The 57,671-nt window shown below is 33.3% G+C and carries 42 protein-coding genes, 2 tRNA genes and 1 pseudogene (1 of these 45 running past the window's edge); 10 read left to right on the plus strand and 35 right to left on the minus strand.

What is annotated here, in order from left to right; all coding sequences use genetic code 11:
* From A5893_RS16675 to A5893_RS16755, 17 genes and pseudogenes are all read right to left on the minus strand, one after another.
* Nucleotides 1-432, minus strand: a pseudogene (locus tag A5893_RS16675) (tagaturonate reductase); the annotation flags it as partial.
* Nucleotides 433-436: 4 nt separating this feature from the next.
* Nucleotides 437-2,389 (minus strand): glycoside hydrolase family 88 protein, encoded by a 1,953-nt coding sequence (locus tag A5893_RS16680; protein ID WP_068823736.1) that lies wholly within the window; start codon nucleotides 2,387-2,389, stop codon nucleotides 437-439.
* Nucleotides 2,390-4,105: a glycoside hydrolase family 28 protein gene (locus A5893_RS16685; RefSeq protein ID WP_082911476.1), complete on the minus strand. Its 1,716-nt coding sequence runs from the start codon at nucleotides 4,103-4,105 to the stop codon at nucleotides 2,390-2,392.
* Between the two features lie 282 nt (nucleotides 4,106-4,387).
* Nucleotides 4,388-5,335, minus strand: coding sequence for an alpha/beta hydrolase (locus A5893_RS16690; RefSeq protein WP_068823737.1), 948 nt, complete (start codon nucleotides 5,333-5,335; stop codon nucleotides 4,388-4,390).
* Nucleotides 5,336-5,373: 38 nt separating this feature from the next.
* Nucleotides 5,374-6,318 (minus strand): pectinesterase family protein, encoded by a 945-nt coding sequence (locus A5893_RS16695; RefSeq protein ID WP_068823738.1) that lies wholly within the window; start codon nucleotides 6,316-6,318, stop codon nucleotides 5,374-5,376.
* Nucleotides 6,315-7,298, minus strand: coding sequence for a pectinesterase family protein (locus A5893_RS16700; protein WP_068823739.1), 984 nt, complete (start codon nucleotides 7,296-7,298; stop codon nucleotides 6,315-6,317). Before A5893_RS16700 ends, A5893_RS16695 begins: the two co-directional genes overlap by 4 nt.
* 9 nt (nucleotides 7,299-7,307) lie before the next feature.
* Complete coding sequence (locus A5893_RS16705; protein WP_082911477.1) at nucleotides 7,308-8,447, minus strand: right-handed parallel beta-helix repeat-containing protein; 1,140 nt, start codon at nucleotides 8,445-8,447, stop codon at nucleotides 7,308-7,310.
* A gap of 10 nt (nucleotides 8,448-8,457) precedes the next feature.
* Nucleotides 8,458-10,062, minus strand: coding sequence for a glycoside hydrolase family 43 protein (locus A5893_RS16710; RefSeq protein ID WP_068823741.1), 1,605 nt, complete (start codon nucleotides 10,060-10,062; stop codon nucleotides 8,458-8,460).
* 164 nt (nucleotides 10,063-10,226) lie between these two features.
* The gene (locus A5893_RS16715) at nucleotides 10,227-14,588 is read right to left on the minus strand and encodes a pectinesterase family protein (protein WP_068823742.1); all 4,362 of its coding nucleotides are present in this window, start codon (nucleotides 14,586-14,588) and stop codon (nucleotides 10,227-10,229) included.
* A gap of 61 nt (nucleotides 14,589-14,649) precedes the next feature.
* Nucleotides 14,650-17,388 carry a pectate lyase family protein gene (locus A5893_RS16720; RefSeq protein WP_068823743.1) on the minus strand — a complete coding sequence of 913 codons (2,739 nt, stop codon included), beginning with the start codon at nucleotides 17,386-17,388 and terminating at the stop codon, nucleotides 14,650-14,652.
* Between the two features lie 107 nt (nucleotides 17,389-17,495).
* A complete protein-coding gene (locus tag A5893_RS16725; protein WP_068823744.1) occupies nucleotides 17,496-19,406 on the minus strand; it encodes a T9SS type A sorting domain-containing protein in 1,911 nt (636 codons plus the stop codon).
* A gap of 378 nt (nucleotides 19,407-19,784) precedes the next feature.
* Nucleotides 19,785-20,528, minus strand: a complete 744-nt coding sequence (locus A5893_RS16730; RefSeq protein WP_068823745.1) for a rhamnogalacturonan acetylesterase — start codon at nucleotides 20,526-20,528, stop codon at nucleotides 19,785-19,787.
* A gap of 2 nt (nucleotides 20,529-20,530) precedes the next feature.
* The gene (locus tag A5893_RS16735; protein ID WP_068823746.1) at nucleotides 20,531-21,952 is read right to left on the minus strand and encodes a pectate lyase family protein; all 1,422 of its coding nucleotides are present in this window, start codon (nucleotides 21,950-21,952) and stop codon (nucleotides 20,531-20,533) included.
* Between the two features lie 9 nt (nucleotides 21,953-21,961).
* Nucleotides 21,962-23,473 carry a pectate lyase family protein gene (locus A5893_RS16740; RefSeq protein WP_068823747.1) on the minus strand — a complete coding sequence of 504 codons (1,512 nt, stop codon included), beginning with the start codon at nucleotides 23,471-23,473 and terminating at the stop codon, nucleotides 21,962-21,964.
* A 65-nt stretch (nucleotides 23,474-23,538) separates the two neighbouring features.
* Nucleotides 23,539-25,167 (minus strand): DUF4957 domain-containing protein, encoded by a 1,629-nt coding sequence (locus tag A5893_RS16745; protein WP_068823748.1) that lies wholly within the window; start codon nucleotides 25,165-25,167, stop codon nucleotides 23,539-23,541.
* Nucleotides 25,168-25,186: 19 nt separating this feature from the next.
* Entirely contained in the window at nucleotides 25,187-26,959 is a 1,773-nt protein-coding gene (locus tag A5893_RS16750; protein WP_068823749.1) for a RagB/SusD family nutrient uptake outer membrane protein, read from the minus strand.
* A 21-nt stretch (nucleotides 26,960-26,980) separates the two neighbouring features.
* A complete protein-coding gene (locus A5893_RS16755) occupies nucleotides 26,981-30,166 on the minus strand; it encodes a SusC/RagA family TonB-linked outer membrane protein (RefSeq protein ID WP_068823750.1) in 3,186 nt (1,061 codons plus the stop codon).
* A 318-nt stretch (nucleotides 30,167-30,484) separates the two neighbouring features.
* Between A5893_RS16755 and A5893_RS16760 the strand changes: the two genes are divergently transcribed.
* Nucleotides 30,485-31,492, plus strand: a complete 1,008-nt coding sequence (locus A5893_RS16760) for a LacI family DNA-binding transcriptional regulator (protein WP_068823751.1) — start codon at nucleotides 30,485-30,487, stop codon at nucleotides 31,490-31,492.
* A gap of 3 nt (nucleotides 31,493-31,495) precedes the next feature.
* On the opposite strand, the gene A5893_RS16765 is transcribed toward A5893_RS16760, so the two are convergent.
* From A5893_RS16765 to A5893_RS16780, 3 genes are all read right to left on the minus strand, one after another.
* Nucleotides 31,496-32,263, minus strand: a complete 768-nt coding sequence (locus A5893_RS16765) for a sensor histidine kinase (protein ID WP_068823752.1) — start codon at nucleotides 32,261-32,263, stop codon at nucleotides 31,496-31,498.
* Nucleotides 32,264-32,880: 617 nt separating this feature from the next.
* The gene (locus A5893_RS16775; protein ID WP_068823754.1) at nucleotides 32,881-33,339 is read right to left on the minus strand and encodes a hypothetical protein; all 459 of its coding nucleotides are present in this window, start codon (nucleotides 33,337-33,339) and stop codon (nucleotides 32,881-32,883) included.
* Nucleotides 33,340-33,472: 133 nt separating this feature from the next.
* Nucleotides 33,473-33,934: a MaoC family dehydratase gene (locus A5893_RS16780; protein WP_068823755.1), complete on the minus strand. Its 462-nt coding sequence runs from the start codon at nucleotides 33,932-33,934 to the stop codon at nucleotides 33,473-33,475.
* 187 nt (nucleotides 33,935-34,121) lie between these two features.
* On the opposite strand from A5893_RS16780, the gene A5893_RS16785 reads away from it, so the two are divergent.
* Genes A5893_RS16785 through A5893_RS16800 form a run of 4 tightly spaced genes read left to right on the plus strand, consistent with a single transcriptional unit; the run spans nucleotide 34,122 to nucleotide 38,732 of the window.
* Nucleotides 34,122-34,766 (plus strand): TetR/AcrR family transcriptional regulator, encoded by a 645-nt coding sequence (locus tag A5893_RS16785; RefSeq protein WP_068823756.1) that lies wholly within the window; start codon nucleotides 34,122-34,124, stop codon nucleotides 34,764-34,766.
* Nucleotides 34,750-36,111, plus strand: coding sequence for a TolC family protein (locus tag A5893_RS16790; RefSeq protein WP_082911478.1), 1,362 nt, complete (start codon nucleotides 34,750-34,752; stop codon nucleotides 36,109-36,111). The genes A5893_RS16785 and A5893_RS16790 overlap by 17 nt, the downstream gene beginning before the upstream one ends.
* Before the next feature lie 20 nt (nucleotides 36,112-36,131).
* A complete protein-coding gene (locus tag A5893_RS16795; protein WP_068823757.1) occupies nucleotides 36,132-37,178 on the plus strand; it encodes an HlyD family secretion protein in 1,047 nt (348 codons plus the stop codon).
* 6 nt (nucleotides 37,179-37,184) lie between these two features.
* Nucleotides 37,185-38,732, plus strand: a complete 1,548-nt coding sequence (locus A5893_RS16800) for a DHA2 family efflux MFS transporter permease subunit (RefSeq protein ID WP_068823758.1) — start codon at nucleotides 37,185-37,187, stop codon at nucleotides 38,730-38,732.
* A 220-nt stretch (nucleotides 38,733-38,952) separates the two neighbouring features.
* Here the strand turns inward: A5893_RS16800 and A5893_RS16805 are convergent, their stop codons facing one another.
* From A5893_RS16805 to A5893_RS16850, 9 genes are all read right to left on the minus strand, one after another.
* Nucleotides 38,953-39,534, minus strand: a complete 582-nt coding sequence (locus A5893_RS16805) for a carboxymuconolactone decarboxylase family protein (RefSeq protein ID WP_068823759.1) — start codon at nucleotides 39,532-39,534, stop codon at nucleotides 38,953-38,955.
* A gap of 83 nt (nucleotides 39,535-39,617) precedes the next feature.
* Nucleotides 39,618-40,175, minus strand: coding sequence for a peroxiredoxin (locus A5893_RS16810; protein WP_068823760.1), 558 nt, complete (start codon nucleotides 40,173-40,175; stop codon nucleotides 39,618-39,620).
* Between the two features lie 370 nt (nucleotides 40,176-40,545).
* Nucleotides 40,546-41,295, minus strand: a complete 750-nt coding sequence (locus tag A5893_RS16820) for a hypothetical protein (RefSeq protein WP_068823762.1) — start codon at nucleotides 41,293-41,295, stop codon at nucleotides 40,546-40,548.
* Between the two features lies 1 nt (nucleotide 41,296).
* Entirely contained in the window at nucleotides 41,297-42,124 is an 828-nt protein-coding gene (locus A5893_RS16825; protein ID WP_068823763.1) for a glucosaminidase domain-containing protein, read from the minus strand.
* Nucleotides 42,121-42,774 carry a glucosaminidase domain-containing protein gene (locus A5893_RS16830; RefSeq protein ID WP_232456884.1) on the minus strand — a complete coding sequence of 218 codons (654 nt, stop codon included), beginning with the start codon at nucleotides 42,772-42,774 and terminating at the stop codon, nucleotides 42,121-42,123. Before A5893_RS16830 ends, A5893_RS16825 begins: the two co-directional genes overlap by 4 nt.
* A gap of 44 nt (nucleotides 42,775-42,818) precedes the next feature.
* Nucleotides 42,819-43,454, minus strand: coding sequence for an O-methyltransferase (locus A5893_RS16835; RefSeq protein ID WP_068823765.1), 636 nt, complete (start codon nucleotides 43,452-43,454; stop codon nucleotides 42,819-42,821).
* A gap of 125 nt (nucleotides 43,455-43,579) precedes the next feature.
* A complete protein-coding gene (locus tag A5893_RS16840) occupies nucleotides 43,580-44,164 on the minus strand; it encodes a 50S ribosomal protein L25/general stress protein Ctc (RefSeq protein ID WP_068823766.1) in 585 nt (194 codons plus the stop codon).
* Between the two features lie 18 nt (nucleotides 44,165-44,182).
* The gene (locus A5893_RS16845) at nucleotides 44,183-45,124 is read right to left on the minus strand and encodes a ribose-phosphate pyrophosphokinase (protein WP_068823767.1); all 942 of its coding nucleotides are present in this window, start codon (nucleotides 45,122-45,124) and stop codon (nucleotides 44,183-44,185) included.
* A 72-nt stretch (nucleotides 45,125-45,196) separates the two neighbouring features.
* Nucleotides 45,197-45,267 (minus strand) — tRNA-Gln (locus tag A5893_RS16850).
* A 423-nt stretch (nucleotides 45,268-45,690) separates the two neighbouring features.
* On the opposite strand from A5893_RS16850, the gene A5893_RS16855 reads away from it, so the two are divergent.
* The 3 genes from A5893_RS16855 to A5893_RS16865 all read left to right on the plus strand — a co-directional run bounded on the left by A5893_RS16855 (nucleotide 45,691) and on the right by A5893_RS16865 (nucleotide 52,095).
* Complete coding sequence (locus A5893_RS16855; RefSeq protein WP_068823768.1) at nucleotides 45,691-48,720, plus strand: glycosyltransferase family 117 protein; 3,030 nt, start codon at nucleotides 45,691-45,693, stop codon at nucleotides 48,718-48,720.
* A gap of 275 nt (nucleotides 48,721-48,995) precedes the next feature.
* Complete coding sequence (locus tag A5893_RS16860; RefSeq protein ID WP_068823769.1) at nucleotides 48,996-51,287, plus strand: Tex family protein; 2,292 nt, start codon at nucleotides 48,996-48,998, stop codon at nucleotides 51,285-51,287.
* A gap of 256 nt (nucleotides 51,288-51,543) precedes the next feature.
* Entirely contained in the window at nucleotides 51,544-52,095 is a 552-nt protein-coding gene (locus tag A5893_RS16865) for an NUDIX hydrolase (protein WP_068823770.1), read from the plus strand.
* A gap of 1 nt (nucleotide 52,096) precedes the next feature.
* Here A5893_RS16865 and lpdA read toward each other — a convergent pair whose 3' ends face one another.
* From lpdA to A5893_RS16880, 3 genes are all read right to left on the minus strand, one after another.
* Complete coding sequence (gene lpdA, locus A5893_RS16870) at nucleotides 52,097-53,473, minus strand: dihydrolipoyl dehydrogenase (RefSeq protein ID WP_068823771.1); 1,377 nt, start codon at nucleotides 53,471-53,473, stop codon at nucleotides 52,097-52,099.
* 120 nt (nucleotides 53,474-53,593) lie between these two features.
* Nucleotides 53,594-53,830 (minus strand): hypothetical protein, encoded by a 237-nt coding sequence (locus A5893_RS16875; RefSeq protein ID WP_068823772.1) that lies wholly within the window; start codon nucleotides 53,828-53,830, stop codon nucleotides 53,594-53,596.
* A 65-nt stretch (nucleotides 53,831-53,895) separates the two neighbouring features.
* Nucleotides 53,896-54,372, minus strand: a complete 477-nt coding sequence (locus tag A5893_RS16880; RefSeq protein ID WP_068823773.1) for an Lrp/AsnC ligand binding domain-containing protein — start codon at nucleotides 54,370-54,372, stop codon at nucleotides 53,896-53,898.
* Between the two features lie 162 nt (nucleotides 54,373-54,534).
* On the opposite strand from A5893_RS16880, the gene A5893_RS17750 reads away from it, so the two are divergent.
* Nucleotides 54,535-54,646: transfer RNA gene (locus A5893_RS17750), tRNA-Asp, on the plus strand.
* 152 nt (nucleotides 54,647-54,798) lie between these two features.
* Entirely contained in the window at nucleotides 54,799-55,473 is a 675-nt protein-coding gene (locus A5893_RS16885) for an FISUMP domain-containing protein (protein ID WP_068823774.1), read from the plus strand.
* Between the two features lie 212 nt (nucleotides 55,474-55,685).
* Here A5893_RS16885 and A5893_RS16890 read toward each other — a convergent pair whose 3' ends face one another.
* The 3 genes in view from A5893_RS16890 to A5893_RS16900 are tightly spaced (at most 24 nt apart) and all read right to left on the minus strand, a layout consistent with a single transcriptional unit that may run on beyond the window.
* Nucleotides 55,686-56,108 (minus strand): hypothetical protein, encoded by a 423-nt coding sequence (locus A5893_RS16890; RefSeq protein ID WP_068823775.1) that lies wholly within the window; start codon nucleotides 56,106-56,108, stop codon nucleotides 55,686-55,688.
* A gap of 24 nt (nucleotides 56,109-56,132) precedes the next feature.
* The gene (locus tag A5893_RS16895; RefSeq protein WP_068823776.1) at nucleotides 56,133-56,579 is read right to left on the minus strand and encodes a low molecular weight protein-tyrosine-phosphatase; all 447 of its coding nucleotides are present in this window, start codon (nucleotides 56,577-56,579) and stop codon (nucleotides 56,133-56,135) included.
* A 13-nt stretch (nucleotides 56,580-56,592) separates the two neighbouring features.
* Nucleotides 56,593-57,671, minus strand: partial view of a DEAD/DEAH box helicase gene (locus tag A5893_RS16900; protein WP_068823777.1) — the 3' portion only. Its footprint extends 232 nt past the window's final position; 1,079 of the gene's 1,311 nt are visible here — the last part of the coding sequence; its start codon lies off the right edge, out of view — the gene reads right to left on this strand; the stop codon is at nucleotides 56,593-56,595.

A 57,671-nucleotide genomic window follows, 5' to 3' on the forward strand; every position in this document is an offset into this window, starting at 1 on the left:
TATATCTTCTTCAACCAATTGTATACCTACTTCTGTGGTATTGCTGATAATGATTTCTAAAGAATCTGAAGCAGCGAAATCTAAGATCTCGTTCCATTGTTTATTTGCTGTTAAAACCCTGCTTATCGCTGATGAAACTATATTTTGCTCAATGGTGTTGCCGTTTTCTATCCCTTTAATACAAATGGTGTACAGGTTATCCTGATGATCAAACTCATCGGTACTGCCATGATCAGTAGATTTTACCACCACGATTCGCCCATTAAATATGCCTTGTCTGTTTGCCTTATCGATAAAATAATCTGGTAAACCACGAAGTAAAACCCCCGTACCAAATTGTAATACTTTTTCGGGCAAATCAAACAGACTTCGTTGTGGCTTTATCAAGCTTTCAGATGAAACCAGGCTTAAGTTTTTCTTATTTAAAATCATGGTCTTATTTATTTGGTACTTGCTTTAAAAGCCAATACATTAATTCTTTAGCTGCTGTTAGATTCTGGAAAGTATTAGGTAATTTTCTCCCATCTGTGTATTCATTATATAACCAAGGATCGCCAACGGCAAAAACTGTCCCTTTCCCCAATTTGGCTGATGCCATAATAACATCGCCTTTATTTTGAACTACTGCTCTCGCCGGAGTTGTTAAATCAAGCGTACTAATTTCTTTCAAATAAGTTTGTGGACCTGATGGAAAAACGGCGTTTCCTTCGGAAATTTTTATCATTCCCATATCAAATTGAGAGCCTGTAACCGGATTTTTCAATTCGTATTTAAACTGCATTCCAAATTGCCTAGCTAAATCATTAAAATGTGGAAGTTCGCAATTGCTCGAGTCGTTAGCCATAAGTAATAAAACACCACCCTCTTTTACCCATTCAAAAATATTTTGAATATAAGGTGCCATCATATAATGAGGAAATTCTGTTTCCTTTTTACTGTCTGGATCAACAATAATATAAACCGATGAGTTGGCTAAGTTGGAAGCCGTTGGCCCCTCCTTTAAAGTCTCTGTTTTTGCACCCATATTACGGATGCTTTCTCCTAAAATCCCAAACCCATTATTATCCCATTCGTTCCATACATAATGAAAACTTTCTGGCTTACCGATAATATCTTTTCTGGTTTCGTTATTGAAATAGTTATCTAACAAAACAGTTTTATTTTTACCGATTTGTTGAATATTTCTCAACTCCATTTCATTACTTGCTAATAAAAAAGCACCCACACCTTTTGGGTCATCTTGTACTACTTTTTCACTCAAATAATATTCATAGCTTCCATCCCGATAAGGTTTGCCGCCTAAACCTGCAACGCTTACCGTTCCGTTTAAATGGAGCAAACCTTGCGCATCTCTTGCCAAAAACTCTTTTTGAATTCCTTTATATCCTTTTTCTGCAACGGCTTCATAATTATTTGACAAATAACCTAGTCTAACACCTTTTGCTAAAGCATAAACAAACATGTTAGCAGCAGATGCCTCTAAGTAATTTCCTTTTCCGTTTGGTTGGTCTAAAACTTCGTACCATAAACCAGATTTTTTATCTTGAACGTTAGCTGTAGCAGCTGCAAAGCGATTTAAAACGTCGATTAGTTCTTGTCTTTTAGGATGATCTGTCGGGAAATTTTCCAAAACATCTACTAAAGCCATTCCATACCAACCCATTGCTCTTCCCCAAAAGTTTGGCGAATTTCCGGTTGTTTTATCTGCCCAAGCTTGTTCTTTAGATTCATCCCAACCATGATAAAGTAAACCTGATTTAGGGTCTCTAGCATGCTTTTCCATGTAAATAAACTGGTTTGCTATATCATCAAAGGCTTCATTTTGATGGAAATTTTTGGCATATTCTGTATAAAAAGGTTCGCCCATGTACAAACCATCCAACCACATTTGGTAAGGGTACACTTTTTTATGCCAAAAGCCACCTTCTTTGGTTCGTGGTTGCCCTTCCAATTGTTTTCTTAAATAAGATGCTGCTTTATAATATTTATCTTTTCCAGTAACTTGGTATAAAAGCAATAGAGAACGACCATTTTTTATATTATCGATATTATAATCAGTTAATTTATAGCGATCAATAGTTCCATCGTTTTTAACAAAAAAGTCCATGCTTTTTTGAATGTAGGAGAAATACTTCCCCTCGCCTGTACGCTTCCAAATATTTGCGATTCCCTCTAAAACCACACCTTGGTCATAAGCCCATTTTACCGGTTTTCCTTCTTCCATTAAAAGAGAATCGGCCCAGATAGTCATCACAGTTTTAGCCATATCTTCAGAAAGAGAAAGCTTAGCAATTTGATTTATAATTCCCTTTTTAGACGCACATGATGAAACGATTATCATCATCGTGAAAACAGAAAAGAAAAAATATTTTTTAAATAATGGCTTCATTTATTTAATTGTTAATGCCTTTGAAGATGCTCCAGCAGAGTAAGTGATTTTATCTTTAGATGAGGAAATAGAAGAGTTTGAAAGCTGAACTCCTGATGTTTTATCTCCAGAAATATTCATCAATGGTTTTATATCAGTAAAAGATTTTAACCCATCAAAACTGATGTTTTTACTATTGTTGATACTAATTAATGGATTAGATTTAGCGATTAATAGGTTCAAATTTTTGATGGTGATATTGCTTGCTTCGGTCAATTCCACACCTTCATTAGCTTGTATGGTAAGGTTCTCCAAATAAATATTATCAATATTCATTTCTGGCAAACCTCTTATAAAGATAGCTTTAGACGCTCCATCACAAGAAATATTCCTAATATGAAAATCTTTAAATTGTGGAGTTTCTTCTGTTACCGGGATCAATTGAACTTTTGGTGCCTCTCTGATTTCTCCAGCTAATGGAACTGGATCCTTTGCGGCATAATACATATCAAAAAGTATGGCTTCGCCGGCTATATCTTTCATGTTGATATCTGATATATAAATTTTTTCTACTACACCTCCACGTCCCCTTGTGGTTTTAAAACGCAAGCCTATATCAGTACCAATAAATGAGTTATTATAAACAAATAGGTTTCTTGCTCCTCCAGACATTTCACTACCAATTACAAAACCACCGTGAGCGTGATAAACAACATTGTTGCGGGCTATTAAATTTTCGGTTGGCATTCCACGTTTTCTACCGTCGGCATCTCTTCCAGATTTGATGCAAATACCATCATCGCCAACATCAAACGTAGAGTTTTCAATCATTACGTTTTTACAAGATTCTACATCAACACCATCACCATTTTGAGCGTAAAAAGGGTTTTTTGCGTAAACTCCCCTAAGTGTTAAATCTTCACACATTAACGGGTGTAAACACCAAGCTGGCGAATTTTGGAAGGTAACATCTTCTAATAAAACTTTTTTACATCTGGTTAAAACCAATAAGTTGGGCCTAAAAAAATCTTTCATATCTGCATAATCGGCCAAACTTTTGCCAGCAACTAAAACACTTGAATTTTCTGTTTTATCACCTTTTAAATAACTTGCAGATGGATACCATGTCTTATTATCTTCGCCAACCAAACCACCAGATTTTAAAAGGTTTTTCCATTGAGATTCTGTTAGTTTATCTTTTTTAACAGATCGCCAAACATCTCCGTTTCCGTCAATTATTCCTTTTCCTGTGATAGCTATGTTTTCTAAATCTGAACCAGAGATTGGAGATTCATTTCTAACCGAAGGTTTACCTTCCCAATTTCCCTCAATTAATTTGTATTGGCTTTTATCTTTTGTGAATTGTAGTATAGCATCTCTTTTAATGTGCAAATTCACATTGCTTTTCATGTAAATAGGGCCAGTTAACCAAATCCCTCCTGGTACTGAAACTACACCACCACCATTATTACTACATTTTGAAATTGCATCATTAATGATTTTTGTGTTTAAGAAAATACCATCCCCTTTGGCACCAGATTTACTAATATCAAAAGTATCCTTCTTAAAAACAGGTGTTTTGATAATGGGCATTTTAACCTTAAAGTAGTTGATAAACTCTAAAGAATCTGTAATGCCTGATGAATTAGCTATTAATTTGGAACTAGTGTTTGCGCTGCATGATATTAAGATGGTTTGTGATAATAATCCTAAAAGGATGATTTTAAAATTTCTCATTCGTTTATTTCTTAATATTAAATTATTCAACATTAGTAACCTTGCTAAAAAAAGATTTCTAAGTCGGATAAGTAAAAATGTAAATTTCTAAATGTAATCTTGGTTTATAAAAAACGGCATTTATTGGCTGTAGAAAACATTGTTTCTAAACAATTTTAAGGATTTTAAGCGTGGTATTTAGCCATTATGAGCTATTTATTTGTGCAATCGTTACCGGCAAGGATTGCATAAAAATATAAGATAAAAAAGATGTTCAAAAACTTAGGTTTCTCCTCCTTAATCCTATTTAAAGATTTTATTTAAGAAAGCCAATGCAAAATTATTAGTCTCATTAAACCATGGATGAAACAACCAAAAGGGGTGAGGAGTATTAGGAATTTCATGTACTTTTGAATAAATATTATACTCGTCAAGTTTTTTAATCATGTCATCTCTACCAGCATGAAACCTGGGATTTGAACTATTAATAAATAAAATTGGAGGCGAATAGTTGGTTACATTATTTAACGCCGAAGCATCATCCCAAACTGTTGGTCTTTCCACATAAGTGCCGCCCAACCATTCTGATGCTACCTGACCTTCTGAAGATTCTGGATGATGAAAAGACAAAACTCCATCAATATCAATAATTGCTTGCACATCATCAGAAATAAAAAGATTTTTACCACTTTGATATTTTTTTACTCCGCCAGTTGTGCCTACTAATGCAGCCAATTGTCCACCAGCCGAACGACCTAAAACTGCAATGTGATAAGGATCAATATTGTATTCTTTAGTGTGAGATCTGATCCATCTGATGGCTTCTTTAACATCTAAAACTGCTGCTGGATATTTTGCTTCGGGAGATAAACGATATTCTACTGAAACCGCCACATAACCTTTTTCAGCAAAAAAACGAGCTTGTGGATTACACATACTTTTATCTCCTGATTTCCATCCACCACCAAATAAAAGAATCACAACAGGATAACCTCCTTTTTTTTCTTTTTTAGGATAAGTAATATCCAGATTAAGTTTCCGATAACCCAAATCTTTAAAAGGGATATCTAGCTTTTCTAAACTGGTTTTTGATAAAGGTAATTTGGCGATTTGTATCTTTGGAAAGTTTTTTCTTTCTTTTATAAAAGCACTATAAGTTGTAAAACTTGTATCTCTCAAAAATTTTTCTTGCGCCAATAGTGATAAGCATAGAAAAAGAGTCGATAAAAATATACTTAAAAATTTCTTCATTAATATTAGTTTAATTGTCTTCCGTTAACCAAATAAACCTATTCAGGTTTCCAGCCCCGTAAAACATTTTCCAATGTGTATTCTTTGGCTTCCGCCAATGTTAATTGACGAGACCATGAAACTCTAGTTTTTGGGTTGGCGCCTGATCCATAATTTTCGTATTCAGAAAATCTGGATAAAGCATAGGTATCTAATTGGTTCCATACTGACCAACCTTCAGCTTTGAGTTGCTCGGGTAGATAACAATGTAAAAAAGCCACATTTGCATACGGTCTCCACGGCCTGCCTAATGAAACTTTATTTAAAGAGGTATCCGCTGTAATCACGCAATTATTAAAAACATAACCAAAAGGATGCTCTTTTGGCGTGGAGGCGGCAGTAATATGAGAGTTCTTTTTGCTATGGATGTGACAGTTTTGAAACCAAGCTGTAGCCGCACCGAAAATAAAATCTGTAGTGCCTTCTATATAACAATCCTCGTAGTATTGTCGGCTTTTCTCTGAATTTAAAAATAGGATATCCTGATTGCCAACTATCCTGCAATTCTTAAAAACAGCTTTATCTCCCCGAACTTCTAAAGCAACCGCTTGTCCGGCTGTAAAGCCTGCATCGTTTTGAAAAGTGATGTTACTAGCTTTAAAATCATTAGCTGCAATTAAAAAACTATAAGAAGAGCGTGTGTTAATAGGGTTTCCATTTTCATCTACCTTTCCGGGATGATCATCAAAGGTTAAAATCGTTTTAAACTGATCTTCACCAATTAAAATTACGTTGTTTTGGGTTGAATCTAAATGTAATTTTTCTTTGTAAATCCCATTTTTGACATAGATAATTATATTTTTTTTATTGTTTAACGGCACTTTATTTAAGGCTTCTTGAACAGTTTTAAAATCACCATTACCAGCTTTAGAAACCACAAATTTGGTTTGTGAAAAAACCGAAAAACTGATTCCGGCAAGGAATAGAACAATAAAATTTCTCATTGTTTTAAAGGATTCCAATCGCAAAAAATATTTTTTAAAGTGTATTTTTTGGCTTCCGCCGATTTAAGATGATGAGACCAAAAGGCTCTTTTTGAAGTATTTGAGCCTTCGCCTAAATTTTGATACTCAGCATAAAAAGTTATTTTTTCTTTATCAGGAAACATGTCATCGCCTTTCCATGGATCCCAACCTATGGGCAAAATATGGGTTCCTAAATTCGATTTTATAAAAACTGTTTTGGCATACGGTCGCCAAGGCCTTCCCAAATAAACCTGATTAACGCCAGCAGCAGCAACAAGCTCACAGTTTAAAAAAACAAAACCAAATTTTTGTAGTGGAGTTGTTGATGCCGCAGTGACATAAGAATTTTGCAAACTTTTTATGGTACAGTTTTCAAAAACTACGGTTGCTTCACCAAAAATAAAATCGGTAGTTCCTTCTATATAACAATCTTTAAAATAGTTACGTCCATCTTTTGCGATGTATAACGTATCTTGATTGCCTAATATGTTGCAATTTTTTATGACTACTCTATCCGCTTCAACCATTAAAGCAACCGCCTGACCAACTCTGCCCGCAGTATTTTGAATGGTTAAATTCTCTGCACTACAATCTATCGCCTCAATTAAAACTGTATAAGAAGTATAGGTACTGAACTTAGAATTTCCCGTAAAATCTCCACCAGGAAAATCTTTACCAGAATAATCATCATTGGTAATGATGGTTTTTTCTTTGCTTTCGCCGATTAAGGCAATGTTTTTTTTCCAGGATGGGATCACTAGTTTTTCATGATAAACGCCGTTTTTTATAAAAATAGTTACCTTTTGTTGGGAGTGATCACGAACTTTATTTATTGCTTCTTGTATGGTTTTAAAATCTCCAGATCCATCTTTTGCAACCGTAAATTTGAATATTTGAGTTTGAGCTTGTAAACCCAGCATCAGCGTAAGCAAAAAAACAAGAAGGCTTAATTTTTTCATGCGAGTTATTTAGTTTTTTGGGACATTAATGTCGGGCAAACTACCATCCACTTTGCGAGGTTTAGAAAGTGTTTTTAAATCCAGATCTAAAAACTCGCTCATCTTAAACTCTTTATCCAATTGCCAACTATTATGTTGAATTACGCTTTGATCTGCATCTAAATTACCAAGCGGACCATAAACCACACAATTTTTTACTACCAATTTTGATACTTGATTTTTACTCCCAAAGCTTAAATTTTTACCTTTATTAAAAAATGAAACACAGCTTAACAAAGCCACTGCGCCACGGTTACTATTATGATCAAAGCCACTTTTGGTGTTTCCTGTAGAAATACAATTGATGTAAGTCGCATTGTGTTTCAATAATTTATCATCACTTCCACCTGTTTTAAATCCGTTTCCATCACCACCACTTAACTTTCCGTCTTTTAACATCCCGTTATTAAATGCCCAACAATCTTCATAAATTGTAGTGATATCATCTGTTTTTTTAAGGTAACCATCCCAACCATCATCCAAATTTTGCCATGCCCGGCAACCTTTAAATTTATTGCCAGAACCCACATCAATTTTACAAGCGAAGCCGTCTGCATTTTCAATTTTAGAATCGGCATTAAAATAAGAATCACAATTTAAAATAAGGTTATTTGCTGCTCCTGCAACCAATTGCAAACCTGTATCAGAACATTCTGAAAAAGAGCAAAACTCGATGGTATTATCGTGACCGCCAGTAATTAGAATACCGTTATCGCCTGCTTTAAAAATATCAATCCCTTTAATATGCCAATTACTACTCCTTAAAATAATGCCTTGGTTTGAATCTCCTTCGCTTAATGCAGAAAAATCAAATTTTGGACGTTTTGAATCTGCTGGGTTTGCTATTAAAGTTATTTTCGCGTCTTCTGTTCCGTCTGTTTTAATATCAATTCTTTGAGAGAATTTATAATCTCCGCCCTTCACTAAAATTTCATCTCCAGGTTTTGCATTTTTTATGGCTTCTAAAACTTCTTCTGGATTACTTACCATAATTTGATTTCCATTATTTCTATCTGCGAAAGCAAATGAGCAAAAACACACAAAAATCAACATCATCAAACTCTTTAATAAAAAGCTAGAATTATTCTTCTTTACATTAAACTTCATCATATTTTAATTGTTAATTATCTATTCTAAAAAAATCAAAATCGGCATAGCCGGTATCATTAGATTTTTGATTTCCTAAACTATAAAGGCCTAATTTTGCACCCGTCCATTTTCCAGGTTCGGCAATAAATTCACCCTCTATTTCTTTATAAGTTTTACCATCCAAACTATAATAGAAATTACATTTTGCACCGTTTGTAACCGCAACTTTTAAATAAACTTCTGGCGATTCTAATTTTAATAGCTGCTCAGTTTTTTCAGGATTTCCTTTATCTGCTTTTTCGCAAATACCTTTCATCAGGTATAAACCATCAGCTTTGCTCTGAATAAAAATAGTCGCATAACTCCATCCTAAAATAACCAAACCAGCCCTTTCATTCTGAACCTTTGGATTAGGCGAAAATTTTAATTTTGTGGTTACGGTAAAATTATCAGCAGGAAGTTTTTGCCCCAAAATGTTTGGCACATCCCAAAGATTTTTAATGCTATCGGTATAAATTGCATAAAGCCTTAAATTTCCATTATGGTTTGTCATTAACCAATTTCCATTATAATTAGCTTCCCATTGCCATTGTAATCCTAATTTTTGATTGTTAAATTCATCAGATTCTAGTGGTGTTTTTATGGGATAAGATTTGCCAACATTAGGTTTTTTAAAAAAAGAAACCGGTTCTCCTTTTCCATCGCCATCTTTATCTACTCCAATAACTGGCCAATCGTTTATCCATTTCATGGGTTGCAAATGGACCACTCTTCCATAAGCGTTTTTATCCTGAAAATGTAAAAACCAATCCTCGCCAGTTTGTGTATTTACCCAAGCACCTTGATGCGGGCCATTCACTAAACTTTTACCTTGATCCATCACCACCTTTCTTTCGTAAGGCCCTAAAATATTTTTAGATCTTAACACCAATTGCCAGCCAGTTGGTACACCACCGGCAGGAGCAAAAATGTAGTAGTAATTGTTCCTTTTATAAATTTTTGGACCTTCAATAGTTGGGTCGGTCTCATGTCCATCATAAATAATTTGGCTTTCGTCGATGACTTGAGTGCCTTCTAAATTCATGGGAGCAATGGCGATCAGGCTTTTTATGCTAGCCCTACTTCCCGCATAAGCGTGAACTAGATAAGTTTTTCCATCCTCATCCCAAAGCGGACAAGGATCAATAATTCCTTTGCCGGGATAAACTAATATCGGTTTAGACCATTCATTATTAGGATTATCCGTTTTTACCATATAAACGCCATAATCTCCGTCTGGATAATAGATGTAAAATTCTTTATTATGATAGCGAATAGCCGGAGCCCAAACCCCATTTCCGTGTTGTGGTTTTTTGTAAACCTCAAAAGGAGGTTGCTTTTTTAAAGCGTGGTTTATGAGTGTCCAATTAACTAAATCTTTTGAATGAAGAATGGGTAAACCCGGAATGTGCTCAAAACTAGAAGATACCATATAAAAATCATCACCAACTCTTATGGCATCAGGATCAGAATAATCTGAATTTAGAATCGGATTTTTATAAGTTCCATTTCCTTGGTCAGCTACCCAAACTTTAGAAACATCTTGAGCTGATGCAAAATGAGAAATAAATAAAAGGATAATTAAGAAGTTCTTCATTTCTTGGGTTTTGAAACAACTGGTATATCCAATTTTACAAAGAAAATAAGCGGATTAAAAGCATTTGCATATATAATTCTATGCAATCGATACCGAATTGAGGAAATAAAAAAGGATGCACCAACCAAAAGTGCATCCTTAAACTAATTAAAATTAATCAACAATTAGTTTTTTATAAATTTCAAAACTGATTGTTCATTGCCATTATCAAACATAATAAAGTAAGTTCCAGTGCTCAATTTGGAAATATCAGTTGAAGTTTTAGAACTCTCTTTATTAACACCAATAGTATAAAGTTTTTGTCCGTTAATGTTAACAATGTTTAAAGAAGCTCCATCATTTGCTTTAGGATGAATAACATTTAAAACAGTTGAAACAGGATTTGGATAAACACTTAAGCTAATGTTGCCTGCATTATTTACAGTTTCTACATTACTATATTTATTTGCTCCATTTAAATCAATTTGGTTTAAACGATAATAAGCTGTTCCTGTAGCCGGATTATAATCTACAAAGTTATAATCATGAATTCCAGCTGTATTAAAAGAAGATATTGTACCAATCTTGATAAACGATACTCCGTCTATACTTCTTTCTATCTCGAATTTTGAAGTGTTTATTTCATTGGTTGTTCTCCAGTCTAACTGAACGGTAGCAGACAGACTTTTAACTAATTTTGCTTTGAAGCTGATTAAATCTAGAGGTAAAGCAGTTGGATTTCCAACGCCAAACGGACTAAAAGAAGTATAACCAGAAGCTGTAGCTAAATAAGGTGAAGCGGTTGTTCCGGCACCTGAAATAGTTGCAGTATTTGAATCCCAATTTCCTCCTGTATAATGAAACATTGAGGTTGCACTTGCAGGATTAAACCCTGCACCCTGATCGCCAGTTAACCAACCTAAGCTTACGGTTGCATTACTTCCTCCAACAACATCCTCAGTAATATTCCATTGTTTGGTTACTGCTTTAGAAGCATCGGTTAAAGCATTATCAAACGTATTTTGAACGCTCACAGAAAAATTATCCGTTGTCCCCGCGTTATTAATAGTTACAGGAGAATAACTTGTTGCGGAAGTACCAATTGGAAAAATAACATTTGTAGCTCCTACATTATTTACCTTTAATTTTCCTAATCCGTTAGTAATTACATAGGCATCAGAAGAACCACCAGTAATAGTTGAAACTGTCAAATTATTACTACCTAAAGTGATTTTACCTGTACCAGAGAGTGCTAATGTACCTGTATTTAAAGGTGATTGTAAAGTGTAACTTCCAGCTAAACCAATTTTAAGATTGATAAGTTTATTTGTTGCATCATTATAACTGTATTTGCTTGCAGCTCCTGTTAAGTTAATGGTAAATGTAGCTGCAGAATTAGATTCAAACGTACCACCACTTACCATAAAATCTTTACCGATATTAAAAGTACCATTAACCGTTCCGTTCTCTCTCACTAAAACCTGCCCGCCAGTTTGTTCATAACCATCTGGAAAAGTCATGGTGCCATCGGCATTGAATAATGTGATATATGTTGCCCCTGTACTTTTAACTGTAAACTTTCCTAAAACATTTGTTGATGTTAAATTTCCGCGTATCGCATAATATTTCCCAGACAATTCTCCCTGATTATCCCAAATAATATTGGCATAGTTAATTGTACTTTTAAAAATGTCAGTTTGGCTACTAATTAGGCCTGTAATTAAAAATGTTGAACCAGTTTTCCATGTGGCTGTTGGTGCATTAGGGGAATTTGCATTATGCTGATAAACACCTGATGACTCCACCGTAAAAACATCTGTTCCATTTAAACTTATAGCATTAGAATTAACCAACTTACCACCAACTTCAATTGCACAACTACCATTGGTGCCAAAGGTACCGTTGATATTCATATCACCATTCACTAATAAATCTATGGTGTTAGCATCTCCATCATTGGCTAATAAAAGATTGGCACCAGAATTTACAATTAATTGGCTTCCCAGTTTAACAGTTGTTAAATGAATATATCCGCTACCATTAGCCAATGTGCTAGATACAGTTACTGTATGTCCGTTTAATATAGTTGTCTTTCCAGAGTTATTATACACTGGATAGTTAGGAGCAGGATTTATCCAAGAAGTACCATCATAACGTTCCCAAGTACTTAACGCAGTCCAATCTCCGGATTGATATGACCTAAAATCACCAGAGACTGGAGCAATGGATGATTCACCTTTAAAAGTTAAATCTTTTATTTTTCCATATCGTGGCACACCAGTACTACCACAAGAAAAGTAGAGTCTAATTTTTAAGGTACTATTTGCCGCTAAAGACACTCCAGAAGAGCTGTTTAGAGCTAATCTGTAAATAACAGATGTACTGCTTGTTTCATTTGCAAGTAATATAGGCGTTGTGAAAGCACCATTTGCACTACTTAATAGTGCGGTTCCTCCGGCAGAGCCACCAGTTACTTCGTTGATTGTTGCAAAATTATCGGTAGAATATGAAACCGCTAATTTGGTATTACTACTTGTGTTGTAAAAGGATGAAGCAAGAATAATTGAATCTACCCTGACAATATGAGTTGCATCTGATGTAACTGTAAATTCCTCATAAAAAGTCCTGCCTAATGTGCCTCCAGGTCCACCACTTGCAGTTGTCCAAGAACCATCAGTAGTTGAAGAAGCCCCAAAAGCTTGACCATGTGCTGTAGAATATGCAGTAATTGTTGAACCCGTAGAGGCATATAAATTATTTAAAACAGGTACTGTAGCTACAATACCTACCGCTCTAACTGATGAATTATCAACATTGTCTGTTGTAAGCGGCCAATTAATTAAAGGAGTTGAAACAATTAAAGCTGAACTTTGAACTGTACCCGTTACAGCTTGATTTATAGTAACCGCACCTGTACTTGTATGTGTAATATTTCCTGAATAAGTTGCTGCAGAACTTGCGTTTAATCTTACAGAAATTATTGTACTAGCAACCGCACCGCTTACAGGCGTTAAATGAATTGGGTTAGCAGCTGTAAACCAATTAGTACCTCCGTTTGATGAGATTTCGTATCCTGAAGGTGGAGTAATAATAATATCTGTAGTTAAATCTACAGCAGAAACTGTATAAGATTGTGAAGTTGAAGGAGTTCCTAATCCTTGAAGAAATGCACCTAAAGAACCTGTTACGGTTATAGTTGGTACACTAGAAATGGTTACAATATCAGATGCGTAATCTGAATATGTAGCTTTTGTTGCCTTCACATAATATTGATAACTCTGTCCCGGAGGCGGATTTGTAGCTGTATAATTAAAATTCACATTTGAAGTAGCAGAGGTTTGTGTATTAATAATTGAAAAATTAACACCATTATCAGTACTTCTATAAACATCATACTGAACACCAGAAATTGGCCAGCTAATATTCCATTTAAAAGGAGTGGTTGTGGCTCCTTTTGTACCTGCAAAATTAGAGACTACTAATGGTGCAGCATAAGTTGCTCCGTCCTCAAAAACTGCAGTTGGATTCCAGCCTGCAAATAGATTAGCATCTGAATAAACTGCTGCTTGAGTTGCATCAAATTGTTTTGACCAAGAAATTCTTTGGCTCACATCAGTAGCAGTTCCGTCCGGATTTTTGCTTTGATATTCACCATAATTAATTAGCGAAACATCAGTACCAGCATCCCAAATTGCCCATCCAACAGGGTTTACTGAAGTACCTATTTTTGTATTTAAAAAAGCTGTTTGATTTCTTGATTTTGAGGCAAAATCAAATGCTGTTTCATTTTGCCAAGGTCTTCCCAAAACATATTTGGTAACTCCAGTGTTTGCGGTTATTTCACAATCTCGAAAAACAAAACCGTAAGGCTCCGGAGATTTAGTATTTGCTGCAGTAATATAACTATTTGCTAGATTATCTTTTCTATCTTTTGGATAGATTACGCAATGGTCAAAAACGGCCCTTGCATTTCCAAAAATAAAATCAACTACACCATCTACATAGCAATTTAAATAGTATTGTCTTAAGCCGTTATTGTTAGCTAGTAAGGTATCTTGCCCACCTAAAAATCTACAATTTTTGAATGAACAACGATCATTGTTTACGTTTATAGCTAATGCTTGTGGAGCATCACCTGTTGTGTTCTCAAAGGTTATATTCATTGCACTAAAATCGGTTGCATTAACAATTACTGTTGCAGAATTTGAAGTACCATAAGTAGTTCCACCTCCGCCCGGAATGGCTTTTCCATTAAAATTATTAAAGCTAATAATGGTGTTATTCACACTTTCGCCTACAAACTGAATAAAGGGTTTGTTAGAAGGAATAATCACATTCTCTACATATTTCCCATTCTTGATAAATATCCTGTATGGAGATGTTAATCCTGTTGGAGCCGCATCAACCGCAGCTTGAACTGTTAAATAATCTCCGGATCCATCTTTTGCAACTGTTTTGTCGTAGGCTGCAAAAGCACTATGCATCATAAAAATCAATACAAAAGATAGTAAATACCTCAAGCTAATTCTGGTAATAATTGGTTTCATAATTTTTAATTTATGTTAAAAAACCCAAAAGTTTTTTAAGAAAACAGTTGGGATTAATTGGTTACTTTTTTATCATTTTAATGGAACTGGTATTTAGATCTGTTTGATAATTGATCATATAAATACCTGAACTAAGTTTAGAAATGTCTAATTCACTAATGGCTTGATTGGCGCTAACTAAATGATTTAATACAAGCTTTCCATTTACATCAATTACCCTAATTAAACCTCCTTTTGAATTTAAACCATGATTCACGATAATGATATCATTTGCCGGATTTGGATAAACTGAAAGAACTTGTTCTTGAGTAATTCCGACCTTAACAAATTCGATTTTACTTAAGGTCGCTTTTCCATCGTTATCATTTTGCTTAAGCTGATAGTAATTATTTCCGTTTAAAGGTGATTTGTCATTAAAAGAATATTGGTGAATACCCGATTTATTAATTGCTATTTGAGTCGAAATTTTTTCGAAATCGCCAAAATCACCTTTTCTATTAATTTCAAAATCTTTGGTATTTACCTCATCTGTAGTGGTCCAGGATAATTTTACCGATGGATTTGAACTGTTTTCTAATTTAGCATCAAAAGCTAAAAGTTTTAAAGGAAGTGTTTGCGCATTTGTATTTGCTTTTGGGAAGAATTCTACAATATCGGCACCAGCCAAAAGTGGAACAACAGTTCTCACAACAGATGCGGCGATTGGCGTATAAGTATAATAACTTGATGGAGAGAATACTGCAGTAGGATTAAATTCGTCAAATTTTATTGATCGACCTCCAGGATTTAACATAGCTGGATTTATCTGAGCTGTAATTACAGGCAAACCACTATCATCATATTCATTCCCAACTTGTTTTAAACCAGTTGCCGGATAATTCCCTGTTTTAGAGGTAAAAACATCATCACTATTATTGCCAAAAACTGCTTTAAAATCAGCATCAGTTCTATCGGCATACATCCCCCAACGGGTATTTAAAAAGAAATTGTTTTCAGCATAAACAGATGCGCTATTTGCAGCCGCAATTCCATAAAGCTGAACCTGTTCTTCTAAATTATTTAATACATGTACCTCTCCAAAACGAATTCTAGGATTTCTAGAATTGGTATTGAAAAAGTGATTTGCATAATAGGTGATTTTTAATCTTCCGTTATCAATAACACCTTGAGCAGGATTATCTGAATGACCATTTAAGCTTGTTTTCCAACTGTATCTAAATTTTGTCCATGAAATGGTTACATAGCTTGCGCCATCTTTAACATCAACACCACCATCAGGATGCTCGGAATCTGCTGGGAAAGCAGTTGGATGACCAACCGTACAATGATCTACCCATACGTGATGAGTTTCTGGTTCTCCAATATTTATCCCATCATCATAATAATCCTGTATAGATATATTTCTTATCAGGATATTAGAAGAGCGTTTAACGTTGATACCAAAGTTAATTGTAACGCCTCTACGGCCTATAATCGTTAAATTTTCTTGCTCTTGAATAGTAAGCATAGAATTAGCCCAGATAGATTCTGTACCTCCAGCGCCAGTATAAATCCCCGGTTCTAGCACAATGGTTAATGGATTATTACTGTAGAATTTGTATTTAATCCTTTTCTGTAAAACATCACAAAGTTTAGCAAACTCTGATGGGCCATTAATATAAACAGTATCATTTGTTCTGCCAGCAATTTGCGCCATGCCACCAGTTGTTGGTCCTGTAAAACCATCGGCTGCAATTGATGCAAAGCCTACAACATTATTAAAATTTAAACTTGGAAATCCTGTTACGTTAATTGGGTTAATAATGATTGTCCATATTTTGGTAGAATTATCTTGGGCAGTAACCGTATAACTCAATGATGTGCCAAAATTTCTTGCAGTATTTACAGCCGGACTTATAGTTGAGTTTGCAGAGGCATAAATATATTTAGGAATGATATTATTCAAATTAGCGTTATCGGGCATATTTACAGTAATTGTACCCGCCGTTTCATTAATTATTGCAATTCCTAATTGCGAATTGGCCAGCCTAAAATCAGTAATGTTTTTCGCTGCAGAACTTACTTGAGAAACGGTTACATTCCACATTTTTATAGCACCACTTTCTGCTGTTACTGTATAACTTACAAGGTTACCACCTGAAAAATTTCTGGTTGCGCTTGCTGTTGGACTAATGTTAGATAAGTTAGAAATGCCTATACTTAATGGTGCTACATTAGTTAAAGAAGTTCCGTTAAGTACATTTATAGAAATTGATCCTGTTGAAGTATTAATAACTTCATTACCAACCTGACTGTTCATTTTAAATGAAGTAATTTCTGCAGCGCTACTTAACCCTCCTGAAATGGCAACTAAATCATGAACTTGTGTGTTGCCACTTGTTGCTTCTATTCTAATATTTATACCACTAGCTGAATTTAAAACAGGGTATAATGTGGTTAAATTGTAAGAAGCTGCAGTACTAACAGCAAGAGTAGGTGTAAGTGTGGTATAAGCCGCTTCTCCAGATTTCTTATATTTTATAGTAACAGTTCTTGTACTTGTAGACGTAGATTTCATGTTTACCGTAAACGAGCTACAACTACTTAAAGCAGCTTCTAAATATCCTGAAGGGCTGTTGATTTGAATCATTCCCTGACTGCAAACTCCGTCGGCAGTTTTTGTAGGGCTAATGGTACCATCACTTGCTAATAAAGCAGCTAATGTTGTAGAATTAAACTGGGTGTTGATAAGGGTAGTTTGTGCCTTTGTTATCGCTTTAAAGCTTAATAAAAAAACCACCAATAAAAGTATCTTTTTCATAATGATGAATTTAATGTCTTGAAAAATTTTAGGCAAAACATTACAATTACGATCGTTAAATCGTTAAAAAAATATAAGAGAGCTTAATTAAACTCTCTTATATTTCACTATTTTTTAATAAATTTTAATGATGATTTTTCTGATTGGTCTTCTAATAAAATAAGATAAGAACCACTTGCCAATTGGGAAACATCTAATTGTGTTAATGTAGAACTAGTTGATAAAGATTGTTGAAACATTGTTTTTCCATCTAAACTTAAAACTTTAATTAGAGCTTTATTTGATGCAGCTGGATGGCTAACATTTAAAGTATTTTCTGCGGGATTTGGATAAATAGATAAGCTAATGGCAGATTTAATGTTTACAGGAACAATGCCACTAAACTTTGATTTACCGTCATTATCAACTTGATTTAATCTATAATAGGAAGTTCCACTGTTTAAATTTGCATCAGCAAAAGAATAGTTTTGGATACCAGCTACATTTTTACTGTTAACCGTTCCTATAGTTTTAAAATCTGAAACATCAGTTCTTTTTTGAATTTCAAAATTCTTGGTATTTATCTCATTTGTTGTGCTCCAATTTAAATTTACTGTTTTTCCTAAAGCATCTGGTTTAGCTGTGAAAGAAAGGAAATCTAAAGGAAGCGTACCTGTATTTCCAACTGCAAAATTTCCGTTCGGACTTTTGATTGTAACTCCGCTAATTGTGGCGGTATAAGGTGATGTTGCACCTGAGATAGTTGCAGTAGACTCTGCCCAAGAAGTGCCAGTATATTCTCCAATTACAATTGGCATAGCTGCATCAAAAGAAGCTGCCTGATCTGCAGTTGACCATCCTAAGGTTACTGCTAAATTTGATCCAGTTGTTGAAGGGATAATGTTCCATTGCTTATTTACAACCTGTGTAGGTTGAGAAGGAGCATTGTCAAAGGTATTTTTTACTTTCACAGAAATATCTGATAAAGTACCAGAATTGTTTAAAGTAACCGGATTGTAAGCAGTTGAAGTTCCAACAGGAAATAAAACATCAGAATTACCAACTTTTCTTTTTAATGCCCCTAAAGCTTTAAACCATGTATCGGTTGTTGTCAAATCTGTGGTCAGACTAGCGTCAAAAATTCCATTTGTGTTAATTTGTAAATTTGCTGTACCGGTAGTTCCGGTCGCTTTAAAAAATGCTCCAGCTTTTATTAAACCATTTACATTTAAATTAACCACACCACCGCCAGTTACATTAATTTGAGAGACATTAGCTAATGTTTGAGTAGATGCGCTTAAATCTAAAGTTCCATTGATGTTATAAGTATAAGTTCCTGCAGAAGATCCATTATTGTGAAAATAACCTGATGCATCTGATACTGTTATAGTCTTACCAGTATTAATTGTGATAGTATAATTATCTGTACCCGTTGGTGTATATATCGCAGATAATGCATAATTCCCAGATTGTGTGAAAGTAACATCCTGATCTAATGTAAAACTAGCTATTCCACCAGCAGCACTTCCTGCTCCACCAAGCATTCTTAATCTACCTACTATAGAAGTTCCTGAACCTGTTAATGTTATATTTCTAGCATTTACTGGAGTTTCAAAATATATTCCGTCTCCGGGACCACCAATTGTTCCATTATTTGTAATGGTAACATCAATTGGATAGGTAAAGCCAGTCCCACCTGTTGCAAATTGTATCCTTCTTGCGGCAGCTTCATTAGCCCATAATTTACCATTATTTTCAATAGTCATTGAATAACAAGACCTATTAGAACCAAACATACTGATAATATGATTAGCTCTAATATAAATAGAATGAGTTCCAGACGGGGTAGCAGAAGTGGCCGTTCCACTTCCTATTGCCATTGTTGAAATATCAGTTCCAGCGTTGTAAGTTTCCCATACATCCGTTGATCCACTCCAGTTTCCAGATTTTTTACTGGCATATATAGTTTGGGAAATTGCGTTGTTTGCTACTAAAAAAAATAAGGAGTAAACAAATAAATAAAGTAATTTTCTTTTCATAATGATTGATTTTAAATAGTTTAAATAAAATTATAGCTATAAATAAAAATCGAAAAGTTGGATTAGCTTAATGGAGTATCTTCATTGAGAATAATTATCCAGAAATTTCCTTCTATTTATAATTGGTTAAATAAACTTAAACAGTTTATCTCTGTGTTTTAATTAATTAGCCAATTAAAAATGTGCAATCGTTGCCGCATCGATGCCGAAAATTTAGCTTTGAATACTTAAGAAGAAAATTATCGTTAATAATTAGGTAGAATAAAAAACTGAATTTTATGATGTGATAAAGACATCATTTCTTAAGGATTATATAATTTAAAATTTAGGTTTTTAAGTAGTTAACAATACGATAGCGAATTTTATGTTAACTTCTGTTTAATGCTTTACGATGTGGTTTTTTAATGGTAATTCTATTTCTTTAATCCCTTCTAAAACTAATTGTGCCATTTTTCTGGCGCCTAACTCATTAAAATGAGTATCGTCTTTTTTTCCATCTGGATAATTGGGATTTTCGCCAGGTTGTAAATGATTATATAAAAGCATGGATTTATCTGAACCTAATTCTTGAATTAAAGCCATGCTTTTTTGCGAGAGATCAATTAATGGAACGTTTAATTCTTTAGAAACTTTTCTTACCAATTGTGCATAAATTTTATGGGTATCAATCACTTTTCCGTTTTCATCAAAAGATCTGCGGGCAACCGGTGTAATTAAGATTGGAAAAGCTCCTTTTGCGCTCGTTTCATTTGAGTATTTTTTAAGATACATCACAAAATCATTTTCTGTGGTGTAAGTTTTTTTAGTGGAAACTTCATCATTATGCCCAAATTGAATCAAGACGTAATCTCCAGGTTTTATTGAATCTAAAACCGGTTGCCATCTATTTTCTTCTAAAAAGCTTTTTGTACTTCTCCCATTTTTCGCTAAATTTTTTACATTAACTTGGTCATTAAAAAACCAGGCAAAAGGCATTTCCCATCCAGTTTCTGGGTAAGCTTTTACTTCTTTAATTGATAGGGTAGAATCGCCAATTAAATAAACTGTAATTATTGGTTTGCTTTTAAAAGCAAATAATATTGACACTAAACCTAAAAGAAAGAAAATCTTAAGCTTCGTCATCTTCATTTTATATCGACCAAAGAATTAATATAAACTTCTATGTTGGTATAATTTTTTTCTACATTAAACTCAGCAGAATCATTTTTAGCTGGATTTAATTTATTCTTAATTTCCCAATTATCAGGCATACCATCAAGATCGGAATCTTTTAAAGGAGGCAAACTTAGTAAATTAGGCCATGCCACTTTAGATATTTCATAAGGCGTACCATGCTTAAAGCCGCCTTGCACATCAATCATTTTTCCTGTTCTGGTTTTTACCGCATTAATCACACGTTGATCTAAAGTGTCTCTTTTTGGTAGTATAGCGCCTACATATTTTAAAACATCATCATATGCTTTATTTGCAGAACTAGTAGGAATTGACATTACTGACATTGGTGTTTTAGAAATCGCTTTTTCTTTATCGCTTTCCTCAAACTCTTTATCTAGTTGTACTCCAAGCATATTATCTCTTGTAACTTCCGGAAAACCATCTACAAAATTGTCAGAAATATAAAATTTACCAAAACCAACATCCTTTAAAAAACTAGGATTTACGATACGATTTTTAACATTTTTGCTAGTTGATGGACCATATTTGTAGTAATTAGCTACCATGTTATATTCACCACCTTCACCACCGTAAGAAGTGTTGTGTCCCCAATCATAGATTACATTATTTCTAAAATCAGCTAGTTCTTTCGTTGCTCCTAACCTTGCACCATTCCATCTCGGGTTTCTGCTTCCACAATGAGCGAACAAATTATGATGCGCAGAAAAATGCTCCCCACCCCAAATTCCTCCATAACCGTGATGCTCAAAATCTTTGTCTCCTTCTTCAAAATGATAACTGTAATTAAGCGGTTCTTCTATTAAGTTCCATTGCAATGTTGTGCTATCTCCACGATAAACAGAGAAAACCTCATCCGTACTCCAACTAATGCTACAATGATCAATAATGATATTATTTTTTTTTGATCCTCCAAAAGCATCATCGGCACCAGCTTTATCAATCATTCCTTTATTCTGATATCTATCGCCCATTCTAAATCTCATAAACCTAATGATGATATTATCTCCTCCTAACATTACTGGATAATCTGCTAAACAAATTCCGCCTCCAGGTGCAGTTTGCCCTGCAATAGTTACGTTTTTACTAATAGATAATTCTGATTTTAAATGAATGGTTCCTGAAATTGAAAATACAATTATCCTCGGATGTTTTGCTGTAACTGCCTGCCTAAAACTACCATCTCCATCGTCTTCTAAATTATTAACCACATAAATTTTTCCTCCTCTACCGCCTGTTGTATATTTTCCAAAACCTTCTGCATTTGGAAAAGCAACTGGCGTTGTATCCGCATCTACGGCGGTAACTGTTTTTTTAACAGTACATGCTAAAAGTATAATGGTTATGAGGATGAAACTTAAATATTTTAACATAATTGAGTTTTATTTAGCTTGGTTATCTGTAATATCCTTTACCAAAGAGTTTAAATAAACTTCAATATTTTCATAACCTGTACTTAAATCATGTCCGTTTGGATTTGCAACTTTTGGGTCTAACTTATTTGCGGTTTCCCAAGCGTCTGGCATTCCGTCTCCATCTGTATCTAATGGGGTTGTTGTTTGCATCAATAAAGGCCAACCGCCAACATCAGTTTGGGTGTCAATTATTCCGGGTAATTTACTTATTGAACCAGTAAACGTTGCTGTTCCATTCTTTACATCAGTAGTTACTCTTGTATCAACAGCATCTCTCTTTAAACTAGCTCCCACGTACAACAATACAGCATCATAAGCTTGTTGTGCTGTATGTTCAGGTATTTCTGTTGATGGAAAAGCAGTGGTTTTTTGAACCATTGCCTGGGTAACTCCTGAATCATAATCTACTCCACCATTCCAATTATTTGTAGTTACCGCGGTGTTGCCAACAACATAATTACCTACAATATAGAATGTTCCGTAACCTACTCCATAAGCTGCAGGATTAGACGCTCCAGTAGTCACATCTTTAGTGACTTGCATAATTCTTTTATTTTTACTTGTTGGAGTTGCTGGACCAGCTTTATAATAATTATTAACCATATTATATTCCCCATTTTCGCCACCATAAGCACTATTGCTGCTCCAATTATAAATTACGTTATTTCGATAATCTACTTTATCAATCCCATATTTACCTATCATCGTTCCGCTACCGGCACTATATCTTAATCCTCCGTCAAATCTTGGGTTTCTACTGGTGTGATTAGCTAATAAATTGTGATGAAAGGTTGCTGGACTACCTCCCCAAATACCACCATAACCATGAGCACCTTTTACATGACCAGAATTTGTCATGCTTTCTGAAATGATACACCACTGCATAGTAAAGTTTTTATTATGATAAAAAGACGCAGTCTCGTCTATAGACCAGCTCATAGAACAATGATCAATCATCACACTTTCAATATCCCTGCCTCCAAAAGCATCACTTTCTATCGTTGCAACATTAGTTGCACCTAATCTAAAACGCATATATCTTATAATCACGTTATTTGCATTGATTAAGAAATCATAATCTTGAATGCAGATACCATCACCCGGAGCAGTTTGTCCTGCAATGGTAACATTAGCGTTCTTTATTTGGAGACTACTTTTCAATTTGATGTTTCCAGAAACTTCAAATACAATTATTCTTGCACCGGTTTGTCCTATGGCGTCTCTTAAACTTCCTGAACCTGAATCATTAAGGTTAATAACTTTAATTATTTTGCCACCACGTCCACCTGTTGTGTTTTTTCCAGCTCCTTCGGCACCTGCAAATGCATAGGCAGTTTCTGTTATTTTGATTGGGGTTTCTACAATCGGAGGAATAACTATTGGAGGTGTTGAATCAGAATTCTTTGTTTTCTTGCAGGAAATTGTCCCTATTGAAAACAGTATCCCTATTAAAAAACAGATTTTATATTGCTTACTCATATTGTTTTAATCAAAAATGGACGGTTATTTTACCGTCCATGTAGTTGTAATTGATAAGATTTATCTTAATGCCATCTTGGGTCACCAATTGGATCATTTGCAGTTCCAGAGGTTCTCAATTCAGAAGTTGCTGGTAATGTAAATGTAGTTGTGGTATTTGTCCAGCCTAAACTTATTGTTTTATTATTTGCTGCTGCTACAGAAGTGCTCAGCGTAACTAAATTACCGTCTCCTGTATTAAGGTTAAAATAATTGTTATTATTAAAATTTAGCGTTCCACCTCCTTTAATTGCATTGGTTCCAACTGTTTGTCCTGTTATTGGTGTATTTGCAATGATAGAATTTGTCATGTTAAAAGTAACAGGGTTTGTATTAGCATCTAAAAAGATATTGTTTTTAGCTCCAGATCCAAAACCATTTAAAGTGATATGATCAATCGTAATTAAAGGTGTTTGAGCCGCTGTGATATTTGTGGCCCAACTTATTAACTGTCTTGCAGAATTGTAAATGGTAGAATTTGTTATACTTAATGTTTTAAACTCAGCTTTATCCATCATGAAATAACTATATGAAGAAATGCCGTTATCATAAAGGATATCATTTTCAAACTTTATATCGTCAAATTTATGACCATTGTTTCCTGCTCTATTGGCTCTAATCAGGCAATTTTTTGTTGAATGTACTTTAGAGTTTTCTACAATGATGGATTTAAAAGTGGCTGCATCGCCATCTGCGTTTAATCCTACCACATTAATAAAATAATCAGCTACTGTTGTTCCGTCAAATTCGATTCCTGAAAATTTTAACCCCGCTCCAGAACCTTTAAGATTAAACTGCTTAAAATTAATTTTGGTGTTATTTGGGTTTTTCGATACTGATTGTAGCGTAATAGTTTTTGCGATTATATCCGTATTGTTACCAGATGATGCTAAATCATAAGTGCCTGGTTGAAGAGCAATAACTGCATTATTAGGCGCATTTGCTATTATAGTTGCTAAATCATCAGCGGTGGTAACAGTTTGTGTAGCAATTGATGTTGCCATTGTTGTAAATGTTAACCTACCTCTTGATACTGTTCCTGAGTATATTTTGGCTTCATAATTAGTGTTTTGAACTAAGCCTGTCGCAGTAATTTGTCCTGCACTTGCTGCAGTTGCATCTACCGGAACTGTTACGGCCGTTCCAGATGTTACAGGTGTAACAACAATTCTGGTAATTCCTGTAGTTACTTTCCACTTAAATAATGCAGTTGTTTCTGTAATTTGGGAAGAATAAAGAGGTAAAAATATTTGTTCTACTCCTGTTTTAAAGGTGGTGGTTACAAACTTAGAATCTTGAGTTCCGTTAGTTCCTAAAGCTTTCAATCTTACAGAATAAGTCGTGTTACCTTCAAAACCTTCGGCAGTATAAGGTAGTTGATTTAATTTAATGCCTTCTATAGTTTTATAAGGAGTACCTGAAAAATTAAGGTTAGCATTATCAAAAAATTCTAAAGTATAAGATTCTGCTTTACCAATTTGCTTCCATGTAAGCCTAGGTTGAGTTACATTGACAATACTTACAGTTAAGCCGGTAGGAGATAAGGCGCTATCTAAATTTAATGTTTTTATTTCCTTTAGTTCATCTTTACAGCTAGCTATAATAGCTAAGCCTAAAAAGAAAAAGAATGTCTTGAATATTTTTTTAGTTTTCATTGTTATAGTTTATAGAAAATTAAAAGTTATCGTTATTTAAAGTACCGTTAGAATTCTCGATAAAAAACTGCCAAATAGGCCAAACTGGTTGGGTACTTGGGTCTCTTACAAAAAGAGCATTCCAATATGTTGACTGATCTGCAGTAGAAACTAGTGTCCAAGTTTTGTTTTCTGTATAACCTCCTGCTAATCCTGCAGCATCGGTATCGCCAAAATTTAATCCATAAATTTGTACAGTTTCATTATTTGCCAAAGTTTTGAAATAAATTTTAGCAGGTAAAGCAGCATATTTGCCAGTCCTGGCTTCTAATTGCTGTAATTTTATCTTGTTTTCATTTAATTTTGAAGTCAATAAGTTCCAACGAATCAAATCTGCTTTACGCAACATTTCACCGCAAAACTCTAAAGCTCTTTCATCAACGATGGCGTCAGAAAATATTTTTTTAGAAACAACAACTTGGGTCATAAATGCATCAACTTTTGCCGGATTGTTTGGAAAAGCTCTTGTACGTATTCTTTTTAAATATGGAGCGGCAGCAACAGCGCCTTCTAATTCATTGATAGCTTCTGCTGCCATTAAAAACACATCTGAATACCTCATGTATATCCAGTTTAAACCATCATCATTTGTAGAAACAACTTTTCTATTCATCCACTCATAACGGTATTTTCCAAAGTATAATCGACTTAAAGCTGAAGGTACTTGAATCCCGTTAGTCCATTCATAAGGCACAACCGAAACATCCCTTCTAACATCGTCTTTATCGTAATCATAAAACAGAGCAGGATTTGGTCCATCTGTTCCGCCTTTATTTTGTGCTGTATATTTATCAACGGTAGTGTGTCTTACACCTAGATCAAAAATCACCCTTCCTCTACCTTCGGCAAATGGAATTTCCCACATTGATTCTAATCCGGCTTTATTGGTTTCCTGGTTTAATGTTCTAAATGTTTGTTCAAAACCTGGTAAGGTTAATTTACCGCTATTGATAATTTCTAAGCATTCTTTCTTAGCAATTTCATACATTTTTTGAGAAGCCAAATCGGGATCTGTGCTTAAACGGGTTTGTCCATCTAAGTGTTTAGAATAACCACCTGCATAAAGTGCTAACCTAGCTCTTAACCCTTTTGCAAATGCTTTATTTACACGCTCAACAGTACTAGTAATCGCAGTTTCATTTGGCCATGGCAATAATGTAGCTGCCTCGTCCAAATCTGCAATTAATTGCTTGTATATAACGTCTTTATCACTTCTTGGTAAGTATTGTGTTTCAGTTGTAATAGGTTCAAAACGAGCAGGAACATTTCCCCATCCTTTTACTAAATCGTTATAAAGAACTGCTCTTAACGTTAAAACTTCGCCTAATATTTGAGCAAGTTGAGGGTTACTTTGTACATTACCGTAAGTCTTTAAGCCTACAATTGCCAAATTTGCCCTTTCTATAGCTTCATAAAACTTAGCCCATGCATTATTATCGGTATTCATTTGGCCATTATCAACATTGGTATTGTAATTAGCTAGCCTTGCTTTATCATCAGTAGTGTTTTTTAAACTGTTATAAACTTCTACATCTGTATTTATTCCATAATTAACCAAGTATCTTCCTCTGTAAGAATTGGTTTCTCCAAATGATTGTAAAATACCTGCAACTGCGGTTTCTGCTAAGGCAGGTGTAGAATATACTACAGATGCATCTAAAGCAGACTCGTTAGGGGCGTCAAAAACATTTTTACAAGAGCTAATAATCCCAGTAACTGTAATGATGAATAAAATATATAGTGTCTTTTTCATATCTTTTAATCTATTTCGTCTTTAAAAATTAACGTTAAGTCCTAAAACAAAAGTTTTACTTTTTGGATAAGCAGAATAATCTACTCCCGGTGTTAATGGATCTTTTCGTCTGGTAGAAACTTCAGGATCAAAACCTGAATAATTTGTAAGTAACAATAAATTATAAGCAGAGCCATAAAATCTTAAATCTTTCATTTTTAATTTAGATGAGATCGCTTTTGGTAAAGTATATCCTAACGTTAAAGTTCCTAATCTTAAAAAAGATGCATCTTCAACCGCCCAGTCACTTAAAACATATTTAGACATGTATGGAGACCAAAGCGTGGTATTTGCATTCATTGCAGTTAATTCAGCAGCATCATTACTTAAAGTACCATCAGATTTTAGGTTTGTCCAACGATTTCCTGATGCCATAATATCAATCATGTTTCTAGAGCTGTACTTACTTGTAGATGTATATTCTATTTTGTTGGCATTATATACATCATTTCCATAACTCCAATTAAAATAAGCACCTAAATCAAAATTAAATACTCTTGAAGTAATGGAAAAACCACCTGTATTTAAAGGGTTTGCATTACCAATAATTGCTCTATCAGATGTATTCACGGTACCTTCTCCTGTTAAATCCTTTAGTTTCATAGATCCTGGTCTAAGTGTTCCGATAACAGAACTTGCATCGGCAACACCAGGTTTTAAAATCCATTTGCTACCATCATAACTAGAAAAATCTGATACTTCGTATCGACCATCACTTTTGTAGCCATAAATTTGACCTACTGCAGAGCCTTCGGCAACTAAATAATCTGTATTAATTTCTGTAGATGCCCAGCCAGATGCCGCAGGATAATTTACTAATCCGCCAAGTGAATTAACTTTGTTTCTGTTAAAGCTGATGTTTGCGTTAACGTTTAAATCAAAATTGGTTTTTCTAATGGCATTCCAGTTTACCGAGAATTCTAAACCTTTGTTTTGCGTTTCTCCAACATTTCGATATTGATTATCATAGCCCGTACCTGCAACTGGGAATAAAATCAATAAATCTTTTGTTTTATTTAAATAGGCTTCTACTGTACCTGTAATTTTAGAGTTAAGTAGAGAAAAGTCTAATCCAATATTTTTGGTAATGGTTGTTTCCCACTTCAAATCAGGATTAGCCATTGTTTTAGAAGGTGCTAAGAAATTAGCAAATCCGTTTGAGTAAACAGGTGTTGTGCCGTTAGGTACTAATAATTGAACAGTTTGGCCTGTTGGGATATTATTGTTCCCTGCAGAACCGTAACTTCCTCTCAATTTTAAATCATCTAACCAAGATTTTGTTTTCTCTAAAAAGTTTTCTGCCGATAATCTCCAAGCTCCAGAAACTGATGGGAAATATCCCCAACGATTACCGTCTGTAAATTTTGAAGATCCATCAGCCCTAAAAGTGGCACTTAAAAGATATTTGCCTTTATAATCATAATTTGCTCTACTGAAATAAGAAAGCAGAATATCATCTGGACTATAAACCTTAGCTGATTTACTTTCTTTAGCTTGTCCAGATAATTTTCTAGTATCCTCAAAGCCAAAACTAGAAGGAAAACCATCTAATTGAGTAACGTATTGATCTTGCTTTCTAATGATATATTCCTGCCCCAATAAAAAATTTAGATTATTGTTTTTACTTAAAAACTTTTTAAAATCGTAATTTAAAGTATTAGTATTTCTTATAATATTTCTAGTGTCATTGGTAAATATTATAGCTGGTAAACCTTGGTATATGGCAGTTTGAACATTGTTATTTACAAAATAGGTAGTTGTGCCATAATAACGATCCTGGTCATTTTTATAACTATCATAACCTATATCAGATCTAAACTTAAGATTTTTTAATACCTCATAAGTTAAGCCTCCGTTTAAGTTGTAAGTTTTTCTTTTTACAAATTGATCATTATCATTGATGGCTTCTAAAGGATTATATAAATTAAAATCTGGATCTGTAAGATCATTATCTGTTAAATCTCCAACAGGAAAAGGAGGATAAATAACAGCATATTTTAATCTGGAATCTGCAGAAGATTTTTCATTTTGCTCATTTGCTCCACCGCCTTCAGTTTGTGCATCGGCATATCTAAAACCAAAATCTAATGTCAGTTTATCATATAATTTATGATTTACCTTAAAATTTAGGTTTTGTCTTTGATAACCAGAGCTCACCATTATTGCTTTATCTTTAACAAAGCTGTGGCTTAAGCTAAATTTAGTTTTCTCGCCACCACCGCTAATATTTAAGTTTTGATTAAAAGTGGTCCCTGTTCTTCCAAACACTATATTTTGCCAATCGTTAGGTACTACGTTTGCATAAAGATCAATATCCTGATAGTTACCAAAATATTTGGTATAATCTTCAGGTTTGTTTGCTAAGAGAGATCTTTCATACTGCCAAGTAGCGTAATCTAAAGGAGTTAATAAATCTAAGGTGTTAGATATGTTTCTGATACCAGTAAATGTATTAAGACTAATAGTAGTTTTACCGTCTTTACTGTTTTTAGTAGTTACCAAAATAACGCCATTTGCACCTCTAGACCCATATATTGCTGTAGAAGATGCATCTTTTAGAATATCTATAGATTCAATATCCTGTGGCGCAATATCCGTAATTGAATTAACAGGAAAACCATCAACAATATAAAGAGGAGAATTATCACCAGTAATTGAGCCACCCCCTCTCACCCTAACAGTTAGTTCTGCGTCTGGAGAGCCTTCAGTAGCAGAAATATTAACACCAGAAACCCTTCCTTGAATAGCTTGTAAAGCAGATGAAACTGGTTGGGCTGCAATTGTTTCTGCACTAACGGAAGATACTGCTCCGGTTAAATCTTTTTTTCTTACAGTACCATATCCAATGGCAACAACTTCGTTTAATAGCTTAGAATCATTCTCTAAAACTATATTCAAAATTTTCTGATCGGCTATTTTAATATTTCTAACCTTAAAACCTATGTAAGTAAATGAAAGCGTTGCACCATTTGCAACGTTAATTTTGTAATTCCCGTTTACATCTGTTTGAGTTCCAGTTTTTGTGCCAACAACTGATACAGATACACCTATTAACGTTTCACCTGTTGTAGCATCTGTAACTTTACCAGTAATAAGTTTAACCTGAGCCAAAGCGGCGCTAATAGCAAGGCCAATTACTAATAAAAAAAGTAAAATTGTTTTTCTCATAATAAGAATTGTTATTAAAATTTAGATAATGCTAAACTAATTCTTGATTTAAAATATTTAGAAAATCACATTCTCCCTTGTAAAAGGATATTTTAAACTCTGTAAAACAGTTGAATATGTTTAAATTATTTAATTGGTTTAAGCAATGTTAACGAGATTTAACTCAATAAAGAAGCATATCAAGCTAAATAACTGTGCAATCGTTGCCGGCATCGTTATCGTTTTGATTTTAGTTTATTTGTTATTCTTTAACTGAAGGATTATTGATTCTAATTACTTATTTTAGCAATCAATGGCAATCTTGAAATTTAATTAAGCATGTTTAAACCAGTTACCATAAAAGATATTGCTAAAGCATTAAATCTTTCTACTTCTACAGTTTCGAGGGCATTAAGGGGAGGGTATGAAATTAGTGAAGAAACCAAGAAAATAGTTCTTGATTATGCCGAAAAAATCAACTTTACTCGTAATCCTATAGCTTTAAGCTTAAAAGAAAGAAGAAGCTATTCTATTGGGATAATCGTATGCGAGGTTGCTAATGTATTTTTTTCACAGGCAATTGATGGGATAGAATCTATTGCTTATAATAAAGGTTATCATGTTGTTATCTCTCAAAGTCATGATCAATATGAAAGAGAAGTAACAAATATTCAACATTTAGCTAATAGGTCTGTTGATGGGATTATTATTTCTTTAGCGGCCGAAACCAAAGATTATTCTCACATAGAAAAATTACATGCTCAAGGATTGCCGATTGTTTTTTTCGATAGAATATTAGAATCAATGAATACGCACAAAGTGACCAGTAATAATACTCAAGGAGCTTTTGATGCAACCGAATACTTAATTAGCAAAGGGGTTAAAAAAATCGCCCATCTTGCTAACGCAAAACAATTGTCCATTACTGAGCAAAGAAAAATTGGTTATTTAAAAGCATTAGAAAAACATGATATTCCATTTGACGAAAATTATGTTAAATATTGCGAACATGGAGGAAGTAAAAAGGGGGAAGTTGATACTGCAATTAAGGAATTATTAGATTTGCAAGTAAAACCTGATGCTATTTTTGTGGCTAGTGATAGACTAAGTATTGGATGTTTAGAGGCGTTAAAAAAATATAATCCTAAAAATGATGTTCTAATAGCTGGTTTCAGTAATTCTGATGTGGTAAATTTATTAAAGCCATCTTTATCTTATGTTAGGCAACCGGCATTTGAAATGGGAAGAATAGCTACTGAAATGTTAATAAACCTTATCGAAAGTAAATACCCTGTTGAGGAGTTTGAGACGAAAATTTTAGATACAACTTTTCATATTAACGAATAAATATTAGTCGGAAAGTGGAAGCATAAACTCACAAGTAGTTCCGCTACCAAAATCAGAATTAATTTTAAATTCGCCGCCAATAGTTTTCATCCTTGATGCCATATTGGTTAAACCTGCAGATTTTTTAGTTCTTTCTACATCAAAGCCTAAACCGTTATCTACTATTTTAATAATTAAAGCTTGTTTTTGTGTCTCGCCGAAAAATGTGATTTCATTAGCATCTGCATATTTAATAATATTTTGAATTGCTTCCTGTACACATCTTAAAATAATGATTTTTTTATTGTTTGATAATTCTAAATCTTGGATAGTTAAATGATTCTTAAGTATAAAAAAACCCGGTTTTTCTAATTTTTTATATTCTAATTCTAAAAGATCGTAAAGGTTGGTATCTTTTGCCCATTCTAGATTTAAGCGATGCGAAAGTTCTCGTACCTCATCTATTGCATTTTGAACCAGTTCTCTGGTATACTTCGTTTTTTCATCTTTTTGGTGAGCAAGTTGCAGTTTTACTAATGATAATAATTGCCCAACGTTATCATGCAAATCCGCACCAGTATCTTTTAAAGTTTGTTCTTTAACCTCTAATTGCGCATTAAGTATATTCCTTTCATTTTCTAGTTTTAGCCTATCTTGCTCTTTTAAATGTTTTATGTATTTTTTTTGATAAGTAAAAAGTAAGATCAACACAAAAACTCCTAAGGCAGCGAAAGCAATGGTTACAAAAATTACAGTTCCTATTAATTCTCCTGTTGTTGAGGTTTGTGACATAAATATCCAACGATATAAAAACTATATAATCCCATTGCCAAGAATTTTATTGTATCTGTTTTATAGTATTTGAGTAACTCGCTTTTTAATTCTACCATATAATTTAAAGCACTTAACAATACGGTGGAAGTTAGGTAAAAAAAGAATATTCCGATAACAATCCAAAAATCTGCTTTGTGGATCAGATTTTCCTCGGGCTTTGTAAAATCAAATAGATTATAGAAATATAACAATGAAAAAACAACTAAATTAAACCCCATTAAACTGCGTGAATAAGAAAGGTACTCGCCATTGTTTTGTATAAAAAAGCGATTAATAAAATAAAAGATAATAAAAAGAATAGTCATATAAATAACTGTTCTTTTGAAATTTACTTTTTCTAATAATTGATAAAATAGAAAAGATATACAGATGGTATCGAAAACCATGAAAATGTTATAAACCCATAAGTTATTTCCAAAATGGAAAATTTTAGAAGTAAACAAAATATTTAAAAATTGAATTAACAAAAAAACAGGAAAGAATTTTAATCCCCTGTTTTTTATGATCTTAATTCTTAAAAATCCTGATAAAACAGCAATGAAATTAATTGCAAAAGCTAGGTAAGAAAGAAACATTTACAGAATTTCTATACCCTTACACTTCCCAGACGGAGGAGGACATATTTCGTAATCATCTTCACCATAACCTTCCTCACCACCAAAAACAAATACCTCTCCATCATTAAGAAATTTGTCATTATTTAATTTAAAATTATCGTTATAAACCATTATGTTTTTTTTGCCAGGTTGAACTATTGTTGGCACTAATATCAAATTTGTTTGATTTTCATACCCAGACCTACATCTGTAATCTTCGATAACGCCAGTACTGCCAAAATAAATTCTTATACCAGTAGCATTTTCATTTGCTTTTAAAAACTCAACCATTTCATCCCTAGAAATCCATACGCTTTCTGTATCATCTTTGAGGCTTCCGTCTACATCTTTTACTCTTCTTTGCAGCAGTTTATATCTTTCTGTCATTGCTTTTAAAGTGGATGCTTTTAATTTCATGCTCTTTCTTTGGTTTTCCATAATTTTAAGTTTTTTCTTTAAAAGTAAAAAATCATGCTGAACAAAAAAATACTTAATATCTGGTATTTTTCATTTAATAAAAAAAGGAAATCTCTCGATTTCCCCTATTTGAAATATGATGTACCTAATATTTCTAATCCTCAAAATGGTACAAGAAAACCACCTCACCTGTAAAGGCAGGTTTTTTTTCGTCTTTTATTTCTAAAGATATGCCAATATTAGCCTTAGTCACGCCTCTTAAATTCACTATTGAAGCAAGTTTCACCTTTAATCTAACCTCGCTATTTACAACCACCGCTTGTGCAAACCTTAAACTTTCTATACCATAGTTTATCTCCATTTTTAAATTTTGAATTTTAACTATCTGCTTCCATAAAAAAGGGATCAACGATAATGTTAAATAACCATGTGCTATAGTTTTTTGAAAAGGACTATCTGTTTTAGCTTTTTCTGGATCGGTATGTATCCATTGATGATCTAGCGTTGCATCTGCAAAAAGATTAATTTGGGCTTGGTCTATTTTGTGCCAATCAGATAAACCCATTTCCTTTCCTAAATGACTTTCAAACTCTGCGTAATTATTAATGATAACCATCGGTTTCTGTTTAATTAAAACCCAAATTTATAAAATATAGTGATAATAAAATCACATCACTTTTTCTTACAAAGTACGTTAAATTAATCAATTGATTAATTTAAAACATTAGAAATCAAAAGGTTGTGAAATATTATTTTAATCTGACATTAATTAATCAATCGATTAATTAATTTTGCTTTTGTAAATGACAGAAGAAAAACAGGATAAGAAAGATCATATACTAGAAGTTGCAGAAAAATTATTTGCAGAATTGGGATATGATGGGGCATCCACCAGGTTAATTGCTCAAGAAGCTGCTGTAAATATGGCAATGCTAAACTATTATTTTGGAGGTAAAGAAGGGCTCTATTTTGCTATTTTTCAAAAGCATGTAAGTGAGCAGAAACTAAGACTGCAAAATCTTAATAACGAAGAGATTTCATCATTTGAAAAATTAGAAAAATGTATTGATAACTATGCTGATAAAATGATGTCGAACTGTGCTTTCCAAAAAATTATCTACAGGGAGATGAGCCTTTCACAAAGGTCAGATATCAATAAAAAGATTATTTCCTTAATCTCACAAAATGCATTAGAAGTAAAAAAGATTATTTCTGAAGGTATAAATAATGGGAGTTTTAATCCTGAGGCTGATTCGGATATGCTAGTGGCGTCATTATTTGGCACTAAAAGCTATTTAATTAATGCTGCTGAAATGTCGTCTTTATTGATTGGTGAAGACGTTACTGATCCTGATGTTATAGAAAAAACAGTTAAACCACGCTTAAAAAATCATATGAAAAAAATGTTTAGTGCTTATCTAATAAATCACAATGGAAATAAAAAATAACTTAAAAAATAATTCATCAATTTATCAAACAGCAAAAATTTTAGGCTTTCTATTGTTGCTAATTGCTACTAATCCTTTAGCATTTTCACAAGAGTTAAAAACACTAAGTATCAATGAGGCGATTTCGTTAGGATTATCAAATAGCAAAACTTTACAATTATCAAGATCTAGAGTAGAAAAAGCCATTTCTGTATATAATCAAACTTTAGATAAAGCTTTGCCATCTATAAAAGCAAATGCAATTTATAACCATGCAGAAATTCCAAACAATGTTCTTGAGATAGGTTCAGGAAACCCAATTACTTTACCAAAAAGAGCAGATGCTATTCTCGGAACCTTTTCTATTGAAGAATTAATTTTTGCAGGAAATAAATTAAAGTACGCCAAAGAAAGCACAGATTTATTAAAAAAGATAGCTGAATTGGATGTTGATAAAAGCAAAGAGGATGTTTCTTTGGCAATTGTTAATTCTTACTTAAGCCTTTACAAGCTGGATAATAGTAAAGTGGTCATCAATCAAAATTTAACAGCCTTAGATACTCAACTAAAACAAACAAATAGATTTTTTGAGCAAGGACTAGTAACTAAAAATGATGTTTTAAGATTGCAACTACAACGTTCTAATGTAGAATTAACAGGTTTAGATATAGATAAGAACAGAAATATTGTTAATTACAATCTTGATATTTTATTAGGCCTTAATGAAAGCACCATTTTAAAAACGGATAATATTAATGTAGCAGATAACCAAAAGATTGCCTTTAAATCTTATTTAGATAGTGCATTAAATAGTAGGGTAGAAATTAAACAAATAGATTACAGAGCTGCTGTAAATGATAAAAATATTCTATCTATAAAAGCGGATAGGTTACCAATATTAGGTGCTGGAGCAAATGCTTATTATTTAAATCCGAATGGAGCATTTATTCCGAGTGGAAATCAATTTGTAACCCCTTTAACAATTGGCGCAACATTATCATGGAATATCAGTAATTTATTTACAAATAAGAACAAAGTTGCCGAAGCCACTTTTGAAAAAAACGAGACTTTAGTTAATAAAAGCATCTTAATAGATAACATTAAATTAGATGTAAATAGAAATTACGAGTCTTATCTACAATCTATAAAAAAAATAGATGTAATTGATGCATCTATAAATCAAGCTCAAGAAAACAATAAAATAGTAGTTTCTAAATATCAAAATAGTATAGCTTCTATTACAGATAGAATAGATGCCGATACGCAGCTATTTCAAGCAAAAATTAATTTAGAAATAGCTAAAGCTGATGCTCAAATAGCCTATTATAATTTATTAAGATCTGCTGGAATTCAATTAAATCGTTAAAAAAACACTCATATATTAAAATGGAAAATAACAACGTACCAAAATCTAAATCAAAAAAAGTAATCCCGATTATATTAGGTGTAATTTTAATAATTGGAGGTTATTTTGGAGTAAAGGAATACATTTATTTTAGCAATCATATTGATACAGATGACGCTCAAATTGATGGGGATATTAGTCCAGTAGTATCTCGGGTAGGAGGATATATAGATTCTATCTATTTTGAGGAAAATCAACATATTGATGCTGGTAAAATCTTAGTTAAATTAGACGATAGAGATTTTAAGATTAAGTTAGAGCAAGCGCAATCCGGCAAACAATCTGCCTTAGCAAATGTAAATGTAAGTGAAAGTGTAGTAAATTCTACAGCTGCAAACATCGCAACAGCTAAAGCAAATGTGGTAGCAGCGCAAGCAAAATCTGATAAGGCTAACAAAGATTTTGCCCGTTACCAAAATCTAATCAAAGATGGTTCTATTACACAACAACAATTTGATCAGGCAAATGCCGAAAAACAAACTGCAAATGCCCAATTACAAGCAATGCAAGCTCAGTATACGGCTGCTCAAAAGCAAGTAAACACTAGCCAATCTCAAGTAAGTGCTGCAAGTTCAAACATTTCTGCAAAAACTGCTGATATAGATTTTGCAAAATTGCAGCTCTCGTATACAAAAATCGTAGCGCCTGCAACAGGGATAATTTCTAATAAGAACATTCAAATTGGTCAACTTATACAGCCTGGCCAATCTTTATTTGCGATTGTAAATGATAATAGTTTGTATGTAAAAGCAAATTTTAAAGAAACTCAGTTAGAAAAATTAAAGGAAGGTCAACTAGTTGATGTTGAAATTGACGCCTATCCAAATGCTGAATTAAAAGGACATATTTATAATTTCTCTCCTGCAACGGGAGCAAAATTTTCTTTACTTCCTCCGGATAATGCTACAGGTAATTATGTAAAAGTTATTCAAAGGGTTCCTGTAAAAATAAAACTAGATAAAAATAAAATCTTTGATAAAATACGTCCTGGAATGAGTGTTAAAGTTTCGGTTCACGTTTCTGAATAATTTACCATGGCAGAAAAAGGTTTAAAAAAGTGGGTAATTACCATCACTGTAATTACTGCTGCACTTTTAGAATTAATAGATACAACTATTGTAAATGTTTCTTTACCTCAAATTCAAGGGAATTTAGGAGCAACATTAGAAGATATTGCTTGGATAACTACGGGTTACGCAGTTGCCAACGTAATTATTTTACCCATGTCGGGCTGGTTAGGAGAAACCTTTGGCAGAAAAAACTATTTTTTATTCTCTATAATTATATTTACGATTGCTTCTTTTTTATGCGGAAATGCAACTTCTTTAGAGCAATTAGTTGCTTTTAGAATATTGCAAGGTTTAGCGGGTGGGGGTTTAATTTCTACCGGACAAGCAATTTTATTAGAGACCTGGCCTCCAGAAGAAGTAGGTATTGCTACCGCAATGTTTGGATTAGGAGCGGTTGTTGGCCCAACTTTAGGTCCAACTATTGGAGGTTACATCACAGAACATTTTTCTTGGCCTTGGATTTTTTACGTGAATATTCCTGTTGGTATTATTGCCGCGTTTGCCGCTTACCTCGTTATTAAAGAGACTCCCAAAACAGCAAAAGGGCGACCTATTGATTGGTGGGGAATTATTTTATTAGCCTTAACTGTTGGTAGTTTACAAACTGTTTTAGAAAAAGGGGAGAGTGAAGACTGGTTTGCTACTTCTTATATATTGATATTATCAGTAGTATCCGTTCTTGGATTTCTATTATTTATATGGAGAGAAAAAAGTATTGAATACCCAATCGTTAATCTAAATATTTTAAAGAAGCGAAGTTTTTCTGTGGGGATGTTCTTTAGTTTTATTTTAGGTTTTGGTTTGTATGGTTCGGTATTTATATTTCCTATTTTCTGTCAAAATTTACTTGGTTTTTCGGCCTTACAAACTGGGGAAATATTTCTTCCCGGCGGAATTGCAACTATTGTTTTAATGCCTTTTATAGGCATAATGCTAAAAAAAGGAGTTCCTGCGCAATTTATGGCTGCTCTTGGAATGTTTCTCTTTTTCATATTCTCTTATATGTTAAGCAAATCTACCTTATCTTCTGGCACCGGAGATTTCTTTTGGCCTTTGATTATTAGAGGTGTTGGAATGGCGTTTTTATTTGTTCCATTAACAACTTTAGCCATACAAGATTTAAGAGGAAAGGAAATTGGACAAGGAACGGGCTTAAACAATATGGGTAGGCAATTAGGAGGTTCTTTTGGTATTGCCGCTTTAACTACTCTAATTCATATAAGAAATGGTGTGCATAGAAGTAATCTTTTAAATAATATTAATGATTATAACTCTGCATTTACCCAAAAATTAGAATTGATTACAAGAAGTTTTGTAGCAAAAGGATATACTTATTTGGACGCCCAGCATGTGGCCATGAAAGCTATTGATGGAATGGTGATGAAGCAAACTTTTCTCTTAACTTATACTGATGCTTATTGGTTAGTTGGATATACAATGTTATTTTCTATACCATTATTGGCTCTTCAAAAATTTAAGAAAAATACAGAAATTCCGGCAGATGTTCATTAAATAAATAAGGCTGCTTTTTTTTAAAAGCAGCCTTATAATTAACAATTAAAACCTATTAAATCCTAAAAGACTGGTTAAATACTTTTAGGGTTGATTAACCTTATTACTAATTTAATAAATAATAATTATAAAAAGCAAATTTAAAGTGAATATTATATGATATATTTTTAATGATTGTCAATTATTGAAAAAATATTAACTTTTAAAAATTTTGTTTGCCTTAATAGATAATTTTACCTGTTGCTGTAACCAATGATGCTATCCTAACAGCGTCAAAAATTCGTTCTTCTTTGGTCTCTAATTTTATTAAAGAATCTTCATGAGCGTTAACACACATCTCGCATCCGTTAACTGCTGAAATTGCCAAACTCATTAACTCAAAAAACTCCTTACTAGTTACCGGCTTCATCATTATTTGCATTCTAATGCGAGCTGGAATTTGAGTATATTTTTCTTTTTGTGTAAAATGACGAAATCTGTAAAAAATATTATTTGATGCTAACAAAGAGGCACATGAAACGGCTTCTGCCAATTCATCTTCTGTTGCACCAAATTTTATGGAGTAATTTTTATAAAAAGAAATTAATATAGCATTTTGATTGTTTGTTGCAACTGACAATCCTAACAATCCACATTCTTTTTCACTTATAAATTCTGATGTTAAAGTGCTATTAAAGTTTAATTTTAAATCTCTCAAATATTTAAAATCAGTAGCGTTTAAAAGTTCTAAAGCTTTATTATTTATATTTTCATTACCAAAAATTGCTAATAATTCTTGGGTTGTTTCTGATATCTTTTCCATTATGTTATTATTAAATTATAAATTTTTTAGACACAAAAAACCCCTTAACGCTCATTAAAAAACAATAAGGGGTTCATACCTAATTAAGCCTCTAAAGCAGAAGTTAAAGTTTCTTCTCCTTTTTCCCAATTACAAGGACATAATTCGTCAGTTTGTAAACCATCTAATACACGTAAAACTTCTTTAACATTTCTTCCTACGTTTAAATCGTTTACACAAACCCATCTGATAATTCCTTGAGGATCAATAATAAAAGTTGCTCTGTAAGCTACTTTTTCACCTGCTACTAAAATACCTAAATCTTCAGCCAAAGATTTTGATGTATCTGCAATCATCGGAAATTTTAAACCTCTTAAATCATCATGATTATTTCTCCAGGCTAAATGAACAAATTCAGAATCTGTAGATGCTCCTAATAAAGTAGTATCCCTATCTCTAAATTCACCATAGTTGTTGTTAAATTCGGCTATCTCTGTTGGGCAAACAAATGTGAAATCCTTTGGCCACCAAAACATTACTGTCCACTTGTTGTCATCGTTAATAAAAGAAGAAGATGAAACATTTTCAAATTCTTTTCCTTTATCTAAACTTACTACCGCGATTTTATCAAAATCTGGAAATTTTTCTCCTATACCAATCATTATTTTAAATTTTAAATGTTTATTTTTATTGTTGACACAAATATAAGGCTAAGCATTTGTTTATAAAAGGATAATGCCTTCATTTAACTCTATTGCCTTATAGACAAAAGCTATTTATAATATAAGTTTGATAGAGCAACCCTTTATTATATAATGAAAAAAAATTTATCTAAGAATCAAGTAATTGGAATAATCGCAATTTGTATTATAGGCAATATAATGTTGTTACTTTCAATTACTGACTTTTTCACAACATCTTTTTTTAAAGGAAAATATTTGCTTTTATATTTTATAATGGCGGGTTCAATGTTTACAACTTACAAAGTGGCTATAAATTATCGTAGAAAAGTTATACAAGAGAAAAATTGATTTATCTAATTTCTATTAGTCTCAAATCTGAAATATCCTGTAGGTTTGGATTCATTTGAAATCGCATGTAGGTAATTTTGATGTATGAAACTAAATCATAATCTTTGGCTTTAACCGCAAAACTATATGACGGGCGATAATTTATCATAAATATTAATAATTTGTCGCCTTTTAATCCTGTCACCCTTTTAACTAATTCCTTATTAAAGATTTGATCTATCAAAGAATTTTGATAGTCACGCTCCATAATTTCCATCAATTTTCTGGCATTTTTACCTTCTCTGCTAAAACTGCTCCAAATAGATTCAATACTTAAACCTGCGCCAGAAGGGCCAACGCTTATCAAATCTTTATTATTACCCAATCTTACCGCTTTATTAAATGATTTTTTGGTTTCTTCGTATTTGGCTTTCGCCGATAGAACCGAGTCTTTAAAAACCACTTCCGGCAAAGGAATGGAAAGTCTTTTCAAATAAATAATCAAAGATGTTTGGCCAGCAAACTTTAAAGTATCACTCTTATATCCTTGTAGTTTACTGATTAAAATGTCTCCAACCTTTGCCTTAATAAAAAATTCTCCCTTAGTATTGTTAAAAACAGACTCGTTGGTATTTAAGTTAGTAATTACGACTCTATTTATCCTAAATCTGGTATCTAGGTCAAAAACAATTCCTCCAACTTGTGCAGTAGTTTGCGAATATGCAGCAAAAGAAAATATCAGAAAGATTAGGGCGCAGATGATCTGTTTCAAATTATTTTTTAATGGTTATTTCTTGTCCTAATTTAATAGTATTATCAACCATATTATTAAGCGCCTTAAGTTCATCAACAGTTAATCCAAAACGTTTTGAAATATTATAAAGTGTATCGCCTTGTTGCACAATATATTTATTGCCAGTAATAACAGTTGGAGCATCTGTTTTACGATCTTTATATTTTTCTTGAGGGATATTTTTATTGATGTCAGAAAGTACCCTATCTTCTCTTTTTATCTTATCAATCTCGCCCTCTCTCTTATCATATTGATGTAAGTCATACTTATTAATAATTCCAATCAACAAATCTGGATATTTTGGGTTTGTTGCATAACCGGCTTGTTTTAAACCTTTTGCCCAGCCCTCATAATCATCTTTATCCAACTCAAATAAAAACGCATAGCGCTTTCTTTTTAAAAATTCCGAATGGTCTTTAAAACTTTCTTCAGGATTTTTGTAAACCCTAAAACAGTCATCTTTTTGATCATCATCCTTATAGTATCCTTTTCCAGCCCAATCACTTGTGCATTTTATACCAAAATGATTATTGGCATATTTAGCCAAATCACTATTTCCAGTTCCAGATTCTAAAAGGGCTTGAGCCAAGGTAATACTAGCCGGGATACCAAACTTATTCATTTCGGTAATTGCAATTGTTTTAAAACGATTGATGTAGGATACAGTATTAAAAGAGGTGTAATTACCACCAGAGGATTTATTAGCGCTTTGCTCTATTTTTTTGTTTTCCTTTTGATAGATTTTCTTTTTAGATGCACAAGAAGTTAATAAGATTATCAGCGAAAGCGATAAAAGTAAATTTTTCATTTAATTTTTAATTTTTGACCAATGCGTAACACGGTAGAATTTAAATTATTTATTGTCTTCAGGCTTTTAACAGTAGTATGATATTTTTTAGATATTTCTCCTAAAGTATCACCCTTTTTCACATTATAAAAAACGCTAACATTTACGGCTTCAATAGGTTCCAAATATTCATCAGGCCGATTATCATATTCATAAAGTTTGTGTTTTTTTATCAATCCAATTACTTGCGAAGCCCATGTTTTGCTAGCAGCATAACCTCCACTTTGAATCCCATAAGCCCAAGAGCGATAATCGTAATCAGTATATTTATCAAACAAAGTTTTAAATTTAGACCTGCTTTGTAGCATGTCTATAAAGTTTAGATAAGAATCTTCAACAATTTCAAAACCTTTATAAGATGAATTAATTTGAGTGTTACTATTGGGGCCTTTTATGCCAAAATGGTTATTTAAATATCTTGCTATTTTGCTGGTTCCACTTGCAGATTCATGAATTGCAACTGCCAATATTATACTCGCAGGTACATGATATTTATTCATTAATTGGATAGAAAAATCTTTATTCTCTTCAATATAATTTTGGGTTACAGATTGAGCAAAACAAAATGATGAGACAAGAAACAATACAATTACAAAACAAAATCTTTTCAATATTTTGATGCTTTTTAAATTTTAAAACTAAATATAAACCTTAATTATTTTTTCCTAATTACAAATATACCGTCTCTAATTGGCAAAATCAGCTTTTCAACTCTGGTGTCATTAGTAACCTTTTGGTTAAAAGTACTAATATTTGATGTATCAGTATCGTTAATGTTTGTTAAAACCTTTCCGCTCCATAAAACATTATCTACTAATATAATTCCTCCACTTTTTAGTTTATCAAAAACTAAATCGTAATAAACGCCATTATTTTTTTTATCAGCATCTATAAAAACCAAATCAAATTCTTCATTTATATCATGAATTAACTCAACAGCGTTTCCAATAAGATAATCAATTTTATGAGCTAAACCTGATTCTAAAAAATATCCTCTAACCTTATCCTCTAGTTCTTCATTTATATCTATCGTGATTATCTTTCCATCATTGGCCAATCCTTCTGCCAAACAAATAGTTGCATAACCTGTAAAAGTCCCAACTTCTAAAATACGTTTTGGGTTAAGCATTTTAGATAACATACACAAAACCCTGCCTTGATAATGACCAGAAATCATTCTTGGCATTAATACCTCTAACTGAGTTTCCCTATCTATTTTTGTTAATAACTCGTTCTCATTTTCACAGGTCGTAGAAAGATAATGATTTAGTTCTTCTGAGATAATTTGCATTCGGCAAAGATAAGGATAGATTTAAAATGAGGGAATGGACATTTAATACGTTTCAAATAAAAACAATCAAAAAAAAAAATCCCCAATGTTATAAACATTAGGGATTCAAAATTTTGTTAATTAAATTATTTTTTAGTGGTTGCAGCTTGTTGTTCTGCTTGTTTTAATGCTCTAGACATGATTACAGAAACAACTGTATCTTCTTTCACGTTAGTTATTGCATAACCTTTTGCTTCTAAATCACGAACTCTAACAGATTTACCTACCGTTAAAGACTCTAATGAAACCTCAACATATTGAGGCATATCCTTAGGAAATGCTTTTACTTTAAGTTTACGTAATTTTTGAACTAATTTACCACCTTCTTTTACACCCGGAGAAGTTCCTGTTAATTTTACAGGTATTTCCATTGTTACTTGTTTATCATCAAATAATTGAAGAAAATCAATGTGAACAATTTTTTCTGTTAGTGGGTGTATTTGAATGTCTTGCATAATTGCGTTAAAAGTTTTACCGCTTACATTAATCTCAGCAAAGTTAACTTCTGCTGTGTAAACTAAATCTTTTAATGCCGGTGCATCTATAGCAAAGTGTATTTGCTCCTTACCACCATAAAGTACTGCTGGCACTTTACCTTCGTAACGCAATTCCTTTGCGTCGCGTTTCCCTACGTTCTCTCTTGGAGAACCGCTAATTGCGATTGATTTCATGTTTGTTTTTATTTATTGTTAAATTTTAAAAAGTTCACTTATTGAAGCATGTTCATTAACGTTAGCAATCGCTTTTGAAAATAAATCTGCAGTTGATAAAACCCTAATCTTTGGGCTATCATGTTTTAATGGTATAGTATTAGTAACAATAAGTTCCGTCAAAGCTGAATTTTCTATTGTTTCATATGCTTTCCCAGATAATACAGCATGCGTACAAACTGCTCTTACGCTATTTGCTCCTTTTTCCATAATTAATCCAGCGGCTTTTGAAAGCGTACCTGCTGTATCAATAATATCATCAATTAAAACTATGTCTTGCCCGGTTACATCACCAATAATAGACATAGATTCTATCTCATTTGCTCTTTTTCTTCTTTTATCACAAATTACAACCTCTGCATTAAAATACTTTGCAAAAGTTCTAGCTCGGTAAGAACCTCCCATATCTGGCGAGGCAATGGTTAAATTTTCAAGTCCTAAACTTTTAATATAAGGAACAAAAATTACCGATGCATCTAAATGATCTACGGGTATATCAAAAAAACCTTGAATTTGCGCAGCATGTAAATCCATAGTCATTATACGATGAATACCAGCGGCTACTAACAAATTGGCTACTAATTTTGCCCCAATTGCTACTCTTGGCTTGTCTTTTCTATCCTGTCTTGCTAAACCAAAATAGGGGATAACTGCAGTAATGTAATGTGCCGAAGCTCTCTTAGCAGCATCGATAAGCATCAAAAGCTCAACCAAATTATCGTTTGGTTGGCAAGTAGATTGAATTATAAAAACATCACAACCACGTATAGATTCATCATAATGTGGTTGAAACTCTCCATCAGAAAACCTGGAAAGAATTACTTTTCCTAAATCTTTTCCATAACACTTGGCAATTTTTTCTGACAGGTCTATTGTGCCTGAGCCTGAAAAAAGTTTTACAGTATTAAAAGTTGAAGGCATTAGCTTTTACTTTTGGAGTAGTTTAAAATGAAAAAATTCGGAAATTAATGCAACTTCCGAATTTTTCTTAAGTTGCCCGACCAGGATTCGAACCTAGACAGACGGTACCAAAAACCGTTGTACTACCATTATACTATCGGGCAATCTTGTCTCAAGAGATATATTTCCTTGAAATGGAATGCAAATATAGGGCATTAAATAAATGATACAAATTTATTTTACATTAAAGTTTAATCTACCAGAATCTTAGGCATGTGATCTCAAGTTTTTTAATTCTTAAAGGTGAGAGAAATCCTAGAAGATTTACACACTTTGTTTAAGAGAAGGTAGAAAAAATCTTTATTAATTTGGGCGTTTTAAAAAACGGACAATTTATCTTTTTGCATCCTAGGAAAGGAAAAAGCAAAGATAGATAGCCTTTTCTGTCATTAAAGGCTATTATTAATAGATAAAAATTATTTAGCCAGATCAACTTCCAAATCTAATCTCGGGTTAATAAATGTTAAAATACCTTTAATTTGATTTCAAATAGTTATTTTCGGCGGTTTAAAGATTATTTTCAGGAAATGACCTATTCAAAAATTAACAACCTTTTTGGTTGGCTAACCTTTTTAATTGCTTCTACGGTTTATATTTTAACATTAGAGCCTACTGCAAGTTACTGGGATTGTGGCGAGTTTATCTCTGCAGCCTATAAACTACAAATTGTTCATCAACCTGGTGCACCTCTATTTTTAATGATTGGTAAAATCTTTAGTTTATTTGCCAGCGATCCTAAAATGATAGCTTATTGTGTAAACATAAGTTCAGCTTTATCAAGTGGCGCAACCATTATGTTTCTTTTTTGGACAATTACGGCTCTAGGTAAAAAGGTAGCTCTTAAATCAGGGGAAATGCCAGATAGCTACCATTTAACTGCAATTATGGGAGCAGGTTTGGTTGGTGCATTGGCTTACGCTTTTTCAGATTCATTTTGGTTTTCTGCGGTAGAAGCAGAGGTTTATGCAATGTCTTCTTTATCAACAGCAGTGGTTTTTTGGGCAATTTTAAAATGGGATGCACATGCAGACGAACCTTTTGCAGATAAGTGGTTGCTTTTTATTGCTTATGTAATGGGTCTTTCTATTGGGGTGCATTTATTAAACTTATTGGCTATTCCTGCAATGGCGGTGGTTTATTATTTTAGAAGAACCAAAACAGCAACTACAAAAGGAATTTTCATTTCATTATTATTAGGGATTGTAATCTTAGGTGTTATCCAGTATGGTATTATTCAATACATGATTAAAATAGCAGCTAACTTTGATTTACTGTTTGTTAATTCTTTTGGATTTGGTTTTGGATCAGGAGTAATATTCTTTGCTTTATTGATGTTAGGCATCACAATTTACCTAACCTATTACTCTATCAAAAAAAATAAGCCTGTTTTAAACATGGCAATGCTTTCTTTTATCTTAATAATTTTTGGTTACAGTTCTTTTGCAATGATAGTAATCAGGGCAAAAGCCAACCCTACATTAAATAACAGTAATCCTCATGATGCGTTTTCTTTTTTAAGTTATTTAAATAGAGAGCAATATGGTGATAGACCTTTAGCTTACGGACAGTATTTTGATTCTAAACCCATAGAAACCGTTACAGGAGCTAATCAATATAGAAAAGGTGAATCTAAATATGAAGTAACAGGGCAAAAGCAATCTTATGAATACGATAGAAATACCTTATTTCCTAGGATGTATAGTGATGACAGTAATCATCCGGCAGTTTATAGAGACTGGATGCAATTAGGACCGCAAGAAAGCCCAACATTTGCCACCAATTTAGGCTGGTTTGCAACCTATCAAATTGGTTTTATGTACATGCGTTATTTTTTATGGGATTTCGCCGGTCGTCAAAATGACAGCCAAGGTATTGGAAATTACACTGACGGAAATTGGATAAGCGGGATTAAGTTTATAGATGCTTTGCGTCTTGGCGATCAATCGGCTTTGCCAGAAAGTGTTTTAAAGAACAAAGCATACAACAGACTTTTCTTTTTACCATTAATATTAGGTTTATTAGGTGCATTTTGGCATTTTAAAAATAGCCAAAAAGATGCGGGCATAGTTGCTTTGCTATTTTTCTTTACGGGCTTAGCAATTGTAATTTATCTAAACCAAACACCTAGCCAACCCAGAGAGAGAGATTACGCATACGTTGGTTCTTTCTATGCTTTTGCGATATGGATCGGTTTAGGCGTTTTTGCTGTAATGGATTGGCTGCGTAAAGTAGTCACGCCTAAAATGGCGGCAGGTATTGCAACTGTAATTTGTTTATTGGCAGCCCCAATTTTAATGGCAAGTCAAGAGTGGGACGATCATGATAGATCTGGAAAATCTACAGCAAGGGATTATGCTAAAAATTATTTAGCTAGCTGCGCCCCGAATGCCATATTGTTTACATACGGTGATAATGATACATATCCACTTTGGTATGTGCAGGAAGTAGAAAATTTTAGACCAGATATTAGGATTGTTAACTTAAGTTTATTTGATACTGATTGGTATATTGATCAATTGAGGAGACCATTCAATGGTTCTGCTCCTTTACCAATTACCATGAAGCCTAATATGTATCAAACAGGTACAAGGGATGTGCTTTTTTATCAAGACTTTAACTTGGAAGGACCTCAAGAATTAAAGGATATCTTCGAATTTATTACTTCAGATAATGCAGAAGCAAAAGTTCAATATCAAAGCGGAAAGTCTGAAAACTTTCTGCCTACCAAAAACTTCAAAATGACTATTAATCCGGCTACAGTTTTATCCACTAAAACCGTTAATCCTGCTAACAGAAGTGAAATAGTACCAGAAATGGATTGGACGTTTAGTGGCAGTTATTTAACAAAAGGACAGTTAGCGATTTTAGATATGTTGGTTCATAACAATTGGGAAAGACCAATTTACTTTGCTTTTACGGTACCAAATAGTAACTTTTTAGGCTTAGATAATTATTTATTTAATGAAGGTTTTGCTTTAAGATTAATCCCTAAAATTAAAGGCAAAATAGAATCATCAGGACCACTTGGAGAAACCGAGGTAGTAAACTCAAGTGAAATGTATAACAACATGATGCATAAATTTGATTGGGGAACTATTAAATCTGCTCCTTATTTAGATCCGGAATCTCAAAAAATGGTATTCTTATCTGTAAATAAGTTTAATGAATTAGCAAAAAATCTAATTCACGAGGGTAAGGTAGATAGTGCTAGAAATGTGATGAAAGAGTGTTTGAAAGTGTTGCCAATAACTACAACATATGACCCAAACTTTGCGCTAAGTAAGTTTGAGATGATATCAAATATGTATGCTTTAGGAATGAAACAACAAGCAACAGATTTATTGAAGCAAAGCGAGAAATTGATTCAACAAGAATTGGATTATCACGCAAGCCTTAATAAAAACAAAGAAAACTTAGCAGGTAGAGATATCCAGTTAAATCTTTTTGTAATGTCTCAATTTGTAGAGATGACCAACAAATATGGAGAGCCAGCTTTGCATAAAGAATTAGAAAGTAAAATGAAGAATTATGAGGCTAAATTCCAAATGGCGAGGTAGTTTGAAATTTAAATATTAATATAATGAAGCACAGTTTTTAAAAGCTGTGCTTTTTTGTTTTAAAGATAAATTCATGGTGGTCAAAAATATTTAATTGGCGTTTTAACACGCTTTACACTAAATCTTTTTTCCTGAAAAAGAAAAAAAGCCTGCCCAACTAACTGCGGGGATACCGCTTCAATCGTTAACACTCACAATTAAGAAAGTGCTATCTTTTTAAATTCATGAGTCATTTTAATTTTGGATTTCTCATCTTCGCACAACAAAATCTTAGCATGGCACAACAGCATATTTTTTTAATTGCACAAGAATTAAATTTAGGGAGCAAACAGGTAGAGACAACTTTAAACTTGTTAGATGAAGGCGCTACTGTTCCCTTTATATCCAGATATAGGAAAGAAATGACGGGAAGTTTAGATGAAGTTCAAGTAACAAATATTCGTGATAGGGCACAGCAATTACGTGATTTGGATAAAAGAAAAGAAGCCATTTTAAAATCCATCGAAGAGCAAGGCAAATTAACTGACGAATTAAAGAAAGCGGTTTTGGCCGCCGAAACAATGACGCTTTTGGAGGATATTTATTTGCCTTACAAACAAAAACGGAAAACTAAAGCCTCCATTGCAAAAGAAAAGGGATTAGAACCTTTAGGATTAAGCATTATTAATCAAGACCAAAAAAATCCTGAAGACGAAGCCGCTGCTTTTATCGATAAAGAAAAAGGGGTGAATACAATTGAGGAAGCTTTACAAGGAGCTAGAGATATCATAGCAGAAATTATCTCTGAAAATGCAGATACAAGGGCAAATCTACGTCAACTATTTTTTAACAAAGGAGTTTTTAAAGCCGAAGTATTAAAAGGAAAAGAGACGGAAGGAATTAAATACAAAGATTATTTTGATTGGAGCGAACCTATTAAAACCGCTCCGTCCCATCGTGTTTTGGCAATGCGAAGAGGAGAAAAAGAATTGATCTTGAGATTAGATGCTTTGCCAGAAGAAGACGCTGCTTTGCAAATTTTGGATAAGCAATTCATCACCTCAAATAACAAAAAAGCACAACAGGTAAAACAAGCTTTAGAAGATAGCTATAAACGCTTATTAAAACCATCCATGGAAACAGAAACCCGCTTAAAATCTAAACAAATGGCGGATGAAGAAGCTATCAAAGTTTTTGCGGAAAATGCCCGTCAGCTTTTATTGGCAGCACCTATTGGACAAAAACGTGTTTTAGCTTTGGACCCAGGTTTTAGAACAGGATGTAAATTAGTGTGTTTAGATGAGCAAGGCAAACTATTAGAAAACACGACAGTTTATCCTCATACAGGTGCTGGAGTTGCCAAAGAAGCTGCACAAACATTAAAACATTTATGTGAGAAATATAAAATTGAAGCTATTGCGATTGGGAATGGTACTGCAAGCAGAGAGACCGAAGATTTTGTTAATGCACAAGGTCTAGAGAATGTTTTGGTAGTGATGGTGAATGAAAGTGGGGCATCAATTTATTCTGCATCGCAAGCAGCAAGAGATGAATTTCCAGACTACGATATTACGGTGAGAGGTGCTGTTTCTATCGGAAGAAGAATGATGGATCCGCTTGCAGAGTTGGTTAAGATAGACCCAAAATCTATTGGAGTTGGGCAATATCAGCATGATGTTGATCAAAATAAATTGCAAACTTCTTTAGACGATACTGTGATTAGCTGTGTAAATGCAGTTGGTGTTGAGTTGAATACGGCATCTAAACAAATTTTGTCTTACGTTTCTGGTTTGGGGCCGCAGTTGGCACAAAATATTATAGATTATCGCAATTTACATGGAGCGTTTAAAAACAGAAATTCTTTAAAAAAAGTTGCCCGTTTAGGCGATAAAGCTTTTGAACAAGCTGCAGCTTTTTTAAGGATTAGGAATAGCGAAAATCCTTTAGATGCCAGTGCAGTACATCCAGAACGTTATGCCTTGGTAGCGCAAATGGCAAAAGATGTTAATTGCAAAGTCGCTGATTTATTAACAGACGCCACTAAAAGAGAACAAATTGATTTAAGGAAATATATTTCTGATGAGGTTGGTTTGCCGACATTAAAAGACATTATTGCAGAGTTAGCAAAACCAGGAAGAGATCCTCGTGAGCAATTTGAAGCTTTTAATTTTGCTGATGGGATTAATAAAATAGAAGATTTAAAACCTGGAATGAGACTTCCTGGAATTGTAACCAACATTACCAATTTTGGGGCTTTTGTTGATATTGGCGTTCATCAAGATGGTTTGGTACATTTAAGTCAAATGGCAGATAAGTTTATCAGCAACCCAAATGAAGTAGTAAAGGTTTCGCAAAGAGTACAAGTTACCGTTGTGGAAGTTGATACTTTAAGAAAAAGAATTTCATTAACGATGAAATCTGGTGAGAAAAAAGAAGCTGTACAAAAACCGGTCATCAAAACGAAAACTCAAGAAAAAGAAATTGCAAAACCTATCCAAAAGCCTGTTTTTGTAAATAAAAAGGAAGATAAAGCGGCAGAAGGAGATATGCAAGATAAGTTGAAGGCGTTGATGGGAAAATTTAAATAGTGACTCATTAAACCTGTCTCCGCAGTACCATAATGGGGAACCTGTTAAATAGCAAATGAAGTAATTATCAATTTTATAGGTTGCGCTAACGATTGAAGCGGCATCCTTTTTGTCCGCCAGCTGGCGGACAAAAAGATACAGCGGAAAGCGTGTTAAAGCGCCCAAATAATCATTTTTTTTATATTATTACTAAGCAGAATCCAGAAATCTTTTTTTAATACAAATTTAAGAACAGAATAAATTTTAATTTTAACACATGGCAGTATCTAAATGGAAAACACTTTCTTCAGAATATTTAGTTAAAAAACCTTGGGCAACTTTAAGGGTTGACGAATGCGAATTGCCTGACGGTAGGGTGGCAAGCGAATATTATGTGTTGGAATATCCTAATTGGGTAAATGTGGTGGCGATTACAGAGGATGAAAAAGTGATTATGGTAAAGCAATATCGCCATAGCGGAGATATTATTTCTATTGAAATTCCGGGTGGAGTTATTGATGGCGATGAAAAACCTGTGGAAGCCGCAAAGCGTGAACTTTTAGAAGAAACTGGTTATTTATTTGAGGATTTCGAATTGGTTTCTACCATATACCCAAATCCGGCAACTTCAAATAACCAGACTTTTTGTTTTTTAGCAAAGGGCGGTATAAAAGTGCAGGAACAAGATTTGGATGAGCATGAAGATATTGATATAGAATTTCATTCGATTGAAGAAGTAAAGCAAATGCTTTTGGAGAATAAAATTCCGCAAGCGTTACATGTTACAGGTTTAACGTATGCCTTTTTAAAGATGGGAGTTTTAAAATAATTTATTCATCTAAAGACATAAATAAATTATTTAGCGATTCTGAAAATAGGGGATGGGCAAATATGTTATTCCGTATTTGCTCATAAGTAATTCCTCCCATCATCGCCATTTGCAAAACTGACATGATTTCACCGCCTTGTTCGCCAATAATGGATGCGCCTAAAATTTGTTTGGTTTTGGCATCTACGATTGCTTTCATGTAACCTTTTGTTTCGCCAGTTTCTAATGCCCTGGCCACATATTTCATTTCTAATTTGGCAACTTTATAGTTTAGTTTTTTCTCTTTGGCTTCATCTTCTGTAATTCCAACCCTACCTAATTGAGGATCGGTAAACATACAATACGGAACAATTCTATCTTTTATAGAGTGATTTTTACCCTTCAAAAGATTATCAACTATTACTAAATGATCATTATATGCAATCTGTGTAAATGCTGGCCCACCTTTAACATCGCCCAAAGCATAAATATTTTTGGCAGAAGTTTCTAATTTGTCATTCACCTCTATAAATCCATTATCGTCAGTTTTTACGCCAGCAAAAGACAATTTTAAATTTTTAGTTTGAGGTTCTCTTCCTGTTGCTACCAAAATATGGCTGCCAGTAAAAGTTTGTTCTTTGCCTTTAATCTTTGTGGAGACTGTTTTTCTATGATCTCCAGAAACTGCTAAAATTTCTGTAGAAGTATGGATTTCGATATTTTCACTTTTAAAAATATCCGTAATGGCTACACAAACATCATTATCTTCATGAGGTAATAAAGTATCGCTTTTTTCTAAAATAGTCACTTTTGCTCCAAAGCGACCCATCATTTGTCCAAACTCTAAAGCAATATAGCCTCCGCCAAGGATAATTAAATGCTCAGGAATTTCTGTTAATTCCATTAAAGAAGTAGAAGTTAAATATTGGGTTTTATCTAATCCTTTAATATTAGGGATTCTTGGAGAACAACCCGTATTGATGAAAATCGTTTCTCCATAAATATCAACTGTTTCGTTTTCTAATTCGACTTTAACATGATTTGCAGTTTCAAAATAACCCAAGCCCATAAATATGGTGATGTTTTTTTCTTTCTCTAAACCTTTTATGGCACCGTTTCTAAAAGATTCAATTATATCGTTCTTCCTTTTTAAAACTGTTTCATAATCAATTCTAAAATTATCAGAAAGTGCTCCCCATTTTGCGCCGTTCTTAGTTAGATATGCAACCCTCGCACTCGCAATCATAGTTTTGGTTGGTGAGCAGCCATCGTTAATACAAGTGCCACCAATCACTCTTTTTTCTATTACCGCCACTTTTTTGCCAGCTTTGGCAAACTTTTTTGCCAATGGAATTCCTGCTTGCCCAGCGCCTATAACTACTACATCAAATTTTTGCATGGTGGTTTTTTTATGAGGATAAGATTCTCTGCTTTGATGTTATCAAGCAGATAAGATGCCATTAAATAAAAAAAGCCCTTGATCTTTAGTTTAGATCAAGGGCTTTTGATAAATTTTAATTTATTCACCAGCTTGAGGATGTGTTGGCTTAATATCTTGTTTTGGCTCGTTTTTAATATCCTCGAATTGTTCGTCTTGGTCGCCGTTTTTTTCTTTATAACTACCTTCGGGTTCCTCTTCTAAATTTTCGTTCCTTCTGTCGGCTTCTTCCTTTGCCCTATTGGTTTGCTCATCAGTTCTTTTGTCATTCGTTTCCTGCCTCGGACCCGATTCCCATTTTTTATCTTCTGTTCCCATGGCTTTATAGTTTAATTGATTTAATAGGTTAAATCAAAATTCTTGCCAGTAGAATATAAGGTAGATTATTTCAAAGTAATTTGTCTTTTAATGCTTTCTTCTAAAGAGATAAAAGTCTCGGTACGTTGTATGCCAGAAACTGCCTGTATCTCATCATTCAATACATATCGTAAATGATTGGTATCTCTACAAATAATCTTGGCGAACATAGAATAACCGCCTGTTGTGTAATGTAGCTCTACAATTTCTTTTATTTTTTTTAACTCATTAACGGCATCATGATAGATGGAGCCTTTTTCTAGGTAAATACCCAAGAAAGCACAAATATCATAACCCACCTTTTGGGCATCAACAATTAAATTAGAACCTTTAATAATTCCTAAATCCTGCATCTTTTTCATCCTCACATGAATAGTACCACCAGAAACGATTAACTCTTTTGCTATTTCAGTATAAGCAGTAGTTGCATCGTTCATTAAAATAGACAAAATATCTATATCTAAATTATCAATTTCTAAATTAGGTCTCAATTTATCAATCATGTTTTTATCGATTATTAATATTTAACAAGTATAAATAAAAAATTAATAAAAATTAAAATATTTTGTTGAAATATTTGCAACGTATTGCCTTTTGCTTTACATTTGTTCTATACAATAAGACAAACGGGCAAGCCGGATGTTTAAAATTGAAAACAAATACACTGTAGGGTGGTGAAATTGGCAGACACACCTCCTTGTCTCGGTGGCGAAGATTTGGGAAATAGCCGCAAGGTGAAATAACTGCTTCGTGTAGGTTCGACTCCTACCCCTACAGCCCTTTCGTTTAATTTAGGTTTATAATTGGTTAGTTTAAGCTCCATTCTCCCCGTTTGGAGCTTAACTGTTTTATAGGGTTTTTGTAAACTGAATAAAATTTAAATTAATCCCATTAAATATTTTATTTTTGCTCATCTACTAATTCATTTTATGAAAAAGCTTTTTATTCTACTATCAATTATAATTATAGGTCTTACCGCTTGTAAAAAAGATAATTATTCTCCAATTAATGGCACACCCATAGTCATAAATGGGCAAACATATACAACTGTTAAAATTGGTACACAAACTTGGACAAGTGTTAATTATAATGGGACGGGTGGCGTTAATTATAACAACAGTGCAAATGACCCAAGATTAGGAAAACTTTATTCTTATCCAGAACTAAGAAGTTTAGATAATTTGCCAAGTGGATGGAGGATACCTTCTATTGCTGATACTAAAATAATGATGAATTATTTAGGTGCTACAAATGGAGAGTATCAGTCAGGTCAAGCTCCTAGATTAATTTTAAATTCTGAGAGTTGTAAAAAAATTATTATTCCTGATGGATGGAATAACCTAACCAACGATAACAATAATAAAATTGGTCTGAATTTATATCCTACTGGTCATTACAATCCTTACTTACCTGGTTTCGATGGCAAAGGAACAGATACAAGTTTTTGGTTATCAGATAAATTTACAATAAACGGATCTTATTTCGAAGTAAACGGATCAAGTTCATACAACTCCCTAACGCTTAAAGGAGAAATATTTACTACTGCTTTGGCTTATGACAATGCCTCAGACAAAAGAACTATTAGATTTGTAAAAGACAATTAGAGATTGTACAAGTTCTTTCAATTCTTTAGTAAATAACCAATTATTTAGCTAAATCGCAGCCAACTTAGAGGAACAACATTTGTTAATTACATTTTGAAGTCTTTAGAAGTTAATCTAAAGAGCCAAAAATTTTGCTTTAACTTTAGTACAAAAATTATTCTATTAAACCCCAGTTAGTGAAAATTCCTAAATTAGCGGAAAAAATTTTACCCCTAATTAGCAGCAATCTCAGAGAAATACCATTTATCAATAACGTTTTGGCGTTGTTTAGAGGTTAGGCTATAAAACTCAGGATTCTTTTTGATGAAAGTTTTAAGCATTTCCATTTGGTTAAACCAAAGTTTTGCGTAGTCGCCCGCGTTCTTCATTCCATAACGATTTAGAAATTCGGCATAAGTTTTTTCGTTTTTAAAAATCTTTGCTTCGTTTTCTTGTAATTCTGCAACTGCTTCTTTAGACGAAGGAAGCTTAAAATCGAACTTTTTGTTATCAAAGTTTTTTCTTGCAGCTAAATAAGCGTTAAAATCTTTATCCTGATTAGCGTTGTAATAATAATATTGAAGGTCTTTTACTTGTTTTTGCGCAAACACGCTAAATGTGCAACAAACAATAATCAATGTAATCAGCTTTTTCATCTCTTTTTTATTGGATGATTAAAGCTATCTATTTTCCTTTTTTAGGGATGTTAATAGTTTTCCACATTGTGCGTAAATCATATTGAAAGTTGGCTTAAACAAGCTGTCGTCATAATAAGGATCCGGTACAATTTCATCGGTGATAAACAACTTTACTTTTTGTTTTTCTTCATCAGAAGTTGCCAAATTAATTACGTCCTCATAGTTATGTTTATCCATCACATAAATATGATCAAAGGTTTTAAAATCGGCTTTGATAAACTGTCGGGCTTTTTGATGGCTAATATCGATGCCGTTTTGTTGGGCAATTTTTATAGACCGAACATCTGGATGTCTGCCAATATGATAAGCGCCTGTCCCTGCAGAATCTACCTGCCAACCCAAGCCTTCTTTATCAATAAAATGTTTCATAATGCCTTCCGCCAAAGGCGAACGGCATATATTCCCTAAACAAACCATCAAAATTTTCATCTCTAAAAATTTTTTATCTGTTTACTTTTTGCTTAAAATATTTCTTTTTTGGTCGGTCTCCACCTTGTGTTGCTTCGGTTTGGTTTCCAGCACTTTTAGGTTTATTGCTGTTATTATTGTTTCCACCACCATGGTTATTTCTTCTTCCTCCACGGTTATCAGCAGCTTTTTTCTCTGACATAATCCCTTTAAAAGGGAATGGATGGTCTTCTATAACAGGTATATTTTTATTGATCAATTTATGGATATCCTTTAAAAATTCCTTTTCCTCAGCATCGCAAAAAGAGATCGCGGTTCCGTTTGCGCCAGCTCTTCCAGTACGTCCAATTCGGTGTACATAAGTTTCAGATATATTTGGGATTTCAAAGTTGATTACGTGTGCCAACTCATCAATATCAATTCCTCTTGCTGCAATATCGGTGGCAACCAAAACCCTAATACTTTGATTTTTAAAATTTTCTAAAGCATTTTGACGGGCATTTTGAGATTTATTTCCGTGGATAGCCGCAGATTTAATCCCCTCCTTTGCTAAAACTTTTACTACTTTATCTGCTCCATGTTTTGTTCTGGTAAAAACTAAAGCAGTTTTAATTTCTTTGCTATCTAACAAATGGAGCAAAAGATCATATTTATTGTTCCTATCTACATAGTATAAAAACTGGTTTATGGTTTCTGCGGTAGAAGAAACCGGCGTAACCTCAACCCTAACCGGATTATTTAAAATGGTGTTTGCCAATTGCGTAATGGCTGGAGGCATGGTAGCCGAGAAAAACAAAGATTGTCTTTGTTTTGGCAAAGCGGCAATCAGTTTTTTAACATCATGAATAAAACCCATATCTAACATCCTATCAGCCTCGTCTAAAACAAAAAATTCTACATCTTTTAAACTCACAAAACGTTGGTTCATTAAATCTAAAAGCCTTCCTGGGGTTGCAATTAAAATATCAATACCATTGCGCAAAGCATCAGTTTGCGCTTTTTGACCAACGCCACCGAAGATAACGGTATGGTTTAAGTGTAAAAATTTACCATAATCTGCAAAGCTTTCGCCAATTTGTATGGCCAATTCTCTTGTTGGGGTAACAATTAAAG

The sequence above is a fragment of the Pedobacter psychrophilus genome (assembly GCF_001652725.1).
Classification (GTDB): domain Bacteria; phylum Bacteroidota; class Bacteroidia; order Sphingobacteriales; family Sphingobacteriaceae; genus Pseudopedobacter; species Pseudopedobacter psychrophilus.

What these genes read in the sequence shown, in the direction of transcription:
- A5893_RS16680 (WP_068823736.1), bottom strand. Translation starts at nt 2,389, where the DNA reads ATGAAGCCATTATTTAAAAAATATTTTTTCTTTTCTGTTTTCACGATG.
- A5893_RS16685 (WP_082911476.1), bottom strand. Translation starts at nt 4,105, where the DNA reads ATGAGAAATTTTAAAATCATCCTTTTAGGATTATTATCACAAACCATC.
- A5893_RS16690 (WP_068823737.1), bottom strand. Translation starts at nt 5,335, where the DNA reads ATGAAGAAATTTTTAAGTATATTTTTATCGACTCTTTTTCTATGCTTA.
- A5893_RS16695 (WP_068823738.1), bottom strand. Translation starts at nt 6,318, where the DNA reads ATGAGAAATTTTATTGTTCTATTCCTTGCCGGAATCAGTTTTTCGGTT.
- A5893_RS16700 (WP_068823739.1), bottom strand. Translation starts at nt 7,298, where the DNA reads ATGAAAAAATTAAGCCTTCTTGTTTTTTTGCTTACGCTGATGCTGGGT.
- A5893_RS16705 (WP_082911477.1), bottom strand. Translation starts at nt 8,447, where the DNA reads ATGATGAAGTTTAATGTAAAGAAGAATAATTCTAGCTTTTTATTAAAG.
- A5893_RS16710 (WP_068823741.1), bottom strand. Translation starts at nt 10,062, where the DNA reads ATGAAGAACTTCTTAATTATCCTTTTATTTATTTCTCATTTTGCATCA.
- A5893_RS16715 (WP_068823742.1), bottom strand. Translation starts at nt 14,588, where the DNA reads ATGAAACCAATTATTACCAGAATTAGCTTGAGGTATTTACTATCTTTT.
- A5893_RS16720 (WP_068823743.1), bottom strand. Translation starts at nt 17,388, where the DNA reads ATGAAAAAGATACTTTTATTGGTGGTTTTTTTATTAAGCTTTAAAGCG.
- A5893_RS16725 (WP_068823744.1), bottom strand. Translation starts at nt 19,406, where the DNA reads ATGAAAAGAAAATTACTTTATTTATTTGTTTACTCCTTATTTTTTTTA.
- A5893_RS16730 (WP_068823745.1), bottom strand. Translation starts at nt 20,528, where the DNA reads ATGACGAAGCTTAAGATTTTCTTTCTTTTAGGTTTAGTGTCAATATTA.
- A5893_RS16735 (WP_068823746.1), bottom strand. Translation starts at nt 21,952, where the DNA reads ATGTTAAAATATTTAAGTTTCATCCTCATAACCATTATACTTTTAGCA.
- A5893_RS16740 (WP_068823747.1), bottom strand. Translation starts at nt 23,473, where the DNA reads ATGAGTAAGCAATATAAAATCTGTTTTTTAATAGGGATACTGTTTTCA.
- A5893_RS16745 (WP_068823748.1), bottom strand. Translation starts at nt 25,167, where the DNA reads ATGAAAACTAAAAAAATATTCAAGACATTCTTTTTCTTTTTAGGCTTA.
- A5893_RS16750 (WP_068823749.1), bottom strand. Translation starts at nt 26,959, where the DNA reads ATGAAAAAGACACTATATATTTTATTCATCATTACAGTTACTGGGATT.
- A5893_RS16755 (WP_068823750.1), bottom strand. Translation starts at nt 30,166, where the DNA reads ATGAGAAAAACAATTTTACTTTTTTTATTAGTAATTGGCCTTGCTATT.
- A5893_RS16760 (WP_068823751.1), top strand. Translation starts at nt 30,485, where the DNA reads ATGTTTAAACCAGTTACCATAAAAGATATTGCTAAAGCATTAAATCTT.
- A5893_RS16765 (WP_068823752.1), bottom strand. Translation starts at nt 32,263, where the DNA reads ATGTCACAAACCTCAACAACAGGAGAATTAATAGGAACTGTAATTTTT.
- A5893_RS16775 (WP_068823754.1), bottom strand. Translation starts at nt 33,339, where the DNA reads ATGGAAAACCAAAGAAAGAGCATGAAATTAAAAGCATCCACTTTAAAA.
- A5893_RS16780 (WP_068823755.1), bottom strand. Translation starts at nt 33,934, where the DNA reads ATGGTTATCATTAATAATTACGCAGAGTTTGAAAGTCATTTAGGAAAG.
- A5893_RS16785 (WP_068823756.1), top strand. Translation starts at nt 34,122, where the DNA reads ATGACAGAAGAAAAACAGGATAAGAAAGATCATATACTAGAAGTTGCA.
- A5893_RS16790 (WP_082911478.1), top strand. Translation starts at nt 34,750, where the DNA reads ATGGAAATAAAAAATAACTTAAAAAATAATTCATCAATTTATCAAACA.
- A5893_RS16795 (WP_068823757.1), top strand. Translation starts at nt 36,132, where the DNA reads ATGGAAAATAACAACGTACCAAAATCTAAATCAAAAAAAGTAATCCCG.
- A5893_RS16800 (WP_068823758.1), top strand. Translation starts at nt 37,185, where the DNA reads ATGGCAGAAAAAGGTTTAAAAAAGTGGGTAATTACCATCACTGTAATT.
- A5893_RS16805 (WP_068823759.1), bottom strand. Translation starts at nt 39,534, where the DNA reads ATGGAAAAGATATCAGAAACAACCCAAGAATTATTAGCAATTTTTGGT.
- A5893_RS16810 (WP_068823760.1), bottom strand. Translation starts at nt 40,175, where the DNA reads ATGATTGGTATAGGAGAAAAATTTCCAGATTTTGATAAAATCGCGGTA.
- A5893_RS16825 (WP_068823763.1), bottom strand. Translation starts at nt 42,124, where the DNA reads ATGAAAAATTTACTTTTATCGCTTTCGCTGATAATCTTATTAACTTCT.
- A5893_RS16835 (WP_068823765.1), bottom strand. Translation starts at nt 43,454, where the DNA reads ATGCAAATTATCTCAGAAGAACTAAATCATTATCTTTCTACGACCTGT.
- A5893_RS16840 (WP_068823766.1), bottom strand. Translation starts at nt 44,164, where the DNA reads ATGAAATCAATCGCAATTAGCGGTTCTCCAAGAGAGAACGTAGGGAAA.
- A5893_RS16845 (WP_068823767.1), bottom strand. Translation starts at nt 45,124, where the DNA reads ATGCCTTCAACTTTTAATACTGTAAAACTTTTTTCAGGCTCAGGCACA.
- A5893_RS16855 (WP_068823768.1), top strand. Translation starts at nt 45,691, where the DNA reads ATGACCTATTCAAAAATTAACAACCTTTTTGGTTGGCTAACCTTTTTA.
- A5893_RS16860 (WP_068823769.1), top strand. Translation starts at nt 48,996, where the DNA reads ATGGCACAACAGCATATTTTTTTAATTGCACAAGAATTAAATTTAGGG.
- A5893_RS16865 (WP_068823770.1), top strand. Translation starts at nt 51,544, where the DNA reads ATGGCAGTATCTAAATGGAAAACACTTTCTTCAGAATATTTAGTTAAA.
- lpdA (WP_068823771.1), bottom strand. Translation starts at nt 53,473, where the DNA reads ATGCAAAAATTTGATGTAGTAGTTATAGGCGCTGGGCAAGCAGGAATT.
- A5893_RS16875 (WP_068823772.1), bottom strand. Translation starts at nt 53,830, where the DNA reads ATGGGAACAGAAGATAAAAAATGGGAATCGGGTCCGAGGCAGGAAACG.
- A5893_RS16880 (WP_068823773.1), bottom strand. Translation starts at nt 54,372, where the DNA reads ATGATTGATAAATTGAGACCTAATTTAGAAATTGATAATTTAGATATA.
- A5893_RS16885 (WP_068823774.1), top strand. Translation starts at nt 54,799, where the DNA reads ATGAAAAAGCTTTTTATTCTACTATCAATTATAATTATAGGTCTTACC.
- A5893_RS16890 (WP_068823775.1), bottom strand. Translation starts at nt 56,108, where the DNA reads ATGAAAAAGCTGATTACATTGATTATTGTTTGTTGCACATTTAGCGTG.
- A5893_RS16895 (WP_068823776.1), bottom strand. Translation starts at nt 56,579, where the DNA reads ATGAAAATTTTGATGGTTTGTTTAGGGAATATATGCCGTTCGCCTTTG.